Origin of the sequence: Vibrio variabilis, assembly GCF_003263785.1 — a bacterium.
Taxonomy (GTDB): domain Bacteria; phylum Pseudomonadota; class Gammaproteobacteria; order Enterobacterales; family Vibrionaceae; genus Vibrio; species Vibrio variabilis.
This window is the reverse complement of record NZ_JYJK01000047.1, coordinates 1-57,671: the sequence shown is the minus strand read 5'-3', so window position 1 is coordinate 57,671 and position 57,671 is coordinate 1. Positions and strand designations below refer to the sequence as shown.

Sequence of the window (57,671 nt, the reverse complement as noted above, 5' to 3'; positions counted from 1 at the left end):
CGTATGTTCTACTCAGGTGACGAGCGTAACGAGATGAAAATTAACCGCGATATCATCGTACTGGCTTCACCAGAGCTGGCTCAACTTCCAAACTGGGTCGTAGCACTGCTTGCCGCGGGTGGTTTGGCAGCGGCACTATCAACGGCAGCGGGTCTACTCTTGGTTATCTCGACGGCGGTCTCCCATGACCTGCTCAAGAAAGGATTTAAACCCGACATGACCGATAAACAGGAGCTCATGTATGCTCGGATAGGCGCGGCAGCGGCGGTTATCGGTGCGGGTTACCTCGGTATTAACCCACCAGGCTTCGTAGCTCAGGTTGTTGCCTTTGCCTTCGGTCTGGCTGCTGCATCCTTCTTCCCAGCGATTATCTTGGGCATCTTCTACAAGAAGATGAACAAAGAAGGCGCAATCGCGGGTATGCTTTCAGGTATTTTGTTCACAGCGGCTTACATCATCTACTTCAAGTTTGTAAACCCTGCGGCAAATACACCAGACAACTGGCTATTTGGTATCAGCCCAGAGGGCATCGGTACACTAGGTATGTGTCTAAACTTCACGGTTTCCATTATCGTTAACAAGTTTACGGCTGAAGTACCAAAAGACGTACAAGATATGGTTGAGTCTATTCGCTACCCGAAAGGCGCCGGCGCCGCACACAACCACTAATCTTACCAATACCAAAATAGAAAAAGCCGCTGCATATGCAGCGGCTTTGTTTCGTGCTAGCGAAAATAAACTTAGTCGTAACGTGCAAAACGATACTCAACATCGACAAAGCCTTGGTACATTGGTGCGCCGTCGGTCGAAGCAACCGTCTTAACCTTCACATCGGCGTCATAAATTTCTACGCTGTTGTGCTTCAAACTCTTGTGCGGTGTACGCAGAATGTACACGAGCTCATGAGATGGAGTGCTCGATAACGTCTCCATAATTTGATTGCCTTCTGCAATGGCTTCCGCTTCTGTCGCGTGTACAGCTGTGTGTACGCCGCCGTTACCGTAAATGTTATCAAACTGCGCGTACGATACCGCTGGAACCATCGCGAATACTGCTGCAAGAGATAATAGTTTTTTCATAATGACACCTCATAAATAGCACCCTAACGTGCTCAACAATCAGGTGAACGCACCACATCCTAACGCTCAACCAACTCCTTCGTTATTACGAAGACCTACCTAAAAAGTATTAAAAGCAACAAAAACAAAACCAAGAATCATAAAGATTCTCATTCTAGTTAAAGACAACATTTCGTCGCATTCACTACTTCATTGTTACTCTATACGACCCGACATAGGTCACATAAATTTCAAAAAAAATGTCGACTCAGGTACTAGAACCTTAAAAGTCTTTGGTTAACAAACACCTAAATACGCCAAATTAATTGAGGAAAGTCACAATAAAAATGTAACGATATGAAAGCCTCTTTCCTTATGAATAAGAATAGTTGGAAATTCGTAAAGCGTCTGTCAAGTAAGGTAAAGTTACGGTGATATTGCGTAAAGATATCAGCCAAGCACCACTTATCACCCAGAGTAATAACAGTAGCTATACGAAACAAAGCCGCTGGATTACAGCGGCTTTGTTGCGTTAACGACATCGTTACCTAGTTGTAGCGAGAATAACGATACTCGACGTTGACCGTGCCTTGATACATGGTTGATCCACTTTCATCGAGCTTAGTTTTGTAAGACACGTCTTTGTCATAAATTTCGATACTATTACGGTCAAGACTCTTAGATGGGGTTCGCAGCACAAACGCTAATTCGTGTGACGGTTTAGAGGAGAGTTCATCGACAATACGATTCACTTCGGCCATTGCTTCGGCTTTCGTCTCAAAGTATTCGGTGTGCACGCCGCCCGACCCGTAAAGATTGTCTGCCGTTGCTAAAGCCAAAGTCGGTGCCATAGCGATGATGGCTGCAAGTGGTAGTAGTTTTTTCATAATAAAGCCTCATTGAGTTGCACGATTAAGTGCTCGACATCCAGTGAACGCAACACAACCTAACGCTCAACCAACCTCTTCGTAATTGCGAAGACTTAAAATCACAGAGCAAACGAAACAAAACTGATAGTAGTAACGATTTTTATTCCACCTACGCATGGTGTTTTTTCTCGTTTGCTTAACTTAGTGATACTCAAAAAGATCCGACATAGGTCACATTAATTTCAAAAAAGTGTCGGATTCAGCGCTATATTTTCGAAAAAAACTTATTAAACAAACATTTGGGTGTCGCTAATCTGAAACTCGCTTCTCTATGGGTAAGCATTATTGGAAATCAGTAAATCAACTGTCGAGTAAGGCGGAAAGACCGGAATATTAGCTAAAGATATCAGAGGCATGCCATTTATCCTTAGCCACAACAACCGTGACAATAACAGCATACCTCTTAATCAAAGAGAGGTTATGATTGATTGAGAATCGCGCGCAGCTTGAGCGGCTTAACAGGTTTGGCAATGAAGGCAAAGCCATTGGACTTAATGCCCTCAAGCATTGACTCGGTGCGATCAGCACTGATGATCACCCCTTTAAATGAGTCACCTACCCGCAATCTAAATTGTTGAAGCACTTCAAGCCCTGTACGGCCATTATCAAGTCGATAGTCAGAAAGAATCACGTCAGGCTCCCACCCTTGGTCTAAGTGTTTAAGACTGCCAACCAAATCAAGTGCAGTACGCACATCGCAGCCCCAACGAGCCAGTAAGGTTTCCATTCCAACTAGAATATCTGGCTCATTGTCGACGCAAAGCACCTTCAGATGCTTCAGTCCGGCATCATTGGTTGCTGTCGCTTTCACTGGCTCTGCTGCAACTTCGCTAGCCAGATCGAGCGTAATAGAAAAGACACTGCCTCGATCTGGCCACGAGCGCATGGAGATTTGATGATTGAGCACACGGGCAATGCCTCGAGAAATCGCGAGCCCAAGCCCCAAGCCCCTATCAGCTCTTGCTTGGTCAACACGTGTAAACTCGTTAAAGATCTCTTTCTGCTTATCTTCTGGGATACCGATACCGTCATCCCAAACATCGATCCGCACCCGACCATTGATACGCCGTGCACCAAGCAAGACCTTGCCCTCGGGGTTGTAGCGAAATGCATTGGTCAAAAAGTTCTGCAATACACGACGTAACAACTTAGGATCGGATTTAACGATAAGCGAGCTAGAAACCACGGAGAAATCGATTTGCTTACCTTTCGAGATAGCACTGAACTCCGCTTGTAGCGTCTCAAATACTTCAGAGAGATGAAAACCGCGGACATTGGTTTGCAGCTTACCTGACTCCAAACGTGAGATATCGAGCAGATCGCCAATGAGCTCTTCCGCAGCGCCAAGGGCACTTTCAATATGGCCTGATAGTTTTCGCGCTTCCTCATCTTTGCTCACTTCAGACAATGAGGAAGCAAACAAGCGAGCGGCGTTGAGTGGCTGCATCAAATCGTGGCTCACCGCGGCCAAAAAGCGCATTTTCGATTGAGATTCCGACTCCGAACGACGCGTTGCCAATACCAAACGTTGGTTAAGCTGCTCAAGTTCTCGAGTTCGCTCGATTACACGCTCTTCCAATCGTTCATTAGCATCGCGAAGCGCCGTTTCCGCTTCTCTAAATACAGTAATGTCAGTAAAACTCATCACAAAACCGCCACCAGGCATTGGGTTGCCTTGCACTTCAATCACGCTGCCATCCGCGCGAACGCGCGACGAGGTATGCGGCGATCCTTGCTCAAGGTAAAAGATACGCTTGCGCACGTGTTCATTGGGATCGCCCGGACCACATAAGCCTTGTTCAGCGTTATGGCGAATCACATCCGCAATGGGTCGCCCGACTTGGATAAGTCCAGAAGGAAAGCTAAACAACTCCAAATATCGACGGTTCCAAGCCACCAGTCGCAACTGTTTATCCACTACGGCAATGCCTTGACCAATATGCTCAATCGCCCCCTGTAGCAGGCCGCGACTAAAGTGATAAAGCTCCGAGGCCTCATCGACAATGGTCGCTACTTCTTCCAACTGCATGTTGCGCCCTTGCAGCGCCGAAGTCAGTACTAACTTCGCGGATGATGCACCAAATACCCCGGCAAGGACACGCTCGGTATGCCTGATAAGCTCCGCGGATGCTTGCTGGTTTGGTAGTGGTTGATTGTCTTGTTGCTTCCAGTAATGTCTAAATGCGCTGCGCACCCGCGTGCGACCGACAAAACGTGAGGCCAGCATTTCTAACTCTGCGACAGTCACGCGGCTTTGATACAGGCTGAGGTTTTCACTTTCAGGTAGCGGCGTACCCACAAATGAGGCCGACTGAAGACGCTCGGTCAGACTAGAACGCGTCGCCAGTGAAATGACGACAAAGCAAAGCGCGTTCAATACTACAGAGATCAGCATTCCCCAGTCGGAACTCGCAATACCCCATGAGGCCAACAGGTCTGGTGGCGTGATGATACGCAGCAATAAGTTGGTACTCGCATCCCCAGCTAGCAACCCTGTTTCGCTCATTAAAGTAATTAGCCAGATAGCAAAGCCCACAAACAGGCCTACATAAACCCCCTTGCGATTACCTGAGCGCCAATACATACCGCCAATCAATGCGGGTGCGAACTGGGTAATCGCAGAAAAGGAGAGAAAACCAATCGCGGACAACGAGTGAATGGTATCGAGCGCCTGATAAAACAGCCACGCGCCAAATAACAACACACAGATCAAAGCACGGCGAATGATCAGTAGCAGCCCAGATAGATGTCGATGAGAGCGATGTGCCAGCTTGATGCGGCGCAGTAGTAGTGGCATCACTAGGTCATTGGACATCATGATGGCCAGGGCAATAGTCGATACAATCACCATGCCACTCGCGGCCGAAGTGCCCCCCAAAAACGCCAGTAAAGCAATGTTGTTCGCTTCAGCAAACTTGGGAATACTAATCACGAACGTATCTGGTGAGGTGCCCATCAAAAGACCTTGCCCCACCCAAGCAATGGGCAATACGAAGAGCCCCATCAATACTAAATAAGCTGGAAATAACCAACGCGCGGTATGCAAGTCCTGGGCACGCTCATTCTCAACCACCATAGTGTGAAACTGGCGCGGCAAACAGACGATCGCATCATGGTCAATCCCGTGTGGATCAACAAGGTGGGAATATTGGGAGATTGATAAGTACTTGAGGCAAGCTCGGTGAGCTTGATATCGGGGCGCTCCCAAGCGAGATAGAGTATGAAGACCCCAACCACCAAAAACGCCACCAGCTTAACGATAGACTCAAACGCCACCGCCATCATCATGCCTCGGTGATGCTCAGTGTTATCAATATGGCGAGTACCAAACAGCATGGTAAAGATCGCCAATGCACCCACCACAAACCAAGAAATGTGCTTATCTTGATAACCTAGCTCAGACGCTAAATCAGGGGCGACGACTTCAAGCCCCATGGTGATGCCGCGCAGCTGCAATGCGATATAGGGTAAGATCCCCGCGACAGCGATTAAGGTCACGACAACCGCTAAGCCTTGGGATTTACCATAGCGAGCCGCGATAAAATCGGCAATGGAGGTGATATGCTCGCGCTTGGCGATAAGGATAAGGCGAGCGATGACGCGCCACCCTATGGTAAAAACGATGATTGGCGCGATATAAATGGGCAAGAACGCCCAAGGGTTGCTGCTGGCCTGACCAACGGTGCCGTAAAAGGTCCAGGAGGTACAGTAAACCGCAATGGATAGGCTATAAACCCAGGGGCGCCAGTTGGATAACCACTTTTTTTGCCTATCCCCGTACCATGCAATAAGAAATAAGATGCCCAAATAGGCCAATGACACGGGGACGACGATCCATCCTTGCATAAGTGATATCCCTTTAAAATCGTTAACTATTATTTAAAGGGTTATCACAAACTTTCTCAAACTCCGTAACTCATTTCTGTGGCTCAGGCTGAGATTTTTCCTGGATATCTTTCACGCCATTTTTACCTGGTTCGACTTTGATAAACAGCGCCAATACGCCCATCGCCGCCATACCCCAGAACACATTCGCGCCCCAATTCTCATAACCCCAACCACTCACAGCCATCATCAGAGCAATGAACGCACCGAGTGGGATAGCGTTATAGAGCGCCTGTAATGCCACCATTTTATTGGCGTCTGACTTCTGGATATATTGAATCGCCGCAATATGCGCGATAGCAAACGTCACGCCATGTAAAAGCTGAATCACCACCAAGGCACCGACAGCGGTGGTTGAAGCCGTCAAGCCCCAACGCACAATAACGCCCACGGATGAAATCACAAACAGAGTACGTAGCGACCAGCCAGCAAACCATTTCTTGCTAAAAGCAAACAGCATCACTTCCGATACCACACCCAAGCTCCACAGGTAACCAATGAGGCTCTCAGGGTGACGGGCTTCTTTCCAGTAAATAGAGCTAAAACTGTAGTACGCAGCGTGACTGCCTTGAATAAGCGCAATCAAGACCAAAAAGCGAATGACTGACGCCTCTTTTAATAACGCGCTGAGCTTCGGCCTTGCTGCATCATCATGACTTTGTGATACCGGCATAGTCGCAGGATTACGCATCACCAGTAGCATTGAGATGACAAAGCCTGCCAAAGCCGTGTAAACAATCATGTTGGCACCGAATTGAGAAGCAAGGTAACCCACCACAGAAGAGCCAGCGATAAAGGCCACCGAGCCCCAAAGGCGTGTGCGCCCATAATCAAGCATATCCCTGTTCGCATAATGGTTCGCTGCCGCATCTGACAATGGAACCACAGGACCAAAGCTCAAATTAAACAGTACAGTGACTAACGCTAGCATCGCGAAGCTCGGCCCTGCAGCTAAGTGTGCAGCCACAAACAAAGTACACGCTAACGTCGCCCAGCGCAGCGCAGGCAATAGACTTTCGGCTTTGTGAATACGCGGCGTGATAAGCAGGTTCGCCACACATCGAGTGGCAAAACCCAGCCCCATGAGCAAGCCAACATCGGCAGCTGACACCCCTTGGTCTTCAAACCACAACGCCCAAAACGGCAAATACACGCCGTAGGCAAAAAAGAAACCAAATAAATATTGGGAAACCCAAGCAAAAGGGGAAGGCGTTAACATGTCAATGAACCTTGCTACAACAGGATAGGCGGATTAAAAGTGGCGCTATTATGCAACGAGACCTTGCTCATAAAAAGGGAATTAATCTCTAGCGTAAATTTCCCCCTATCCTGCGCAGCGAAGACCCTCAGAAGAACCCCACTCACCGTGTTCGACTAAAGTCGTCTGGAGCTTGGCGACGAATTTGCCAGACTATAGCCATGATGGGAGAAAATGGAGCGCTCTGGTATGCCTGATAAATTCAATATGTCGTCACCACCTTTCGATCGACTCAGTGACAGCCAACAAACCGAGCTTCGCTCCGCGCTGGATGTCGCCTACTATCGAGACAAAGACACCATCCTAAAGGCGGGTAGCCATGCCGACCATCTGCATATCATTATCAAGGGCTCCGTCGAAGAGCGCGATAGCGAACAAAAAGAAGTCTACGCTCACTATACTTATGACGATATGTTTGATGTCAGAGCGATACTCAGTGAAACCGTCAAACATGATTACGTCGCCCTAGAAGACACGCTGGTTTACCTACTTCCTAAAGATGTATTTCTCTCGCTTTATCACAGCAACGGTCAGTTCGCCGCTTACTTCGACACTAGCCTGGCGACACGCCAACAATTGATTGAAGAGGCGCAAAAACAGCAAAATTTAGGCGAGTTTATCCTCACCAAAGTCGATGAGGACATCTACCATCCGCCATTAATTCTGCCTGCAGACATGCCGATCACCACGGTGACCGAAACCTTACTTAGCCAAGGCGTGGACGCGGCATTGATTGAACTTACCAGCGACGACCCTCGCGTCACTAAAAATGCCACGCCTTATGGCATTGTCACTCGTACCAACATGCTCCACGCCCGTGGTGCTCGACAAGCTAGACAGCGACACCGCGATTGGCAAGATTGCCACCTATCCTGTGCATCAAGTGGAGAAGCATGAGTTTTTGTTCAACGCCATGGTGACCATGACTCGTCAACGAGTAAAGCGCTTAATGGTGTGTGAAGGCAGCCAAGCGGTGGGAATGCTCGATATGACGCAGATTCTTAGTGCGTTCTCCACCCACTCTCACGTGTTATCACTCAGCATTGCCCGCGCGAATAGTGTTGAAGAGCTGGCTCTAGCGTCTAATCGTCAACAGCAACTGGTCGATAGCCTTGTAACCAACGGTATTCGCACCCGATTTATGATGGAGTTGGTTTCAGCCGTTAACGAACAAATCATTGAGCGTGCCTTTGAGCTTGTAGTACCACCCGCGATGCACAATCACTGCTGCTTAGTTGTGATGGGCTCTGAAGGGCGCGGCGAGCAAATTCTTAAAACGGATCAAGACAATGCGCTCATTCTCGAGCCAGGTCTGGAATGGCCGAATCAACAAAAAGTGCTTGATGAACTCAACCACACGCTCGCACGTCTTGGCTATCCACTTTGCCTGGCAAAGTCATGGTCAGCAACCCTCACTGGGTACGCACGACTGACGCTTGGCAACAGCGTATTAATGAGTTGGTCGCCAGTGCCAACAGCGAAAGTGTCATGGAGATTGCCATTCTCGCTGATGCAAGAGCAGTAGCCGGCAACGAAGCCTTACTCTCACCGGTCAAGCAGCACCTGCAACAAAAAATGGAGGGACAAGAGCTGATCTTAACCGAGTTCACTCGCCCTGCCCTTAACTTCGCGGTGCCGCTCACCCTATTTGGTAACGTAAAAAGCTCGAAGCAAGGCGTCGATCTCAAACAAGGGGGATCTTCCCTATCGTGCACGGCGTCAGAGCATTAAGCATGGAATACGCCATTGATGCCACTAACACGTTTGATCGCATCGACCAATTGGTGGCAAAACGAGTCTTAGAGAAAGCGACGGCTGAGAATCTATCAGAGGCACTCAAACACCTATTTAAACTACGCCTTCAGCAGCAACTTTCCCACCATGACACGAGCAACGCCATAAAATTGGATGCGCTTGAACGACCCGAGCGAGATCTACTTAGACACGGTTTGCATGTAGTGAAAAAGTTCAAGCAATGGCTTGGTTACCACTATCAAATTCGCCACTAACGTAGCGAGGTGAAACATGAATATTGTCACCAGAGCCTTTTGGCGCTACCGGACAAAAGGCACGCCTTACCAAGGTTTGTTCACCAAGCCCGATCCCGATGAGTTTGTCTCACTCGATTGTGAGACCACCAGCCTCGACCCGAACGTGGCCGACATTGTTACCATTGCGGCAACAAAAATCATCGACAATCGCATTATTACCAGCGCCCCATTTGAAGTGCGCCTGTCCGCACCAAAGACCCTCGATGAGGATTCCATCAAAATTCACCATATTCGCCATGACGATCTCAAGCACGGCATTAGCGAGAAGCAAGCGATCAAGGCGCTGCTACAGTTTATTGGTAATCGCCCGCTCGTTGGCTACCACATCCGTTACGATAAAAAGATCCTTGATCGTGCGTGTAAAAAGCACTTGGGGTTCCCATTGCCAAACGCCTTGGTCGAGGTCAGTCAGATTTACAACGATCAACTTCTAAAACAATTGCCCAATGGCTATTTTGACTTGAGCCTAGAAGCCATCTGCCGTCATTTACAGATCCCCAATTATCACAAACACGACGCATTAGAAGATGCGAAAGCAGCCGCCATGGTGTACCTGAAACTGACCCGTGGCACATTGCCACCATTTAGACCTCAGAACTAAAATCGCCAGAACTGCGACCAAGATCTCATTACACACCAACCTAAGCCACTAATTTAGTTCGATTTTTATTCAGTACGCCTAAAGTCTAATTGCTCATTGCAGCGAACTAGTCGAGAGTTAATACACGATCTAGTTCAGCCCTAGCCCGCTAAGCTCAATTCAAAGGAGAGAAGCAATGAGTGAAGTTCATGTCTATCCGGTAAAAGAAAACATTAAAACTAACACCCACGCGGATAACGACACTTATCTATCCATGTATCAACAGTCTGTTTCAGACCCAGAAGGATTCTGGGGCGAACACGGCAAAATCGTTGACTGGATTAAACCATTCACTAAGGTCAAGCAAACTTCTTTTGATACTGGCCACGTCGACATTCGCTGGTTTGAAGATGGCACCCTAAACGTCTCAGCCAACTGTATTGATCGCCATCTGGCAGAGCGTGGCGACGATGTTGCTATCATTTGGGAAGGCGATGATCCAGCAGACGACAAGACGCTAACCTTTAACGAACTGCACAAAGAAGTGTGTAAGTTCTCCAATGCGCTTAAGGCTCAAGGCGTAAACAAAGGCGATGTGGTTTGTCTTTACATGCCAATGGTGCCAGAAGCGGCAGTGGCCATGCTCGCGTGTACCCGCATTGGTGCGGTACATACTGTGGTATTTGGCGGTTTCTCTCCTGAAGCACTGTCTGGTCGTATTATCGATTCCGACGCTAAGGTCGTTATCACTGCAGATGAAGGCGTTCGCGGCGGCCGTGCAGTACCGCTGAAAAAGAATGTCGATGAAGCACTGACTAACCCAGAAGTGAAAACCATCTCTAAAGTCATGGTGCTCAAGCGCACGGGTGGCGATGTGGCTTGGCATGAACATCGTGATGTGTGGTGGCATGAAGCGACAGCCAATGCCTCTGAAGTATGCCCACCAGAAGAGATGAACGCGGAAGATCCACTATTCATCCTTTATACATCAGGCTCTACAGGTAAACCTAAAGGCGTAATGCACACCACCGGCGGATACCTGGTTTATGCGACCATGACCTTTAAGTACGTGTTTGATTACCAACCAGGGGAAACCTTCTGGTGTACTGCGGATGTAGGTTGGATCACTGGCCACACTTATCTCATCTACGGGCCGCTTGCCAATGGCGCTAAAACCATCTTATTTGAAGGCGTGCCAAACTACCCAAATACGAGCCGCATGAGCGAAGTGGTCGATAAGCACCAAGTGAATATTCTTTACACTGCACCGACGGCCATCCGCGCGTTAATGGCGAAGGGCGACGAAGCGGTGAAAGGCACAACTCGCGACAGCCTGCGCATCATGGGCTCAGTTGGCGAACCTATCAACCCAGAAGCTTGGGAATGGTATTACAAAACTATCGGTAATGAGCAATCACCTATCGTCGACACCTGGTGGCAGACAGAAACAGGCGGCATCTTGATTACTCCACTTCCGGGAGCCACAGAGCTCAAACCAGGTTCGGCAACTCGCCCATTCTTCGGTGTACAACCGGCATTGGTCGATAACATGGGCAACATTGTCGATGGTGCGACCGAAGGTAACCTCGTCATTCTTGACTCTTGGCCAGGGCAAATGCGCACCGTTTATGGTGACCATGAGCGCTTTGAGCAGACTTATTTCTCTACCTTTAAAGGCATGTACTTTACTGGCGACGGCGCACGCCGTGATGAAGATGGCTACTACTGGATCACAGGTCGTGTTGATGACGTGCTTAACGTCTCTGGTCACCGTATGGGTACCGCTGAGATTGAGTCGGCATTAGTTGCCTTCGATAAGATTGCAGAAGCGGCCATCGTCGGTATCCCGCACGACATTAAGGGTCAGGCTATCTATGCTACATCACACTAAACGATGGTGAGTTCCCATCTGCAGAGCTGCACAAAGAAGTGAAAGACTGGGTTCGTAAAGAAATCGGCCCTATCGCAACACCAGACGTGCTGCACTGGACCGATGCATTGCCTAAGACCCGCTCAGGCAAAATCATGCGTCGTATCCTACGTAAGATCGCAACAGGTGACACCAGCAACCTAGGTGACACATCCACACTGGCAGACCCAAGCGTGGTCGACAAGCTCATTGCCGAAAAAGCCGAACTGGCTTAATGACTGTTTTGACAACTTGATAACAAGCCGCCCTCAATTGGGCGGCTTTTTTGTTTCAGGTTTTTTCAGCAGCCTGTCAAAATGTGCTCTGTGCTGCAAATTTTCTGCCAGACTACAGGTGATTAGACCAGTAAATTGCTGCTAAATGTTGTGAATTAGCTATAATCTTGGTCAATTTTTAAAAATACGAGCTTAATGAGCTTCTCAGCAGCTCCTATTTTTATGTAAACTTGGGATAAACCTCGTTTATTTCACGTTAACCGAAGATGGCGACAATATGACAGCAAAGTCTCGAATTCTAGTTTTAAATGGCCCAAATCTTAACCTTTTAGGTGTCAGAGAGCCGGGACATTACGGCAGTGAAACACTCTCACAAATTGTTGATAACTTAGAAAAGCAAGCGGCAGAAGCGACATCGAGCTGTCCCACCTTCAATCTAATCGTGAATATGAACTGATTGAGGCCATACACGCGGCATTTGGGAATACCGATTTTATCATCATCAACCCAGCAGCGTTTACTCATACCAGTGTGGCATTGCGTGATGCATTGCTGGGTGTCTCAATCCCGTTTATCGAAGTGCACTTATCAAACGTTCATGCCAGAGAGGCCTTCCGTCATCACTCTTATCTGTCCGATGTGGCGCAAGGGGTGATTTGCGGATTAGGTTCACAAGGCTATGAATTTGCGCTTTCAGCAGCCATCAAGGCACTAAAAGCAAACTAACCAAATACTCTACGGCTTAATGCAAAGCCGTCTTACTCACAAGACGAAGAGAAAGAAACATGGATATTCGTAAAATTAAGAAGCTAATTGAACTGGTTGAAGAGTCTGGCATCGCTGAGCTAGAAATTTCTGAAGGTGAAGAGTCAGTACGCATCAGCCGCAGCGGTCCTGTTGCTGCACCAGCTCCTGTTCAATACGCAGCAGCGCCTGCTCCAGTAGCTGCGCCTGCAGCAGCTCCAGCTGCGACACCTGTTGCAGCTGAAGAAGCAGCACCTGCAGTACCAGCTGGTCACCAAGTTCTTTCTCCAATGGTAGGTAGCTTCTACCGTGCGCCAAGCCCTGACTCAAAGCCATTTGTTGAAGTTGGCCAATCAGTCAACGCTGGCGACACTATCTGTATCGTTGAAGCAATGAAAATGATGAACCAGATTGAAGCAGACAAGTCTGGCGTTGTTACCGCTATCCTAGTTGAAGATGGTCAAGCTGTAGAATTCGATCAACCGCTAGTTATTATCGAATAAGCGGGGCTTTGACTATGTTAGATAAAGTCGTTATCGCAAACCGAGGTGAGATTGCACTTCGTATTTTGCGCGCTTGTAAAGAATTAGGTATCAAGACGGTCGCTGTTCACTCAACAGCGGACCGCGATCTTAAACACGTATTGCTTGCTGATGAAGCCATCTGTATTGGTCCAGCACGTGGTATCGACAGCTACCTAAACATCCCACGCATCATCTCAGCCGCTGAAGTAACAGGTGCTGTGGCGATCCACCCAGGTTACGGTTTCTTATCTGAGAATGCCGATTTTGCTGAGCAAGTTGAGCGTTCTGGATTCATCTTCATCGGTCCAAAAGCGGACACGATTCGCATGATGGGCGACAAAGTATCGGCTATCACAGCAATGAAGAAAGCGGGCGTACCATGTGTACCTGGCTCTGACGGCCCACTTGACAACGATGAAGCGAAGAACAAAGCGCACGCTAAGCGCATTGGCTACCCAGTGATCATCAAAGCCTCTGGTGGTGGCGGTGGTCGTGGTATGCGTGTGGTTCGCAGTGAAGGTGAGCTGGTCGAATCCATTGCTATGACTCGCGCAGAAGCAAAAGCTGCCTTCAACAACGACATGGTTTACATGGAGAAATTCCTAGAAAACCCTCGTCACGTTGAAGTTCAGGTTATCGCAGACGGTCAAGGCGGCGCTATCCACCTTGGCGAACGTGACTGTTCAATGCAGCGTCGTCACCAAAAGGTTGTCGAGGAAGCACCGGCACCGGGCATCACTGAAGAGATGCGTAAGTACATCGGTGAACGTTGTACTCGTGCATGTATCGAGATCGGTTACCGCGGCGCAGGTACGTTTGAATTCCTATACGAAAACGGCGAGTTCTACTTTATCGAAATGAACACGCGTATTCAGGTAGAGCACCCAGTAACAGAGATGGTGACTGGCGTTGACCTAATCAAAGAGCAGCTACGCGTAGCAGCGGGGCAACCGCTGTCGTTCACTCAAGATGACATAAAACTGCGTGGTCATGCGATTGAATGTCGTATTAACGCGGAAGATCCTGAGCGCTTCCTACCATGTCCAGGTACCATCACGCGCTTCCACGCGCCAGGCGGTATGGGCGTTCGTTGGGAATCGCACATCTACACAGGCTACACAGTACCACCGCACTACGATTCAATGGTCGGCAAGCTGATCACGTTCGGTGAGAACCGCGATGTCGCGATTGCTCGCATGAAGAATGCTCTAGGTGAGATGTTTATTGAAGGCATCAAGACCAACATTCCTCTACAAGAATCAATCATGAATGATGAGAACTTCCAACACGGCGGTGCTAACATTCATTACCTAGAGAAGAAGCTTGGCATGAGCTAATTGCTTCCCTCTTGATAAAAACCCGCCACGGCGGGTTTTTTTATGCCGAGTGTCAGTGAATCTGCTACACTCTGCGCAAAATTCACCTTGCTAGGACCCAACTTATGCCTTGGATTCAAATTAAACTCAACGCGACCAATGAAAATGCAGAGCAAATCGGCGACATGCTGATGGAAGAAACGGGCGCATTGTCTGTCACCTTCCTCGATGCACACGACACGCCTGTATTTGAGCCGCTGCCTGGTGAGACGCGTTTATGGGGCGATACCGATATCGTCGCACTATATGATGCCGAAGCAGACACTAAGTGGGTAGTTGAGACCATTAAAGGCAGCAATATGCTACCGGAAGGTTTCGCGCACAAAGTCGAGCAGCTAGAAGACAAGGACTGGGAACGTGAGTGGATGGAAAACTTCCACCCAATGAAGTTTGGTGAACGTTTGTGGATCTGCCCAAGCTGGCGCGATGTGCCAGAGCCAGATGCCGTGAACGTGATGCTTGACCCAGGTCTAGCATTCGGTACCGGTACTCACCCAACCACAGCTCTATGTCTTGAGTGGCTAGAGTCATTAGATCTTGCTGGAAAAACAGTTATCGACTTTGGCTGTGGTTCAGGGATCCTAGCCATTGCGGCGATCAAACTGGGCGCGGCAAAAGTCATCGGGATCGACATTGATCCTCAGGCACTCGTAGCGTCAAAAGACAACGCGCAGCGCAATGGTGTAGCAGACCAGTTAGAGCTATTCCTGCCACAGGATCAACCTGAAGATCTGATTGCCGACGTCGTGGTCGCTAACATTCTTGCGGGTCCCCTTCGTGACCTGTCAGGCATCATCAAAGGGCTCGTTAAGCCGGGTGGTGAACTCGCCATGTCTGGCGTGCTAGATACCCAAGCAGAAGACGTTGCTAACTACTACCGCGATGAAATGAGCATTGACCCTATCGTTGAGTTGAACGAGTGGTGTCGAATCTCGGGCAAAAAATAACCATTCTCGTTTAAATAGCGGTGTTTTAAAGGACTAAAACACCGCTATTTTTGCTCTAAAAGGAATAGTTTTAAGACTAAGCGCCTGAAAATGCGACAATTTGCAGAAACAAATTGTAAATGCTCAAATATTAGTCTTTTCACGCACCGAAAAAATGCGTAAAATGCGCGCCCTTGCTTGTGTAAACCTGTGGCGATGTTTTGAAAATCGGACAATACCAACTTAAGAACAACCTCATTGTCGCACCCATGGCGGGTGTTACCGATAGACCGTTCCGCGAGTTGTGCCTTCGTTACGGTGCCGGTATGGCCGTCAGTGAAATGATGTCCTCAAACCCGAAACTGTGGAAAACAGCCAAGTCACAGCAGCGCATGGTGCACGAGGGTGAATCTGGTATTCGTTCCGTGCAAATAGCAGGTGCCGATCCAACGCTTATGGCGGAAGCGGCACAGTTCAGTGTTGAAAACGGTGCGCAAATCATCGACATCAATATGGGCTGCCCTGCTAAAAAAGTGAATAAGAAACTGGCGGGTTCTGCACTACTAAAGTACCCAGATATCATCGAAGATATCCTGCGTACCGTCGTCGATGCCGTCGATGTCCCTGTGACATTAAAAACCCGTACAGGTTGGGATACAGACAATAAAAACTGTGTCCAAATTGCAAAACTAGCCGAAGACTGCGGCATACAGGCGCTCGCCCTTCATGGTCGAACTCGTACCTGCATGTACAAAGGCGAGGCAGAATACGACAGCATCAAAGCGGTAAAAGAAGCTGTCTCTATACCGGTTATCGCTAACGGTGATATCGATAGCCCAGAGAAAGCGAAATATGTACTGGATTACACCGGTGCAGACGCTTTGATGATTGGACGTCCGGCCCAAGGACGGCCATGGATTTTCGAGGAAATCCAACACTACTTGGAAAACGGCACACTGATGCCTGAGCGCCCGACTTCGGATGTGCAGGGTATCTTGCTTGGTCATGTTCAAGCGCTTCACCAGTTTTATGGTGAGTTTTTAGGTCCACGCATCGCGCGTAAGCATGTTGGCTGGTACCTAAAAGAACATGAACAGGCGAGTGAGTTCCGCCGTACCTTCAACGCGATTGATGCTGCAAATGAACAGCTCGACGCATTGCAAGGTTATTTTGACAACGTTGCATCATAATTACGAGAAGAGCTAAACCGATTATGTTCGAACAAAATTTGACTTCAGAACCATTGACAGTTACTACAGTAACATCTTCAGACCAAATCACTCAGAAGCCACTACGTGACTCTGTAAAAGCGTCTCTAAAGAACTACCTTGCTCAATTAAATGGTCAAGACGTCACTGAATTGTATGAACTAGTTCTAGCGGAAGTTGAACAGCCGCTACTAGACACCATCATGCAGTACACTCGCGGTAACCAAACTCGCGCAGCAACTATGATGGGTATCAACCGCGGTACTCTTCGTAAGAAGCTTAAGAAATACGGCATGAACTAATTCGCCTTTAGCGAACGTATTTGAGATTAAAGGGCCTGAAGCACACGCTTCAGGCCCTTTTTCTTTGTCCGAAGCTCACTCAAACCTTCGCTAACCACTGATGTTAAATTTCCTGTTGACCTCAACTTAACTTGAGGATTTATCGTTAACGTCATCTACCGTTTTTTATCGAACACAAACAAGGAGACGTTATGAAAAGCTACGTAGAACACGCCAATATTACCGTAATTGATGCCGAGCACACTGTTGGGCTGCTTTTGGCAGCACTACCCGACTGGTCAATACGAGGAGAAGGTCGAACCGATGATTGGTTTGGTAAACCGATGCGCTGGTATCATGTTGGAACAGAAGAGAGTTACATCACCATCCAAGATGGCGGTGAAGGAGAGGCAAGAACATGGCAGCAGCCTTGGGTCGGGGTTAAACATATTGGCATTGTTGTCGACGATGTAAAAAAGACTATTTCACGACTTGAGGCCGCCGGTTACCCGCTGGATCACATGGGCGGCGAACACCCTCATCGCCAGAGTGCCTATTTTCAAGACAAGCATCATGTCCAGTTTGAGTTTGTCGAATACTTCTCTGAACTCGCTAGGGAGCGCAATGACTATCAGTTATAGCTTCCGATTTGAGTGAACGCCAAAAAGAACTAGGGTTGCTTAAAGTCGTTCTACCCATAAGCAACCACACCCACAATTGCAAAGCTGGGCTCAAACCCAGCTTTGTGACCCGCTTAATAATTAGACGATAGTGGCATAGAGTCAGAGCAGAACATGGCATAGGGTATAGCTATAACAACAATCAGCATGCCGAATGACCAAAGGTGATGCACTCTTTTTTCAAGAAAGGAATTCTTGCTATGACTACACCGCTTCTGCGCCGCATTTCGATTCAACATCGACTGTTTCTGCTCATCGGACTCGTTTCCGTTGCTCTAATTATTCCACTCATTTTGGCACTGCTCGATTATCAGCAGTCATTAATGACCAACAAACAGAATAAAACCCAACACTTAGTACAAACCGCTTATACCTTAGTGGAGCACTACCACCAGCAGCACATCAAGGGAGAGATAAGCCTGGAGCAAGCTAAGACTGCGGCAGCCAGTGCCGTGCAAAGTCTTCGCTATGATGCCAATGATTACTTCTGGATCAACGATCTCACTCCCACCATGGTCATGCACCCAATGAAGCCTGCTCTCAATGGACAAAATCTTAGCCAAATTGCTGACCCTAACGGGAAGAAGCTGTTTGTCGACATGGTTACCCTCGCCAAACAGCAGCAGTCAGGCTTAGTGCATTATATGTGGCCAAAGCCGGGATCTGAGTCTCCCGTCGAGAAAGTCTCCTACATCAAACTGTTTAAGCCATGGGGCTGGGTAATTGGCTCTGGCGTTTATGTCGATGATGTGAATGCACTCACTTGGCAAGCAGTTAAAAAAGTATTGATGAGTGTTGTCGCTGCCTTAGCTGTCATGTTGGTGATTGCCTATTTCATTGGCCGCAGCATCGTCAAACCGTGTCGAGATACATTGGCAGCATTGGACGACATTGCCAGTGGCGATGGCGATTTGTCGCAGACCCTACCCGAAACTGGAAGCGATGAGCTAAGCCATATTGCCAAAGCGTTCAATCGATTCACCCACAAGCTGGAAAGCATCATTCGTGATATCAAGCCAGTCACTGAAGATATTACTCAAGCTGCCGTCGCGCTCAATACTGTGGCGCAACAAGGCGCAGCTCAATCGCAGCAACAGCAGCAAGCGGTTGACACGGTTGCCTCTGCGATGAATGAGCTGCATGCCAGCAACCAAGAAGTGGCGAATTCCGCACAGCAGGCTGCAGAGGCCGCTCAGGAAGCGAGCTCGCAAGGTCAACACGGCGGTGAAGTGATTGAGCTTGCCACCTCACATATGCAGGCATTATCAACGCAGCTCACTGAAACTGAGCAAAACATTCAGATGCTAGCAACAGAAACGCAGGAAGTAGGCTCTGTGCTTGAGGTTATTCGTGGCGTCGCTGAGCAAACTAACTTATTGGCACTGAACGCCGCGATTGAAGCCGCTCGAGCGGGCGAACAAGGGCGCGGATTTGCCGTGGTCGCGGACGAAGTAAGAACACTTGCGACTCGAACTCAAAGCAGTACCGATGAAATTGAGCAGATCATTCAAAAGCTGCAAAGCCAAGCGGCGGAGGTGAGTCAATCCATGACGTTGACTCAACAGCAATCCGCAGCAACCATTGAACACACGGAAGAGGCCAAGCAAGCACTGCAGCAAATCGAACAACGCGTGAGCAACATTGCGTCTCTCAATGAGTTAATTGCCGCAGCGAGTTCGCAGCAAACCTTGGCAACCGATGAAATCAGCCAGAACCTGACGCAAATTGCTGATCATGGCAGCGAGTCGGCCAATGAAGCGAAAAAGCTTGCCGAAGCCAGTGAGCAGTTGATGGAGAATGGAAACACATTAAGTGTCGGTGTGGGGGCATTTAAAGTGCAATCGTAAGCCGCACTCCGTAACAAGGGAGGCAATGCCTCCCTTATCTTCTTTTCTTTTCATCACGACTTTTCATCTGCGACTTCTAACGCCGCAAGTATTGAGCAATGACTCGCGTCATGGTCATGTCCACAGCAGGCATCATTGATCTTCTTAAGCGCGGCACGGATTCTGGTAAGCTCCACGATTTTGTCATCAATAAGTTCAAGCTTACTAGACGTAATGGCCTTTACTTCAGAGCAACTGTGCTCGGTGGCCTCAAGCTTGATTCCGAGCAGCTCTTTGATTTCATCTAAGCTCAGACCCACCTCTTTCGCCTTAAGAATAAAACGAACTTGCCTTTGACTCTCTTCATTGTAAAGACGGTACCCCGCCTCACTGCGGCCAACAGGCGCAATCAATTGGTTCTTTTCATAAAAACGCAACGTATCTGACGTCACCTTGCAGCGTTTTGCTAACTCACCTATTTGAAACATAACCGTTTAAATTAACCTCTTTGTTACAAAAGTGTTCTTTAACAGCCTTTTTTGCACTTTTTTTGCCTATGCCAAACGATTGCGCGAGCTTTTTTGTAATAGATTGGTTAGAATACGCGCCATCGCCACCCCGGTGATAAAAATCCAAGGGTATTTGCCCAACAGACGACTGGGTCGCCTCAATCATGAAAGACCTCGTCCTATTTGGCAACTATCTTTAAATCCGCAGGCCAAACCCATCGTTTGCCTGTACACAGCAACACAATCTGTGACTTTGAGGAAACAGAAGCATGAGTAACGCTCGTCCAATTCGCCGCGCTTTAATCAGCGTATCTGACAAAACTGGTATCGTTGAGTTCGCACAAGCACTAGCACAACGCGGTGTTGATATCCTTTCTACTGGTGGTACTGCTCGCCTTCTTGCTGAGCAAGGCATCGCAGTAACTGAAGTATCTGACTACACTGGCTTCCCAGAGATGATGGATGGTCGTGTTAAGACGCTACACCCGAAAGTACACGGTGGTGTGCTAGGTCGTCGCGGTCAAGATGACGAAGTGATGGCAACTCACGGCATCAACCCAATCGATATGGTTGTGGTTAACCTATACCCATTTGCTGCAACGGTAGCAAAAGAAGGCTGCACACTAGAAGACGCCGTTGAAAACATCGATATCGGTGGTCCAACTATGGTTCGCTCTGCAGCGAAAAACCACAAAGACGTGACTATCGTTGTTAATGCACACGACTACGACCGCGTTATTGCTGAAATGGACGCAAACGACAAATCTCTTACTCTAGAGACACGTTTCGACCTCGCTATTGCAGCATTCGAGCACACGGCATCTTACGACGGCATGATCGCGAACTACTTCGGCACCATGGTTCCATCTTACGGTGAGAACAAGGAAGGCGATGCGGAGTCTAAATTCCCACGCACGTTTAACCAACAGTTCGTGAAGAAGCAAGACATGCGCTACGGTGAAAACAGTCACCAAGATGCGGCGTTCTACGTAGAAGCAAACCCAGAAGAAGCTTCTGTGTCTACTGCTCGCCAGATCCAAGGTAAAGCTCTGTCTTACAACAACATCGCCGACACTGACGCAGCGCTTGAGTGTGTGAAAGAGTTTGCAGAACCAGCTTGCGTTATCGTTAAGCACGCTAACCCATGTGGTGTTGCGCTAGGTAAAGACATCCTTGAAGCGTATGACCGCGCTTACAAAACTGACCCAACGTCAGCGTTTGGCGGCATCATCGCATTCAACCAAGAGCTAGATGCAGAAACAGCGAAAGCGATTGTTGAGCGTCAGTTCGTTGAAGTGATTATCGCACCTTCTGTTTCTGCGGAAGCAGTAGAAGTGGTTGCGGCTAAGAAGAACGTTCGCCTACTAGAGTGTGGCGAGTGGACAACGAAGACAACGGGCTTTGACGTTAAGCGCGTTAACGGTGGTCTTCTGGTTCAAGACCGCGACCAAGGTATGGTATCGCTTGATGACCTTAAAGTGGTTTCTAAGCGTCAGCCAACAGAAGAAGAGCTGAAAGATGCGCTATTCTGCTGGAAAGTCGCTAAGTACGTTAAATCAAACGCGATCGTTTACTCAAAAGGCGACATGACTATTGGTGTAGGCGCAGGTCAAATGAGCCGCGTGTACTCTGCAAAAATCGCTGGCATCAAAGCTGCTGACGAAGGTCTGCAGGTTGAAGGCTGCGTAATGGCGTCAGATGCGTTCTTCCCGTTCCGTGATGGCATTGACGCTGCTGCAGAAGCTGGCATTAAGTGCGTTATCCAACCAGGTGGCTCTATGCGTGATGACGAAGTTATCGCAGCGGCTGATGAGCATGGCATGGCGATGATATTCACAGGCATGCGCCACTTCCGTCACTAATTACTCGTCGCATTTGGCGCTGTAGCCGCGTTAGCGCTTTCATTCACCCCGGTCACATAGCTGAGCTATGCTCCCGGGGATGAATTCAAGCACTGCCTTGCTACAACACCAACTGCTTAGAGTAATCCAAATTTTGAAAGGATTATTAAATGAACGTTCTAATTATTGGTGCTGGTGGTCGTGAGCACGCTCTGGGTTGGAAAGTAGCTCAGAATCCAAATGTTGAAACGGTTTTCGTGGCACCAGGTAACGCAGGTACTGCGCTTGAACCTAAGCTAGAAAACGTTGCGATTGACGTTGAAGACATTCAAGGTCTGGTGGCGTTTGCAAAAGAGAAGAGCATCGAGCTAACGATTGTGGGTCCAGAAGCACCGCTTGTGATTGGTGTAGTTGATGCATTCACCGATGCAGGTCTAGCGATCTTTGGTCCTACTCAAGCTGCTGCTCAGCTTGAAGGCTCAAAAGCATTCACCAAAGACTTTCTAGCGCGTCACGCTATCCCAACTGGCGCTTACGCGAACTTCACTGAAATCGAGCCTGCACTGGCTTACGTTCGTGAGCAAGGTGCTCCGATCGTAGTTAAGGCTGACGGTCTTGCCGCTGGTAAAGGTGTGATCGTTGCGATGACGCTAGAAGAAGCGGAAGACGCCATCAAAGACATGCTAGCTGGCAACGCATTTGGTGATGCTGGCAGCCGTGTGGTTATCGAAGAGTTCCTAGACGGCGAAGAAGCAAGTTTTATCGTGATGGTTGATGGCGAAAACGTTTTGCCAATGGCAACCAGCCAAGACCACAAACGTGTGGGTGATAAGGACACAGGTCCTAACACTGGCGGCATGGGCGCTTACTCTCCGGCTCCAGTTGTGACGCAAGAAATTCACAACCGCATCATGGAAGAAGTTATCTATCCAACGGTGCGCGGCATGGCTTCAGAAGGTAACCCATACACAGGTTTCCTATACGCGGGTCTGATGATCGACAAAGACGGCACGCCTAAAGTCATCGAATACAACTGCCGCTTTGGCGACCCAGAAACACAACCTATCATGATGCGTATGCAATCAGACATGGTTGAGCTTTGCCAAGCTGCGATCGACAAGAAGCTAGACCAAGTTGAGTCTAAGTGGGATCCACGCGCGTCTATCGGTATCGTTCTAGCGGCTGGTGGTTACCCAGCGTCTTACAACAAGGGTGATGTTATCTCTGGCCTACCAACAACAGAAGTGGAAGGCGAGAAAGTATTCCACGCAGGCACCGCAGACAAAGACGGCAATGTTGTAACTAACGGCGGTCGCGTACTCTGTGCGACAGCCCTAGGCAACACAGTCTCTGAAGCGCAAGCGCGCGCGTATGAGCTGACTAAGAAGATCAGCTGGGACGGCATGTTCCACCGCAACGACATCGGCTACCGTGCGATTGCACGCGAGCAAAAGTAACGCGTTTTGCTTAGTTTGATAAGGGTGCCATTCGGCACCCTTATCTATTTCAATGGCACTTAAAAATAAAAATATAGCTTTTATTTATCATTAGCTTAATGTCATAACACCATAACCAAAGCTTCATTTCCTCGCAATAAAACTGCCTCCGAACCTTAATTGTGTATCCCTAAAGTATCCGCGCATTTAACTTTAGGAATTCTCTATGTATCACCTCAAATCTCTTTGTGCGGTCAGTATTGCCCTTGCTTTATCTCTGACAACAGGTTGCGAAAAGTCCTCTTCCTCTCAAACCACTCAACCCAAACCTGTGATCGATCCACCACACATGACAGCGCCCGAGCTAAAAATTGGTCTTCTCCCTGACACCCAAGGTGGTGGCTACAATGTCGCCATTCATCCAATGGAAGCGGTACTAAAAAAGCACCAAGCCGAAGGTGCCAATATGGTCATTGCTGTGGGCGACTTGACTGATAACGGTTCCACAAAAGAATGGGAGCAATGGACTGGCGTCGCCGAGAAATACAGAGAAGCCGGGATAGAGTTTATTCCTTTGATGGGAAATCATGAGACAAGCTATGCCTACACGGTAGAGTGGATCGAAAACATGCGTCATTTCATCCCAGAAGATGCGATCCACATGCCCGGCTCTGAGTGGCTCAACTACTACGTAAAGCGCAACAACGTGCTAGTCATTGCTTTGGCATACAATAATTTGCCTGTCGCTTTCGATTGGATAACCGAGGTAATTGAAACCAATGAAGGTCAATTCGAGCATGTTGTCATAGCTAGCCACAACGGACTTGTTGGTGCGAAGTACGGCCTAATTAGAGAAGAGATTGTTGAGGGTGAGAAGGGCAAGGATCTGCTATTCGACATTCACCAAGACATTAAAGAGCTGTTTGCGAAACACGATGTCATTTGGGTTCAAGGTCATGATCACCAATACCAACGCTCACAAGTCCACGCCCGACGCTACGGCTCGAACGTGCAAGCTCAGCTAGAGGGCGATACCGATAACAGCACACTCGGGTCTACCCCCTCTGGCGGTAACTACAGAATGCCAAGCTATACCCAAATCATTACTGGGAACGCTTCGTACAAGGGGTACGAATATCGCTATGGCGAGCGAGAGAAAATTCAGGACATCATCCAACATAAAGTCGATACCAATAAGAATGGCTCCAGCCACTTTGATGTTAATGCCCCAATGCTGACCTTCAAAGGTGACCGAGTCGACTATCGTGCATATTCAGCCCCACATACCATTTCCCGCAATGAAGATGGCGAGAAGGAACTGGCCGACGGTTCAATTCAGTGGCAGTTGATGGATCAGTTCACTCGCGGACTGAATCGGTGTGAATCGATCATCTATCCTAACTCTATCCCGGAAGGACAGCGTCCGGTGCTAAATCACCTTGTTAAATACTACACTAATCACTGCGTAGCTAAGGATGGTTCGACCGTTCAATTGGTCGGTGGCACCAACAACACCTTTAACCGTATCGACTCGAAAACGCGCAGTATGGATTACACTGCCGGTAAGTCACGTGCTGAAACCATGAATGACATGATGCGACTGGCACACCAGTTTATGTATGTGGAAAACAAGGCTTGGGATCCGAACCTAAACGCAGCGGAGCGAGTGGTCAAAGGTGACAAGAAAACCGATGATACTGGCGCCGAAACGGGTAGTGTGGTCGTCAACGAAACGACGATAGATATGAAAGAGCACGTTACGGTGAGCTGGCTAGAAAAAACCAAAGATACACTCAGCGATATGGTGATCATCAGTGGTATGCAGGTACATGGTGGAACTTATCAAGGTGCGTATGGTGCTGCTAAAAACTTAAAGACTGACTCTGGTCTAGCTAAATCGCAACCCGATGGGACATCGAAAGCACCCGTCACTAACTTACCAAGCACAGCAACCCAAATGTGGGATGTCGATAAAAACATTGCGGATACTTTCGGGTTAGAGTTCACCACCAACACATCTCTCAATCACAACAATGCTCAATTGGCACACTACCGTGAAGATAAATGGCAACCACTAACCACAAGAGAATGCGTTGTCGAGGGGCCATGGGATGAGAGCTACATCGAAACACCACCACAACGCCCTGCTGCTTGTGGCGATGCCCCTGTGGTTGGTTACGATAGTCAATATGGCAGTCGCTGGTGGGTAATGCTCAACAAAGACACCCAACTAGCCTTAATACCATAACCGCTAAGCATTAAAAAAGAGGCTCAAAGAGCCTCTTTTTTATTATCACTGAATCAGTTCTGGTTTTGGTATGCAATCTTTCGAACCATCTGCGAGCATCAGCAACTGCTCTACTCTTGCTCCGGTCAGCCGAGTGCTACCTAGAAAAGCCACATAACTCTCGACTTCAGCCAAACGCTTGACTACAAAACTCGGCAGGCTTTCCTCAAACTTAATGTCATTAAATTCAATACCACTGCAAGTCTCCAGCGTCTCGCCATCCCAGTGGCCTTGAACCAGCTCTAAACCATCACTGTCTTGCTCTTTTACTCGTTCAACTAACAGCGAAGCTTCACGTTGGTAATTTTCAAGCTGGGCTTTTTTCACCGGCAGCACTTTACCATTCCGGCGGTACTGCTGATAAATCGCCTCACCCTCTTTGTTAAATCGTACGTGGATGCGGTAAGTCACAGCGCCCGTTTCCAAGTCATTTTGTACACCTTCGCGCACAAACTCTCTCAGCGTGTCACCACTCCAGCGATAGTTGGATTGATACCAACCGTAGTCATTCATGTTGACGTAATCAGCAGCGCTATAAGGACGAGTGAGTTTTTCGGTATACCAATAAAAACTGGTTGCATCACCCAGTGTCTGACCACCGGTGTAGTCTGAAAATTGATTGATACTCGGAGAAGGCGAAGACGAACAGCCAAGCAAGCTAGCTGCAAGAAGCGAAACCAACAGTATTCTTTTCATAGTTGCGAGGCACCTCTATTGAACGCGCACTAAACGAATAACACCGAGTGACACAGTTAAGACAGCAAATGGTGCGTCGCGTTCAGTTAAATGAAGCTTAAAGTGAGGAGACAGATAGGTAATCGCGCTGATCTAAAACACGCTTAGCAATCAATCCAAAGGAAGAATGAGATGGAGAGAACAGCACCGATGTAAACATCGGTGCTGTAGAAATTATTTCACTGCGTCTTTCAGTGCTTTACCAGCTACGAATGCTGGAACGTTAGCAGCAGCGATTTGGATCTCATCACCAGTCTTTGGGTTACGACCAGTACGAGCTGCGCGGTGGTTTACTTTGAACGTACCAAAACCAATTAGTTGAACTTGGTCACCTTCAGTTAGCGCTTCAGATACGCCTGAAAGCGTCGCTTCTAGCGCTGCTTTAGCTTGTGCTTTAGATAGGTCAGCTTTTTCAGCGATAAAATCGATTAATTGGGTCTTGTTCATTAGGTTTCCCTTCTTCATGTTATCGAGTTAAAGCCCACTCTAAATCATAAAGCCCCCATCTGGCAAAGGTTTGTCGCGCTTCTTTATCGCTTATGACGTAGATTTAACCGTTTTATGAGCAATAACTCACAATTTGTTACGCTAAGATTGGGTTTGAAACCTTGTAATTTATTGCATAAAGTCCCATAAATGCTCTGCGACTCTACTGATAAGCCTGATAAATCGGTTCGTCGCACCTGTTTTTTAAGCACTCACCAACAATGCACAGGCTCATTTTTGCAGCAAAGTTAGGTTGATGTGTGCACTTACTAGGAAATGAATGTTTCTCTTAACGGTTTATGTCGCTGTTGCTATTGGTGTCTCTTTTATCTGTTCGGTATTAGAGGCGGTACTTCTGAGCATTACCCCAAGCTATCTTGCACAGCTAAGACAGCAAGGGCACCCAGCGGCAGAAAGGCTATCTAAGCTCAAAGCCGAGTTAGATAGACCTTTGGCGTCTATTTTGACCCTAAACACCATCGCTCACACTATTGGTGCGGCAAGTGCCGGTGCACAAGCTGCAAAAGTGTTCGGTAGCCAATGGCTAGGCGTATTCTCAGCAGTACTGACGCTGGGTATTTTGGTGCTGTCAGAAATTGTCCCGAAAACCATCGGTGCAACCTACTGGCGTCAACTGGCTCCGGTTTCAGCGACTATCCTACGCTGGATGGTGTGGGCACTGACGCCATTTGTGTGGTTCTCAGAGCAAATCACTAAAACGCCTAGCGCGCGGCCATGAAACACCGAAAATGCGTGATGAGCTATCAGCAATGGCAATGCTAGCGAAAGAAAGCGGCGAGTTCGCGGAAGGCGAATCGAACATCTTGAATAACATTTTGAACATTCAAGACATCCCAGTGACGCAAGTCATGACGCCTCGTCCAGTGGTGTTCCGTGTACCAGCTGAGATGACCATCAATGAGTTTTTGACTGAGCACAAAGAGACGCCGTTCTCACGCCCATTGGTGTATAGCCAGCAGAAAGACAACATTCTCGGCTTTGTGCACCGCTTGGAGCTGTTTAAGCTTCAACAGCAAGGCAGCGGCGAAAAGCAACTGGGTTCGGTGATGCGCCCAATCCAGGTATTGTTTAACACCATCATGTTGCCAAAAGCGTTTGAACAGATGATGGCAGCACGCCTGCAAATTGCGATGATTGTCGACGAATACGGCACCATCCAAGGCATCATCACTCTGGAAGACATCTTCGAGCACTTGTTAGGGCAAGAGATTGTCGATGAGGCGGACAAAACCACCGACATGCAAGAGTTGGCTTATCAGCGCTGGGAAAACTGGAAAGAAAAGCACAGCATCGTTGATAACACAGACGATGATGACGAAGAAGCGCCAGTTGAGAAGTCTGAGCCTCAAGCGGAGACGCCACAAGACGCAGAAGAGACGAAAGACGAATCCAATCCTCAGGATAAGAAAGAGTCTTAAGTACTCAATATCAACAAGCACTCAAAATAAAATGGCCGCGAAGTTCGCGGCCATTTTTTTATCCAGTAGCTGTCGTTAGTGACTGCCTATCTCGTTGCCCAGTAGGAAGTTCTCATCACTACTGACCACAACGCCATACTTCAGGAAGTTCTTACCGAGAATCATGCTGTAGTGGAAGCGAGAGCGGTCTTGCAGGTTCACACGTACTGTTTTCTCAACATCACCAAGTTTCACGCGCATGTTCACTACAGGGCGAACATTCGCCTCTTCTCCAGCCTTAGCACGAATGCGCATCACATCCACCACTTCACGGGTAAACTCTTGCTTCATTCCCATGTCGTTGCTGTAGGTGAAAGTCACCATCTTCTTGCCGTCTTTTTCAAACTGCTTGATGTTGGTCGCGTTCATCGAGCTTACATCAGCACCGGTATCCAGTTTCACTGGGAAAGAGAGCCCTTCCACCGTGGCATTTTCAATATGACCTGCCGTGAACACAGGGTAAGCATCGAGTAGGTTCTCACTGCGAGTGTTCACCAGTACGCCGGCCTTCGTGGCTTTCTTACCGATGATAAAGTATGGCTTATCGCTTCATCACTATCGAGGCTTCAAGCGCAAACTCCACCGTCACGGTGCGATCACCAACGATGAACTCACCATCGACCACTGGCCTTACCGTATCGCCCACTTTGATGCGGCGTAAAATGGTTTTGCGGATCTTCTCTTCATTGCCCAAGTCACTCGACAAGTAGTACTCCACTTTATCGCGTCCCTTAGCTTCAATGATTTCGAAACTGCTGACTTTCAGAAGTGGCGTGCTCACCGCAAATGACGGTTTGGCATCAAGCTGAACACCATCGAGGATCAAGCTTTCCGTTGGTGAGACCACCAGCGGCTTGTCTTTCATACGAGCGGCAAAGCTCTGCTTTTTCTTCTCAAGCTTTCCTTTAGCGCCGGTATCAACGATAAAGTTTTTGTTAAGCGTATTCAGACCTAGGCGAAGCTGAGTGCTCTGCTTCGAGCGATCTTTTAGGTAAACCTGAATCGTACCCTCAAAGTCTTTACCACCTTTAAATGGCACAAAGATCATAGGGTACTCGTTGCTAGACACTGAGAGCATTTTCACGAGCGGATACGTCACACGTTTCTGTGCGCCTTCCTTGCCGACCAAATCGAAACTTACTGAATTGGCTTTTTGTCTACTTCAATGTTTTGCGCATTGAGAATGCTGTAATTGTTCGACAAAGAGATGCTGACATCTACCGGCACATCCGCTACCGAGCCAGATTCACGGCGACCAATCACTTGGGCATCTTTCTGCTCTTGCAGGTAGTCGTACCCAGCCATGACCCAAGCGTTGTTGGCTAGAAAGGTTTTACCGATCAAGATTGGGGCGCTAAAGCCGCTTCGGTCGGTAAGGTTCACTTCCGTGTCGACAGTTTTGCCCGCAATGGTCATAGGCAGAGTGACAACCGGGCGGTAGATAGGCGTCGAGCTAGTGCGGCTTCGAATGACGCTGGTGCGCGTCAATGGGCGCTCCATTTCTATTTTTTCTCCGGTATAAGGGTGGCGCAAAGTGAAGCTGACGACACCTTGGAAGTTGCGCTCGTCGTTATCGAATTCTTCCAGCCACCAGTCACTCGCTGAGCCACCGTACTCATCGACGATGGTTTGCATCAGCTTCTCGTCACTGAGGCCCTGGTATTTAGGGTTGTTACTGATGACCTTAATGTCTTCAGCGTGCATTGAGGTAGTATCAGCGCCCGTATCGATTTTGCCGACAAATGGTATGCCTTCGAGCGCTTCAATATCTTGGTAGTAAACACTTTCAACGCGTCCAAGGACAATCTTATCCTCAATAGAGAGAACCGGCGCTTGGGTAGTAGAAAGATCTGGTGCAGCCAAAGCCCACCCGCTTGTCATTGTGGCAAGAATTAACGCCAACTTAGTTGCTGTAGTTTTCATTTTAATACATCCATTCATCGACTGGCTCTAAATACGCATGAGTTCCTAAGACAACGGTCGAATCACTTCGTTTACCGACTCCTTTAAACTTTACAGAAAATCAACGGAATATCCACGCGATTATCAATTAATTAGCAATTCCTCGTTTGGTTTCACCTTTCCCGATAGCAAAAACACATATCAAAAACGTGGCGCAGAAAAATGACCAAGGAATTGCAAATCACCGCTGATGCCCTTATATCCTATGGATATCTAGGAGTGCCCGCGCACTCCCCACACAACAAAAAAGAGAATACACGGATGAGCCAAGCTATCTGTCAACTGATTGCTAAAGAGCTGAACGTCAGTCACAAGCAAGTTGAAGCCGCCGTTACCCTTATTGATGACGGTAACACAGTTCCATTTATCGCTCGCTATCGAAAAGAGGTCACTGGGGGGCTGGATGACACCCAACTTCGCACCCTAGACTCCCGTCTAAGTTACCTGCGTGAATTGGACGACCGACGTCAGACGATTCTGAAATCCATCGACGATCAGGGCAAGCTGACCGCAGAGCTGCGCAGTGAGATTGAGAATGCGGACAACAAAACTCGTCTTGAAGATCTGTACCTACCATACAAACCAAAGCGTCGCACCAAAGGTCAAATTGCTATCGAGGCCGGCCTTGAGCCTCTAGCCGACTTGCTATGGACAGATCCAAACAATGAACCTGAAAGTGCTGCGTCGAGTTACATCGACAGTGAAAAAGGCATTGCCGATAGCAAAGCCGCTTTGGATGGCGCACGTGCCATCATTATGGAACGCATCGCAGAAGATGCCGACCTACTCGAGAAAGTGCGCCAATATCTAAATCGCCATGCGGAACTGCGCTCACGCGTTGTGACAGGCAAAGAGCAAGAAGGTGAAAAGTTCAAAGACTACTTTGAACACGATGAAGCGATGAGCAAAGTGCCGTCTCACCGCGCGCTGGCGATGCTTCGTGGCCGCAATGAAGGCTTCTTGCAGCTGTCGGTTAACGCCGACCCAGCCAACGATGAAAACGCTCGTGAGTCCTACTGCGAGACCCTGATTGCTGAGCACTATGGCATTCATCTTAGCCAAGCGCCTGCAGATGCATGGCGCAAGCAAGTGATCAGTTGGGCATGGCGCATTAAAGTTTCCATGCACATGGAAACGGAACTCATGGGTGCACTCAAAGAGCGCTCGGAAGTGGACGCGATTACGGTATTTGCCACTAACTTGAAAGATCTGTTGATGGCCGCGCCCGCGGGTCCAAAAGCCACACTTGGCCTTGACCCAGGTTTGCGCACCGGTTGTAAAGTCGCCGTTGTTGATGCGACGGGTAAAGTGCTCGCAACCGACACCATCTATCCACACGCACCTCAAAAACAATACGACAAAGCCGCTCATGTGGTAGACAAGCTGGTTCGCCAGTTTAACGTCGATCTGATTGCCATCGGTAATGGTACGGCGTCGCGCGAAACAGACAGTTTTGCAGCCGATGTCATTAAGCGTGGCAACTTGAAAGTGCAGAAGATCATCGTCAGTGAAGCAGGTGCTTCAGTATATTCAGCATCTGAGCTGGCAGCAAAAGAGTTCCCGAATATGGACGTATCGCTGCGCGGTGCGGTTTCTATTGCAAGACGTTTGCAAGACCCACTAGCGGAGCTGGTGAAGATCGACCTAAGTCCATCGGTGTAGGTCAGTATCAGCATGATGTCAGCCAGACCATGCTCGCTAAACGTCTAGATGCGGTTGTGGAAGATTGTGTAAACGCTGTCGGCGTTGATGTAAACACCGCTTCTGCTGCGCTACTCACCCGTGTAGCGGGTTTATCTTCTACACTGGCACAAAACATTGTCGACTACCGTGATGAAAACGGTCGCTTCGAAGCTCGTACCACACTTAAAAAAGTGGCGCGACTTGGTCCTAAGGCGTTTGAACAGTGTGCTGGCTTCCTTCGCATCATGGATGGTAAAAACCCAATCGATGCATCCGCCGTGCACCCAGAAGCTTACCCTGTAGTCAAATCCATTGCGGAGAAAACCGGTCGCGCAATGAAATCTATCATCGGTGACAGCAACTTCCTTCGCACCATCAATGCGGTTGATTACACGGACGAGACCTTCGGTCTACCAACGGTCACCGACATCATCCGAGAGCTAGATAAACCAGGCCGAGATCCTCGTCCTGAGTTTAAAACCGCCACCTTCGCTGAAGGCGTCAACACCATCAACGATCTTGAGCCAGGCATGGTTCTCGAAGGTGTCGTTTCAAATGTGGCTAACTTCGGTGCGTTTGTGGATATCGGTGTTCACCAAGATGGTTTAGTGCACATCTCTGCGCTAACGGACAAGTTTGTCGCTGATCCGCGTGAAGTGGTGAAAGCCGGTGATATCGTTAAAGTGAAAGTCATGGAAGTAGATGCAGGCCGTAAGCGTATTGGTTTGTCAATGCGCCTTAACGATGAACCTGGTGCAGATAACCGCCCTGCTCGTTCAAGTAAACCTGCCCGAGATAATCAGCGTGGCGCTCAGCGTCAACGTTCGAATCGCCAGGAGGCGGGCAACAGTGCGATGGGCGGTGCCTTCGCAGCTGCTTTCGCTAAAGCGAAAAAATAACCAGCCCCAAAAAGCAAAAAGAGCACCTTGAGTGCTCTTTTTGCTTTCCAATAGTCAGCATCATCCAACCGCAATAATGTCCGAGGGCGTATTCGGCGCCACCGAGTGTCCATAATGATAGCGAATCACCGTACGGCGCTTGGCCATTTTTCCGGCCATCAACGCCTCTTGAAGCACTTTGGCAGGCAGGCGAAAACGCATCGCATATCCCTTACCTTGAGACTGGCTGTAGCTGCTCAATGACAACAAATAAAACAGGCGCTCAATCGGATCTTCACGTTCAGGAGACACTTCTTCAGCATCATAGTCTGGATGCTCCGCAGGATCCCATGCCGAACGTTTACGGCGTTTTTCTTCCTCATTAATTCGGCGCTCAGCATTCGTCCTTGCCAGCTCAACCGTAGGCACGATAGGTTCACGTACTTTGTTATCACGCGCCGCCTGCTCGGTTTGTGGATTGACCGACGGAGCGATAACTGGGGCACTAACACTGTTGGGCGACACTATCATAGGTCACGCTCCTCTGCTGTGAGTGATTTTCGCCAAACCTCAACAACTAACCTAGACCGACGAGCAATCTATCTATTAGATTATCGGAAAAACAGTGCCAACCTTTACCTATTTGTGCAAAAAAACCGCAAAAATTAGCGACCTAACTCACGAACCCGAGCGATAAATTCAGCCGTTTCAGTAATAAAGGGAGCGTGGGAAGAGGCGGCAAAAATATGACTTTGATGAGCGCCCGTCTGTTTATCTAACAAACTAGCGACTCGCACCGGTACCAAACCGTCTAAGCGCCCATACCAGCGATGCACAGGCATGGTTAGTGCAGCAAGCTCACTGCGATAGTCGAGCTTATCTAACCACTGCAAGCCGAGCATCAATGCGTTAGGGCAAGGCATCGGTCTAGAAAGCACCGCTTGTTTGAGCAGCTTAATATCTTGACGTGCGCTCGGACTGCCCATGCTTGCAGCGCCATAAAACGCTCTATCGTTACCGTAAAATTATCACTGAGCTGCACCATAAACGCGGCGAGTACGTCTTGCTTAATCCCGCGCCAGCCCTCTCCTTGGGAAAATTTTTGGTGAGCTCGCCAGGGTAACCAATTGGCTGACACGCGCTGGATACTCATGAGCAATGTGTGTCGCAATTAACCCACCTAGTGACCAACCAAGCCAAATAGCACGTTCTGGCGCCTCTACTAGCAATGCATCCACCAGCTGTGTCAAAGAATCATAGCCAATCTGGTGACTGTAGCCATAACCAGGTAAATCCACCGTGTGCACCGTAAAATGCTCAGCCAGCTCACTCACGCACGCAGACCATACCGCACCATTCATGCCCCAACCATGCACTAGCACCAAATCAGGTCCTTGCCCTTCCACCTGCCAATGTACTTTTGCCGAACTGCTCACACGCTCTCCTACTGATTTGGTTCTTTTTCTGCTTCGAATTGTCCCATGCTAATAGGATTCCTTTACACGTCAACTCAGACCAATGCGATTTTTATCTCGGCTACCAAAACAATGTCATGTCTGCGGCTTTACGATTGACCGCTCCCTTGGCCACAATCTTTGGTGTGAGCACTGCCAGCCATTATTTAACTTTGAGCGCCATCGCTGCGCGCGCTGTGGCCTGACTATGGACAACACCGCCGAGATCTGCGGTGCATGCCTCACCACACCACTCCCATGGCAAACGCTGACTTGTCTTGGCGATTATCGGCCACCACTGTCGTCTTTTATCCAACGTATAAAACAACATAAGGAACCTTGGTTATTGCCACCGCTGAGTAAATTGCTCGCCAAGCGTATCAGTGAGCCCGCACCACTGCTGATTTGTGTTCCGACGCAGCTTCATGTCGAATTAAAACGTGGCTTTAACCTTAGTGAACTCATAATGTTGCAACTCGCGCAGCATTTGCCAGAGGTAAAAACCGCCGACAGCATTTTTCGCAAGCACCGCCAAACCGCGACTCAAAAAAGCCTCAATCGGCAACAAAGAATGGAGAATGTCCGCCAAGCGTTCTCGCTCCAACAAAGACCCACGTCAAAACACGTCGCCATTATTGATGATGTGGTCACAACCGGTGCAACCGTTCGGCATCTGAGTGAATTATTACTTGAAGTGAACGTAGAAAAAATCGATATTTATTGTTTATGCCGTACCCCAAAGTAAGCCCACTGCTGGGTTGTCAGCCAGATTGCGCAGAGGATGTGCAAAATTTTTTGGCATCTACTCGTGACAGGAGTAGAATGGGGTAATAACCTACAAACTTACTCAGGTATTCGTCGTGTCAAATCCAATTACTATTACAGAAAGTGCTCAAAGCCACTTCGCTAAACTGCTGGCTCAACAGCCAGAGGGAACGAACATCCGTGTTTTTGTCGTTAACCCAGGCACTCAAAACGCTGAGTGTGGCGTGTCTTACTGCCCACCAGAAGCGGTTGAGTCTAACGACACCGAATTCAAGTACGAAGCACTATCCGCCTATGTTGATGAGCTCTCTCTACCATTTCTAGAAGATGCAGAGATCGACTTCGTTACCGACAAAATGGGTTCACAGCTAACCCTGAAAGCGCCAAACGCAAAAATGCGCAAAGTTGCCGATGATGCACCACTGATGGAGCGTGTTGAGTACGCAATCCAAACTCAGGTTAATCCACAGCTTGCAGGTCACGGTGGTCACGTAAGTTTGATGGAAATTACTGAAGAAGGTATTGCCATCGTGCAATTCGGCGGTGGTTGTAACGGTTGTTCAATGGTAGATGTGACCCTTAAAGAAGGTATTGAGAAACAGCTTCTTCAAGAGTTCTCTGGTGAGCTAACCGCTGTAAGAGATATGACAGAACACGATCGCGGCGAGCATTCTTACTACTAGCAAGGATGGCTCTTCGCCAAATTTGTTTCGAATCGAGCGCCAAGGTAAACCTTTGCGCTCTTTTTTTGGCACTACCATTTGGCGCGCGTCCAAATCCTATATATATTAATCACTAACTACTATTCGAGTGCCAGGTGCTTAATGTTTGCAACGAGCAAGCGTTTCAAACACCCTAGCCTTCTAGAAAACATTGGCACCCAGCGGAGGAGAACGCCCATGCCATCCAAAAAAGGACCTGAGATCTTAGCCCAAAAGACAGTAGCTGAATCTAGGCTATTTAAAATTGAGGCTTTAGACTTAGCGTTTTCGAACGGCGAAAAGCGCACGTATGAGCGCATGAAACCGAGTGGTCGCAATGCGGTCATGATGGTGCCGATCACTGAGCATGGGGATATCTTGCTGGTTCGCGAATATGCAGCAGGCACCGAGCGCTACGAACTGGGTTTTCCAAAAGGACTCATCGACCTGGGCGAGAGTGCCGAACAAGCGGCAGTGCGTGAACTCAAAGAAGAAATTGGTTTTGGCGCCAACACGCTAACGCCACTCAAAGAAGTGATTCTCGCGCCTTCGTATTTCTCCAGTCGCATGACTTTGTTTGTTGCTCAGGATCTCTACCCAGAGCAACTCGAAGGGGACGAACCAGAGCCGCTAGAAATCGTGAAATGGCCATTGGCACAAGCCGATGAGCTACTGACTCATCTCGACTTCTCAGAAGCGCGCAGTATTACCGCATTGCTACTAATGCTAAGAATGAAGTCAGAGTTGGGGTTATAACGTGACAACAAGACATTTAGATTTATCGCATCACCTTCCTGCTGTCATCGACATCGCACGTCAGGCTGGCCAGCTTATTCTCGACATCTACGAGAACAAAGACTACGAAGCCTTTACCAAAGATGACGAAACCCCAGTGACCAGCGCTGACTTAGCTGCGCATAAACTGATTATGGAAAAGCTCTCTGAGCTGACACCAGATATCCCTGTCTTGTCTGAAGAAGCAGCGGATATTAGTTTAGAGCAACGCTCACAATGGAGCACTTATTGGCTGGTCGACCCGCTTGATGGTACTCAAGAGTTCATTGCCCGCAGCGGCGACTTTGCGACCATCATTGCATTAGTGAGCGACAACAAGCCGATCATGGGCGTGGTGTACGCACCGGTGTCCGGCGTGACCTATCACGCTTATGAAGGCAAAGGGGCGTGGAAAATTCCAAGTCTTGGGGAAAGCCTGCGCATCAAAATACTCAAACACGAGATGCCACAGCAATCTATCGCTATTGCCATTAGCCGTCGTCAAAATATCAATCGCATCACACAGCGAATGAGCAGCGCATGGAACTATGACTTAGTGCCTCTTGGCTCTGCCGCTCTCAAAGCCTGCTTGGTCGCTGAAGGAGCTGTCGATTGCTATCTGCGCCTTGGGCCAACTGGCGAGTGGGATACCGCAGCGACACAATGCATTGTTGAAGAAGCCGGTGGCACCATTGTCGATACCGAGCTTCAGCCTCTCTCTTACAACGAGCGCGAAACACTCGAAAACCCAAACTTTATTGTGATTGGCGATCGAGATTTGCCGTGGGATCAGATCCTAGTTCAGAGCTAACACTCTGCTTTAGTTACTAAAATTAAAAAAGGAGGCTAAGCCTCCTTTTTATTTTGTTTAACATAGCACTCGCTTAAAAGCGCCCTTGATAATTGAACGAATACCGCCCTTCGCCATCTGGGTTACCAAGCCATCCCAACTGCTGACGCATATTCGTCGGAAACTCAGACTCTGGCCTAAACCATGCCTGTGATTGATACTGTCGATTAGGCGTCACACTCGCAGAAAACTCACTCGACACCTGATTACTGCTCTGGCTACCCGCTGCAGAAAGCACACTGTCTGCACAAGATAAGTCCACAATTGTCGGCCCCAGTCCTAAGCTACCGATAGGTGATTCAATGTACCCTGCATTCCAAGACAAGCTCCCATCACCACTGCCGCACCATGGCGACGCATAGTTGAGAGACTTAATGGCAAGCTCCAACTGACCACCCGCTTTAATTGGTACCGGAATAGGCGCGTACTGAACCACGGTATCCGCAGGAATCGAAGCAAGAACATTCTCAAGGTAAGCACCAGACATGCTCACACCAAGATTTCCTCGCCCCGATAGACCTAACGTACTTCCGCGGCCAAAGCGCACTGAATACTCTGGCGAGAGCGTCAAAAGACTAGACCAACTAAACTGCCACGACACATCACCGATGGAATATTGCTGGAACCTGACATTCTGCGCGTTGCCTTGCCAAATAGTACCTGTAGTGCCATCCAGAGCGAGCTCTCTAGGCATAGGGGCATAGCTGATCACAACACTGGCAGGCAGGTGGTAAATCGCGCTGGCAGCAAAAACTGTGGTACACAGTAAGCCGTACTTGATGACTTTTTTTACCACTTAGCCACCTCTTTTAAATTGCAATCGGTTGACTTCAATAACACCATTTTGGTCAGCCTTGTCGATATCCAAAATCTCAACCGTCACTCCGTGGTTGTCTTGCAAGTAAAACAGCCAATTAACAAAAAACTCAAACGGAATCGGCTTAATCCATACTTGCAACTGATCATTGCGTGGCTGCATACGAATGAGTTCAATACTGAATCGATTCGTCGACGAAGTAATCACGCGGTTAAGCGGCTCCTTGGAAACAACGACCCCGCCCGCTTGTCTTTGCTGAGAAATGTCGTCCGCCTTTTGCTTCACCCATGTAAGCAACTGCCTCTCAGACTGGATACGTGATTGTGCAAGCTCGGTACGTTGAGCAAAAGGGGCTAAGATTCCCCAATAAACAATGCCAAGCACGACCACCAGCGAACAAGCCACGACCAGTCGCTGCTCTCGCTGACTGATACTCAGCCACCAGCTTTGAAGGTTCAGTAATAATCCTTTCATTACGCTCTACTTCTTCTTAAGTACAAAGTTACCCATGACCAGCTCGCCATTACGGTTAAGCGGCCCTTGAGACACTTCAAATTGCGTTTCTAGCTTCACTCGCGCGGCTTCAAAACTATCAAAGTCTCGACTGGTGACATTCATGCGAACTTCATTACGGTTGCCATCAAATGTAAAACTCTGCACTTGCATGCCATTCACTTGCCCTATGGTATCGGGAAGTTTCGACAACCACTCCAACACTGAGGCACTCGACAGGTCACTGCCTCCAAGGCTCTTCAGCTCATCATCCAGCTGACGCTTGAGGTAACTCACCGTCGGGATGCGCTTTTTGTCTGGCAGAACCGCGCGGAAAATTCGTTCACTTTCGGCACGATAGGCCGCCGCTTGAGCCTCGTATTGATTCACCAACACCACTTGCTGCGCGACCAATGCGACAATAAGCACTGAGGCCGCAATAGCGACTTTCTGCCAAACTTTCCAATGCCTTAAAAACGATGCTTTCGGCTTAAACTCACCAGTCATCAAGTTAGCACTCGTTTCTACGGTACCTTTTGACAGCAGTGCCATCGCTGGCTCTGGCGGCATGCTTTGCCAGTCGATATGCAAAGATCGCTCAGCCAGGGACTTGGCAACCGGAGAGTAGCTCTCTATCACTACTTTGCTGTCATCGTCACTGGTTGATTGCACTAAGTAATCGGAGTCAATGACCGCATCCATCCAACCCTCATCGACAACAAGGCCGCTTTGATTGCCCGTACGAAACAGCCACTGACCGTCGAGATGAATCGCGCTCACATGCTCTGTTTGCGGCAACGCCAAGACATCTGGGATCACTTTTTTGACTTCGATACCTTGCTCTGCAAAGCGATCAATCACATGCGTAAGGTATTGGCGATCCACCGCAGCGATAGAAGCGCGACCACCTTGTTTACTGAAGATGGTAAAGTGCAGCTCATCGACATCTTGTGCGATGTCATCTTCGACAATAAACGGCAACATCGACTCAAACTGACGCGCGCCACCTGCTGGGATCTCGACATCAGCAAAGTGCACATCCTGTCCACTCAGCATCAGCAACGTCACACGCTGCTGTGCATACTCTTTTATGTCAGCGAGCTGGTCGAGGTTATTAAGCTCTCCGCTGGCTATCACTTCTTGCTGACTAGTTGACCATACCGCCCAATGTATTTGGCTATCTGGCTGGCTATTCAGGCGAACGGTTAAGAACTCGCTCACTAAATCCTCCAAATCGACGACGAACGACCGTCACTTCCTGCCTATCTTGGCTATAAAACAGGCTACGAAGACGCATCCGCGACTCTCCAACCACAACCTGAGTGTCCATTTCAAAATAGGCACTGTCTACAGCAAGATACTGTTGTGCTTGCTGTTTAGTATTATCATCCACGCTGGCCATTTGCGACTCAGCGAGAAACTTATCAATTCCTGACCAACCATCGAATGGGCGGTTCTCTATCATTTGTCTCGCATTTTCTAACGAGAGATTCGGCGCAAACAGCGCTGATAATAGTCCAGCCTGCTCTTCAACCAGCGTATTAACATTGAGGCGCCAGTCGCTTGTTGGCAATGCACAAACCAAAGGGCTGATACTGAGCATCGCCTCACCGCTCATCTGATTAATCGCTCTAAGCTCTGAGCTATCAGCAATCAAGCCATTAGCCGCCACATAGGCAGGAGAGAGCGACTCATAGTAGCTGTCTCCGACACCGGATACCGAGCGCACACTGGTCTCTTTATTGACAAATTCCCATGTGGAGTCCGCCACCTGCTCTGCTTGGTAGTTTTCGACTCCGCTTTCCTCGAGCAGCTTTTGGAAAAAGCGCACTAAAAATGGCTTGGTTGCGCTGTTTTGGTTCGGCTGCACCGTCGATAACGCATTGATATTAAAACAAGCCTGCATATCACGAATGTAGCCCGTCGCCTCACCATAATCGAGTGGATAAGTACGCTCTTCAATCGCCCAAGGCTGATTGAGGTTCACGCTGTCTTTATTGTCTTTGTAGCTCTCTTTTATCGCCACCGATGCCAATGCTTCGACGCCAATCGCATACCAATATGCTTGCTGATAATTCACCTGATTAGACGCACGAGTAAATTGACTAAACAGACGCTCCGACATTGTGGCCGCAATAGAGACCATAATGGCAAGTAACAGCAGAATCACAATCAAGGCGACCCCTTTTTGGGATTTAACCGTCACTCTTGTCATGAGTTACCGCCTTGGTTATTACCCTGAGTATTACCACCCTCTGAACCATTATTGTTACCGCCAGATGTCGCATTGAGCGTACCTGCTGGGGTCAGATAGATACGGTTAATTTCATCAAAATCCTCAAACCGGATTTTTACTTCCACCGCAAGCGGAAGCGTCATATCGGTTTGCCACTCATTACTCCAAGATTCGCCATTGTAAAAACGCATATCAAAGGCTTCCACCTTGGTAAATATGGGGAGCACCACAGGAGGCTCGCCCACGCTAGTATCTGGATAACGCCACCACAAACGCTCAAGCTTACCTTCTTGCAGGCGGTAACCTATCTTAGCCACTTCACCACGTGGAAATTGGTTTTGCGGGTTAAGCCAACCGAGACGAGCAAACAGTAAACCTCGCCCTTCAGACTCCAATAACCCTTCTTGCCACAGCATCAGACGAGACAGAGGCTCTTCCCCTTCATGACGAAACTGACGCAGCGCCAACTGCTTAAAGTCGCTATCTAGATAAACAAAGCCACGCTGGATTTCTTGCAGTCGAGTACTGCGCTCAAGAGAAAGCTCATTGCTGCGCTGCACCTGATTTACCACTTGATAGGCCGCTACGCTTAAGCTGGCAAAAATCGCAATGGCCACCAGCACTTCGATGAGGGTAAAGCCTTTAACACGGTTACTTGTCGACATAACTTCTCACCGTCACTATCGGGCTCGCTTTCGCATCAGTGGCCACGCTGACATCCACCGCAGAGAGTAAGTTATCTGCCGTTTCAACCGGCTGAATACTCCAATACCACTCACGCCCCGCCAGTTTCTCTTTGCCTTTCTTAGCTTTAGGTTTAGCGGTGTCGAGCACAAGCTTAGCCATCTGATTGTCGACCACCATACTGGCAAACGCCTTCTCTTCCAGATAGCTTAGGGTGTTAATATGCTGACTGACCGCTCGGATGATAGAGATGGCCGCCGTGGCAAATATCGCCAGCGCTATCAGCACCTCTAGCAGGGTCATGCCTCTAACGGTCTTTTTCATTCCAGTCTTTCACATCCATAAGCGCCAACTGCCCATTTTCTTTGACTTCAACATACCAAGTTTGGTCTTGCAGTGCTCTATTCACCGGCGCAACAACAAATGCACCTTCGGTGATCTCTCCGCTAGAGAGAATAAAGACTTGTGGTGGCTTTTCTGGTTTTTTCTCTTTTTCCACATCGGCAAACATGTCTTCATCGAACAAAGAGCCAGGCTCAAATAACCGGTCATCCTCACCCCAAATACCCGTGCTTAAATCGAGCTTGATCGACAAGGTCTCTGGCAAGGTCGTCTCTTCTGGGATCTTACTGAGTGACACGCGTTGCCACCCTTCAGACGTCAACTCTAGAAACACGTATTGCTTTTTGGCTTCATCAACACGTATACCAAAATCTTTGCCTGCCAACATCGCTTCTTCGTTGAACAGTTGTAGCCTTTGGTATAAACGCTGCGCTTGCTGTTTAGTGTCGTCACTTTGACTCTGAGGCAAGGTCGAAATCACCGCTACTGCACTGATAGACAGCAGCACCAGTACCAGCATGATTTCCAGTAAGGTAAAACCTATTTGACGACGTTTTAACTGCAACAACATGGAGATTCACTTTGAACGAAGGAGAGGCTGCCGCCTCTCCTTTGGTGATTACTGGAAGTCTTGGATGTTCCAGTTGCCGATATCAGCCGCTGGGCCTTCACCGCCCTCTTGGCCGTCAGCACCTAGGGTAAAGATGTCGATAGTGCCTTTATCGCCAGGGCTTAGGTATTGGTATTCATTACCCCATGGATCAGCAGGTAGACGACGAATGTAACCGCCATCGCGGTAGTTGCGCGGCTCTGGGTTAGTCGGTTTGGTTACCAGCGCTTCTAGGCCTTGATCCGTGGTTGGGTAAACACTGTTATCCAGCTTGTACATATCAAGCGCATTTTCCAGCGCAACGATATCCGTCACTGCTTTCTGTTGGTCTGCTTTCTCTTTGTTGCCCAGCAAGTTAGGCACGACAAAGCTTGCCAAAATACCCAGAATAACAACCACTACCATTACCTCTAGTAAGGTAAAGCCGGATTGTTTTTTCATTGTTTTTTTCATCTCTAACTCCAAATAAACGCCCTCAATATGGAGGGCAATACTAACCATCTGACTGATTAGATTAACCAGACATCAAATTGTTCATTTCCAAAATCGGCATTAGGGTCGCCATCACAATAAACAGTACTAAACCTGCCATTAAGGCGATCAGTGCTGGGGTGAAAATGCCAAGGGCGATGTTCACCGTTGATTCAAAGTTTTGGTCTTGGTTGTCAGCCGCACGCGTCAGCATGCTCTCTAGCTCACCACTTTGCTCACCACTGGCGATCATATGCAGCATCATAGGCGGGAACAGCTTGGTTTGCTCAAGTGCCTTACGAAGACTTGCCCCTTCTCGCACATTGTCGGCTGCTGTGGACACTTGCTTCTTAGCAAAATGGTTGGTCATCACGTCCACAGAGACTTTCATCCCCTCTAGGATAGGAATGGCACTCGATGTACAAATCGCTAAGGTGCGCGCAAAACGCGATGTATTCAGGCCACGAGCAATTTTACCAATGAGAGGAAGCCCTAACACTTTGGTGTCCCAGCTCATGCGAATCGATGGCTTACGAAGTGCAACTTTGATTAGGTACAAGGTCAAAGTAAAACCACCAAGCAGCAATAAGCCCCACTCTTGAATAAAGTCACTAGAAGAGAGCAAAAACTGCGTTGACGCTGGCAGCTCTTGCCCCATTTGCACAAATTGACCGACAATTTTAGGCACCACGGCCGCGAGCAAAAATGCCACAATTGAGACTGCAAATACCACCAGCACGACAGGGTAAATCATCGCTTGTTGCAGCTTAGAGCGCATTTTCTGACGGTTCTCAGCGTAATCCGCGAGGCGCTCCAAAATAGAATCTAGGTGACCCGACTTTTCACCGGCTGCCACCATGGAGCGAAATAGCTCATCGAAGACGTGTGGATAATCAGCAAGACTGTCAGACAGCGTATAACCTTCGGTGACTTTAGAGCGAATGGCGGCCAGCATAGTGCGAATACGTGGCTTTTCCGACTGCTCAGACACCGCTCGCAAACACTCTTCCAACGGCATGCCTGATTGAACCAAGGTAGATAGCTGGCGAGTTATCAGAGCCAAATCAGGCGTGCTTAAACCACGTTTAAACATCGGTTTCGCATTGGCTGCGCCCGATGAATTTGACGACGCTTTGCCTTTGGCTTCAACAATATCAACCGGGATGAGGCCTTGCTCTTTTAGACGCTGACGAGCCTGACGAGCATTATCACCTTCAATCAGCCCTTTGACTTGCTTACCTTTGGCATTGAGTGCCTTATATTCAAATGCTGCCACTTACGCTTCCTTAGTCACGCGCATGACTTCTTCAAGCGAGGTCACGCCGAGTCTGACTTTATGGAAGCCATCATCACGGATACTTGGGGTATGAGAGCGTACGGCTTTTTCAATCGCTTGTTCACCTGCTTCGTCATGGATCAGTGATTGCACCTTGTCATCGACCATTAACAGCTCATGAATACCCGTACGGCCGCGATAGCCTTTTTGATTACAACGCTCACAACCCACCGCTTTGTGCAGCGTTAGCGGCTCAGACTCCGCAACACCAAACAACTGCTTAGTCGCTGTGTCCGCTTCATATGGCTGTTTACAGTCATGGCACAGAGTACGCACCAAACGCTGCGCCAGCACACCCAGTAGCGAAGAGGAGATCAAAAATGGCTCAATACCCATATCACGCATACGCGTGATCGCACCTACGGCTGTGTTGGTGTGTAAGGTAGACATCACCAAGTGACCGGTCAATGAGGCTTGTACGGCGATTTGCGCCGTTTCTAGGTCACGGATCTCACCCACCATCACCACATCGGGATCTTGACGCAAGATAGCACGCAAGCCTCGAGCGAAAGTCATATCGACTTTAGGATTCACCTGAGTTTGACCAATGCCATCAATATCAAATTCAATCGGGTCTTCAACAGTGAGGATATTGCGCTCATTGCTGTTGATCTCTTGTAAGCCCGCATACAGCGTGGTCGACTTACCCGAGCCTGTGGGACCGGTGACCAAAATGATGCCGTGAGGGCGCCCGATAAGATGCCTAAAGTTGGCGTGGTTATCTGCCGTCATACCTAAGCTGTGCAGGTCGAGGCGAGTGGCGTTTTTGTCTAATAGACGCATGACCACACGCTCGCCGTGCGATGATGGCATCGTTGATACACGCACATCCACTGCTCGACCACCGATACGCAGTGAAATACGACCATCCTGTGGTACGCGTTTTTCAGCGATATCCAGCTTAGCCATGACCTTAACGCGCGATACCAAAAGCGGTGCCAGTTTACGGCTTGGCGCCAAAACGTCACGCAATACACCATCAATACGAAAACGGATCGACAGCACTTTCTCGAAGGTTTCGATATGGATATCAGACGCGCCTTCTTTGATCGCTTCGCCAAGCATGGCATTGATCAGTTTAATGATTGGCGCATCATCATCGGACTCTAACAAGTCTTCATCTTGAGGCAGCTCTTCTGCCAATGAGAAGAAGTCGTCACTGTCCGCGCCAATATCTTCCATCAACTGTCTCGCTTCAGAGGAGTCACGCTGGTAAGCCTGAGTTAACTTAGCATCAAACTCGCTCGACGGCAGTGCATGCAATGAAAACGGTTTTCGAAATACCCGCTTTACCTCCTGCAACGCATTGAGCGCCAGCGGTTCTACATAATAGAGAACCGACTGCGACTCTTGCGCTTCAAACACCACTTTAAAGCGATTAGCAAAGCTAAACGGCAAACGGTTTGCTAGCGGGCGATGCTCTGGCTTTCCATCATTACTTCGCTTCCACCTGATCAATAAACGCTTGGATCTCTGATGGGTAACGCGCCGTCTCATTAAACTCAGGCAATACAGGGATAAAGCCATCATCCATCAGCTTAAGGCCTTTGTCCGCTTTGAACAGCTGCTCAGCACGAATGTAGTTGTACTTACGCTGCGTGATACCGTCTGATGTCATGCCATCGCGAATGATGGTTGGCTTGATGAATACCATCAGGTTCTTCTTCTCAACCGTGGTCGAGGTCGACGTAAACAAGCGGCCAAGGTAAGGAATATCGCCCAAGAACGGCACTTTCGATTCACTCTCTGCTGCACGTTCGTCAATCAAACCACCAAGCACCAACATTTGACCATCTTGGATCATGACTGAAGTGTTGAGTTGACGCTTAGCAAAACGCACGTCAACGGCACCGTTCGCACCCAGGACGTTAGATACTTCTTGCTCAATATTCAGTTGAACCGAGTTACCTTCGTTAATCTGTGGGACGACTTTTAGCTTGATACCCACTTCCTTACGATCAACGGTTTGGAATGGGTTACTGTTATTTGACCCTGCGGTTGAACCCGTCAGAACCGGGACTTCTTCACCAACGATGAATGAAGCTTCACCGTTATCCATGACGGTAATGCTTGGCGATGACAGAATGTTCGAGTTTGACTGACTAGAAACCGCTGTGATGAGTGCCGTCCAGTCACCTAGCGCGATGCCTACAGCGGCACCTTGCACACCGCTCAATGCGCTTGCCAATTTAGAGAAGTCACCGGTTGTAGTCGTTTCTACGTTGTATGGGTTACCATCAGCATCGACACGCGTTTCCGTGGTCTTCTTATCTTTGGCTTCTTCCATACCCACCATCACGCTACCGATAGACGCACCAGTGTTACTAAACTGCACCACACTACCGCCGTTGACCGAGCCCCACTGAACACCAAGGTTAGCGCCATCAACATCAGCAAGTTCTACAATCAGCGCTTCAATCAAGACTTGCGCACGGCGAATATCCAGCTGAGAGATCACCTCAAGTAGCGCCTTCATAATATCTGGCGGTGCAGTAAGAACCAGTGCGTTGGTATCCGGGTGTGCGGCAATCATAACCTCCGTACGATTAGCCGTAGAGCCTGACTTCGAGCCTGCTTGCTTCTCTTTTTGCAGGTTGTCTGACACGCCTTTTAGCACATCGACCAAATCTTCCGCTTTGGCGTATTTTAGGTATTGAACACGGTTGTTGCCTTTGGTGGCCATTTCAATGTCCAGTTGACCAATCAAACGGCGCAAGCGTTGACGCACTTTAGGGTCACCGGAGATAAGAATGGAGTTGGTACGCTCGTCAGCCACCAGCTTAGGCTGCAAGAACGCAGGGGTATTCTTGGCATCTGTGGTTTTATTCAGCGCATCGACAATACGCACCATTTCTGCTGCAGACGCGTTTTTCAGCTCCACCACTTCCACTTCTTTGTCACCAGCTTGGTCAACACGCTGGATGATTTCCGCTAAGCGGTTTACCACCGCAGCGCGGCCGGTGATAAGAATGATATTCGCCGGGTCATAATGCACCACGTTACCCGCACCCGCATTATCATTGAGCTGCCTTAGCAGTGGTGACAACTCACGTACCGAGACGTTTTTAACCGCAACCACACGCGTGACCACAGTATCGCCTACGGCAATATCAGTATCACCGACAACAGGAATCGCGGAGGTTTTGGCGTCTTTGGCTTTGATGACTTTTAGGATGCCGTTATCCATCTCAACCACCGCGAAGCCATACACTTCAAGGACGTTGAGGAAAAAGCTGTAATACTGCTCTTCATTCAGCACGTCATAGCTGCGCACGTCGACTTTACCGCGCACGGAAGGATCGACGATGATGGTTTTGTCGAGGTTACGCCCAACAATATTGATAAACTCATGAAGGTCAGTGCCTTTAAAACTGGCGCTAAATTCATTGGCTGATACCGCGGGTGCCGCCATCAGGCTCCCCATCAATAACCAGGTACTTGTTTTAAGCCAACTTTTCACTTATTGCTCCCTTGTAATACGGTCGACATGACTAAAACTGAATGAAGATGTCATGTTGCTGTCCATCGCGTTCAACGGTGAGGTTTAACTCGGTTAGGTCGGTGATGGATTGATAAATCTGCCCCATCGCAGCAGGGTCGGTTAAGTCAGCGCCATTGAGTGCGATGGCGATATCGCCATTTTGCAAACCAACCGAATTGAACAGTTCAGGGTCACGCCCTGGGCTTACTCGATAACCTGCTACCTTGCCATCACGCTTTACTTGAGAAAGCCTGACGTATTGGAATATTTGCTGTGGATCTTGGGTAATGGTGTTACGGATCGCCGCTAACTTCTCTTCGGAGTCGATAGGATTATTGCCAGCGATATTAGAAGCGGCGGCTTTCGGGCGCTGATTCAACTCCAGCTTTTTATATTCTAAGCCTTCAAGCATGACGGTTTCATCACGGCCAGAGTTAGAAATGATGATCCGATCGATAAAAACCGCATTCACAGTCGCACGGGTTCCATCAATCTGTTCACCGATACCATAGGTGCCTTGCTTACCTCGATGAGCAACAACCGCAAGACTACGCTCTGGATTTGAGCTCACCACAGAACCAACGAGCACCACATTAAGACGAGTTTTAGGCGCATCAGTTACTACTGGCGCTTGCACCACTTTTTGCTCTTTGCTGTAACGGCCAAAGATATTGGCGTTATTGATATCTGACGATTGCAACTTAGCGGTTTGCACATGAGTTGCGGTACTTACCGCCGTTGGTGCGACCCAGCGTGTTACGGAGTGCGACTGCGGAAACAACTGCCACAACAAAGCCCCCGCGATCCAACAGGAGATAACAAGTAATATTAAGGTAACGAGAAGGCTAATTTGAGGCTGGTACTGCGTACAACGTCGTAAAAATGAAGTCAAAGAGGCAGCGGTCATGCCATTCGCCGATATAGATATTCCTTTCACCCTTTTAACTTCCTGCTAGATAATGAACTTTCCGATATTTCACTATGTTATAAATCTCGAAGATATAAGCAACTTTTTGCTCTTTGCTAACCGACAGACTATAGCATATCTGCTGTGACAGTAATGCTATTGCAAGTCTCGGGGTTGAATTTTTTAGACCTAAGCACCATTTAGTACACCAATAACAAGATAAATCTATCACTAGTTCAGTTTGGCTCACCAATACTGACTTAGAAAGTAGGATTCACAATGAGTTCCGAGAATAATTCCGTTCGTTTGGACAAATGGTTATGGGCTGCTCGCTTCTATAAAACCAGAAGTATCGCACGAAATATGGTCGACGGCGGCAAAGTCCACTACAATGGACAGCGCTCGAAGCCGAGTAAAATAGTGGAATTGGGAGCAGTCATCGCCCTTCGCCAAGGTAATGAAGAGAAAACCGTGGTCATTGAGCGAATCTCTGATCAACGTCGAGGTGCACCGGAAGCCCAGACTCTCTATAGCGAGACTTCAGAGAGTATCGCCAAGCGAGAAGACAACGCGTTGAAAAGAAAACTGCACGCACATAACCCAAGTCCTGAGCGTCGACCTGACAAGAAACAGCGTCGCGACATCATTAAATTTAAACACCAATAAGCTGGAGCTTCCTCAATGGCTAACAACATACTTAACCGCTACCTTTTTGAAGAACTGTCTGTGCGCGGCGAACTCGTACAACTGGATACAGCTTATCAAGAAATTCTATCAAGCAAGGACTACCCAGCTCCGCTACAAAAGCTACTTGGTGACTTGCTTGTATCCACCAGCCTTTTGACTGCGACACTTAAGTTTGAAGGCTCGATTACGATGCAGCTTCAAGGTGACGGTCCGGTATCACTTGCTGTCATCAACGGTGACCACAACCAAAAGCTTCGTGGTGTAGCGCGTTGGGAAGGTGACATTGCCGACGATGCTAACATCCATGACATGATGGGCAAAGGCTACCTAGTTATCACCATCACTCCTGACAAGGGCGAGCGCTACCAAGGTGTCGTTGGCCTAGAAGGTGACACTCTTGCTGAAGTTCTTGAAGGTTACTTCGAACGCTCTGAGCAGCTAAAAACACGTTTGTGGATCCGCTCAGGTGAGTTTGAAGGTAAACCCCATGCGGCAGGTATGATGCTACAGGTGATGCCTGATGGCACTGGTTCAGCAGAAGACTTTGAACACCTAGAACAACTAACCAATACAGTAAAAGACGAAGAGCTGTTTGGCCTAGAGGCGAATACGCTACTGTATCGCTTGTACAACCAAGACAAAGTACAAGTATTCGAGCCAAAACACGTTGAGTTTTTCTGTGGCTGCTCACGTGAACGCAGCGCGGGTGCCATTTCAACAGTAGCACAAGAAGAGATCATGGATATTCTTGCACAAGATGGCGAAGTCGCGCTTCACTGTGATTATTGTGGTACCACGTACGCTTTCGATGAACCAGAAATCAAAGCGATTTTTGCAGACGCGCAATCAGGCGCTGGTGATAACACCGTGCACTAAAATCTGAACGTTTTCAGACCCAAAAGCCAGTTCGTTAACGAACTGGCTTTTTTTGTTCGTTTTTTTTAACAATGTTGCAAAAAACATGAACAGAACATCTAACTAGAGGCGGTTTTAATGTGTTACATTTGATCTAGCGCAAAGGTTTGCTTTGAGGAGAAATCACCTAAATTCAATATGTGACAAAACACTTAAAACCATCAATAACTGATGACTAATTTTTGAACTACCTCCCTGTTTTCTCGGATATCCGTTGCTAGCATGGAGTTCAAAATAAAAAACAAAATAACAACTAAACAATTATTACTACAATTTTAAAATCCCTACAAAAAATCCAATAAGGAGCACCTATGACCGTTATGGACATTAACAAGGCTGCACAAATCGATCTAACCAAGTACGGAATCACTGGCGTAACTGACATCGTTCGCAACCCAAGCTACGAACAGTTATTTGAAGAGGAAACTCGCGAAGGTCTAGAAGGCTACGAGAAAGGCGTAGTTACTGAGCTTGGCGCCGTTGCTGTAGATACGGGAATCTTTACTGGACGCTCTCCAAAAGACAAATTTATTGTTAAAGACGCCACAACCGAAGAAAACATGTGGTGGACTAACGATAAAGTTAAAAATGACAACAAACCTATGTCCCAAGAGGCATGGAACGACCTTAAAACTCTGGTTACTGGTCAACTATCCAATAAACGTTTATTTGTGATCGACGGATTCTGCGGTACCAACCCGGATACGCGCCTATGCATTCGTATTATCACTGAAGTAGCGTGGCAAGCGCACTTCGTTAAAAACATGTTCATTCGTCCAACAGAAGAAGAGCTTGCTACTTTCGAGCCTGATTTCGTTGTGATGAATGGCGCTAAGTGCACCAACCAAAAATGGAAAGAGCACGGCCTTAACTCTGAAAACTTCACTGTGTTCAACCTAACTGAAAGAATGCAGCTTATCGGTGGTACTTGGTACGGCGGCGAAATGAAGAAAGGTATGTTCGCAATGATGAACTACTTCCTACCACTTCGTGATATCGCCTCTATGCACTGTTCTGCGAACATGGGTGAAGACGGTGATGTTGCAATTTTCTTCGGCCTTTCAGGGACAGGGAAAACCACCCTATCGACCGATCCAAAACGTGCGCTAATCGGTGACGATGAGCACGGCTGGGATGATGACGGTATCTTCAACTACGAAGGTGGCTGCTACGCGAAGACGATCAACCTATCGAAAGAAGCAGAGCCAGACATCTACAATGCGATCCGCAGAGATGCGCTACTAGAGAACGTGACTGTTCGCAATGATGGCTCTATCGACTTTGATGATGGTTCGAAAACAGAAAATACGCGTGTTTCGTACCCACTTCACCACATTGACAACATTGTGAAGCCAGTATCGAAAGGCGGTCACGCGAATAAAGTGATCTTCCTATCTGCTGATGCGTTCGGTGTTCTACCACCAGTATCTAAGCTAACTCCAGAGCAAACTAAGTACCACTTCCTATCAGGCTTTACGGCTAAGCTAGCGGGCACTGAGCGCGGCATCACAGAGCCAACGCCAACCTTCTCAGCGTGTTTCGGTGCTGCGTTCCTAACGTTACACCCAACGAAGTACGCTGAAGTACTTGTTAAGCGTATGGAAGCGGCTGGCGCTGAAGCTACCTGGTTAACACGGGTTGGAACGGCACAGGTAAACGTATCTCTATCCAAGATACTCGCGGCATTATCGATGCGATCCTTGATGGCTCTATCGAAAAAGCGGAAACCACTAATATCCCTGTGTTTAACCTAGAAGTACCAACTTCACTTCCTGGCGTGGATCCATCGATCTTAGATCCTCGTGAGACCTATGTTGACCCTCTACAGTGGGAAAGCAAAGCGGAAGATCTTGCTAAGCGTTTCATCGCGAACTTCGACAAGTACACCGATAACGCGGAAGGCCAAGCACTGGTTGCAGCAGGCCCGCAGCTAGACTAATAAGTTAGATAGAAATCCAACTTTTTAAACCCAGCCCCTCATTTAGAGGGCTTTTTTCATCCATACACGCTAAATTACTGTTTATGTTGAACGATTAGGCTTTGTCACTGTGGTAAGAAAGATTGTTGCACTGTTCGTTGCCCTCATGGCACTGGGTCTGCTTTCCATTTTGCTGGTATTTGGGGTATTGCACACTCAATACGCAAAGCCAATGGTCAGTTACGCGCTAGAGAAACTGCTCGATATCCATGTCACCAGTGAAGCCGTTCACTATCACTATCCTAATCAGATCACGTTTGAAAATGCTCGATTTGAGATTGCGGAGCAGCCGCCAATTGACGTTGCGACGCTCTCTGTTTGGTTGGCAGGTCATTTGTCGGCTCAACAACCGCTCACTGTTCAAGAATTGCTGATTGATGGCACGACTCTAAATGGCAAAGAACCACTACCGTTAGAGTTGATTGAACGCTGGCAGATCGAAAACCTGGCGATTGATCATATGGATTACAGCGACAGTGAACTGATCATCAACGATCTGCGCCTGCAAATAAAAGGACTTGTCGCTGGTGATTCACTTATGTCATCTCAAGGCGAAATCCAACTAGAGGCTTCTCAGCTTAATTATCAAGGCTCTGCGCTGCATGATGTGTTACTTGATGGCCTACTTGCAGGAAATGACCGCAAGCTGTACGGCGCTTCCTTCACATGGAACGGCGCAACTATCTCTACACAAGCACAAAAACTCGAACGTGGATGGTCATTAGTGAACACCACCATCAATCGCTTAAGCCTAGAGCAAACCCATCTTGATGATCCTTGGTTGTCTTTATTTCGGAAGTACGTTAATCACATCAACAGCCTTGATATTCTTAACTCATCGCTAAATTATAACGGCAGTAAGATCAGCAACATCAGCGCCTCTGTTGAGGGACTGGAGCTCGATAAAACGCCATGGTCTCAGCAGCAAGCTTACCTTTCTATCGATGCGGATCAAATCGTCTGGCAAGGATTTGAGTTTATCGAGCCAACGATAGAACTCTACGCTAGTAAAGATCAGATCCAAATAGCCGACTTAGATACACGGTTTGAGCAAGGGCGCGTACAAGTGTCGGGAGAACTCACCCCAACACAGTAAAGCTGGATAAGGTTAATATTGATGGCATCAAGTTTATCCAAGAATCTGGCGATGCCTCTTTACTGACTCTGTTTAATGACATCGACGTCAACGACATCAAGACGATCTCTATTGATAACGCGACCTTTAATCGCTCTCAGTGGATTCAATTGGCCAGTAAGCCATTTTGGCAAGTCACTGGCTTCAATATGGAGGCAAATGACCTCGTCCTTAAAAAAGACTACCAGTGGGGATTGTGGCAAGGAAAAGCAACGGCATCTGCCAATAGCGCCAGTATCGACAAGGTGCTCGCTAATCAGATCATTGTTGAAACCGAGAGCAAGCAAGGCAAGTGGCAGTTGAATCGCTTATTTGTCCCATTCGAGCAAGGTTATCTAACGGCCAATGCCGAGCTAGACTTTGCTGCGCCAAGCCAACCGCTTAAAGTCAGCGCCAACGCTTTCTCAATGCCTGTGCAGCTTACCCAGTACCTAAGTAGCCCTTCTGCGCTAGGGTTTACCGGTGCAGCTGATATCGAGTTAGAAATGAACGCTTTGATTGCTGATAAACATGCCTTCTCTCAAACAGTATCTGGAGCGCTTAGCGCGAATTTCTATAATACAGAAGTTATAACAGAACACGCTCAGGCGCCGTTTTCAGTCGATATTACCCCGCTGAAATTAACCGCAGATCGAGGGAGAGTTGAGCTGATGCCATTTAAGATTGTTAGCGAACATCTTAATGGTGAAACGAAGCAGAGTATTGATTTGAGCTCGCAGCCCCTTGAAGCTCTCAACATCGAGCTAACCGAGTCCTGTAAGAGCACTTATAAACTACACATGCTTACTGGCGATATCACCACAACACCAATAAAGAGCTGCCAATAAAATTAGCCCCCACCATGAGGTGAGGGCTAACCTGTTAACTCGACAGTAGTTTGTCGTGATAATTGGGTAAGAGCATGTAGGTGCCGACGAACTCGACTGCTGGCGTGTCATCACTGTAGATAGTTACGTTAATCACGATACGCGCCTTCTTACCTGCCGCTAACCGGTCTAAATCACCACTGATACCATCCAGAGACGTAACTGAGACCGGACTTGACTCTACTGGGTGTCGATAGCGAATTCGGCTATCTGCCAGCACGATATCCGCTACTAAACCACGCTCACGCATCAGTAGCCAAGTCATGCCCCAACCCGTTAACGTTGCCAACGTAAATGCGGAACCAGCAAACATAGTGTTATGCGGGTTGAGGTTAGGATTGAGCTGCGCACTGCATTCAAAGCGATAGCCAGTATATTGATTGATCTTAATACCCATCTTGTCGCTAATAGGTATTTGCTGTTCCCAGCGCTCTTGCAGCTCTGCGCACCATTCTGGTCTGCGAAGAACTTTGGCTAAAGGATCAAGCGGTTTCACCATCTGCTGGTGACGTACTGGCCCTTTCTGGTCGTTAAGCTCGCCTTGGCTGCTAAAGCCATTTTTCTCATAGAAAGAGATGGCGTCTTCTCGGGCATTACATACCAGGCGCTTAACGCCTTCTTGACGAGCAAAAGACTCGAGTGCAACCAACACTAATGAGCCCATGCCTTTGTCGCGACGACTGCTCTTTACCGCCATGTAGCGGATCTGGCCTTCATTGTCGGGCGTGATATACAAACGTCCAATCGCCATAGGCCTTCCGCGACCATCGACAATCATGCGGTGATGACTCATTTCGTCGTACTCATCACGCTCTGATCCCACCGGCAGTCGCCACGGCTCACGTAACATCTGCCATCGAAAGTGGTAGTACTTGCTGAGCTGATTTTCTGTCTTGGGAGTAATGAGTTTAAACATAGATATCCTTTCGCATGTAAACTTAACGCGTTACTCGTTTATACCTGCAACCAGAACGTTACAGGACCATCGTTGATGAGTGACACTTTCATATCAGCAGCAAATTGGCCGCGTTCTGTTGGTAATACCTGCTGACAATGGTCAGCAAAATAGTCATATAGTCGCTCAGCATCCGCCGGATGTGCGCCTTTAGAAAAGCCTGCACGAGTCCCTTTCTTGGTATCCGCTGGTAGCGTAAATTGTGAAACCACTAAAACGCTGCCATCCACATCCTTGACGTTTAGATTCATTTTGCCGGCTTCATCTTCAAAAACACGGTAGGTCGTGACGCGCTCAACCAAACGCTTTGCCTTGCTTCATCATCGTCCTTTTCAACACCTAACAAGACCAACAGACCTTTACCGATTTCGCCGACCGTTTTTCCGTCAACCTTAACAGCAGACTCACTCACTCTCTGTATCAGTGCTATCACTCGGTTGTTCCTTTTGGGTCAATTGCTTTTTTTCGGCTGTCGATTGTATCACGGGGCTATTTAGCCGCCAGTGTTCTTTCTCTCCTAGTGCAGCTGTGAACTCGGCACCGATCAAAACGATAAACCAACATAAATAGATCCAGAGAAAAAGGATTGGAATAGCCGCTAGCGCCCCATAAATCAGCTGATAAGAAGGGAACTGAGTAATGTAGTACGCGAAGCCTTTCTTACTCACTTCAAATAATAATGTCGCCACTGCAGCGCCAATAATGGCATGGCTTAAATAGACTTTCTTATTAGGAACGAGAACATAAAGCCCAGTGAATGCTAACAGTGCAAGAAAAGCTGGCAACCAGCCTAAAAAGAAACTAAACGCACCACTGAGTAGCTCATGCTCCAAGATCTTTAATGACGTGAGATAGGAGGTTCCTACAATACTGGCACCAACCAAGATTGGTCCAAGGGTCAATATCATCCAATACATAGAGAAGGAGAACACCGGACGTCGCTTTACTTTGACTCGCCAGATGTAATTGAGATTGTTGTCGATATTGGAGATGAGCATCAAGGCGGCGACAAACAAAAAACCACTACCTATTGCGGTCATACGACCGGTATTAGCAACAAACTCAGTGAGTGCCGTATACACAGCATCACCGGCTGCGGGCACAAAGTGTTGGATGATAAAATTTTGTAGCACTTCACCAACATTGGCAAATATTGAAAATGAGGACAACACTGACAACAGAACTGTCAACATAGGCACGATAGAGAGTAACGTGATATACGTAAGATAGCCGGCGTTGACATTCACTCGGTCATGAGACATGCGCTGAATCAAATAACGAACAAAGCACAGTAAGTGAGAGACAGGCTCTATGAGTTGACGAGGCAATTTGTCGTGCATTGTTCCTTAGCTCTCCTTGCTAATTGTAGTTGCAGTATGAGTTTGACACAGTTCAACAACAAACTCGACCCGCTGTTGTACAGACATTAACGGGATCTCAATAACTTGAAATCCTAAGCTTTGATACTGCAAATACAGCGCTTGATGAATCGACAGTGCTTCTTCAAATGGATAAGGGCGTAGTTCATCTTGTACATAAGTCTCACGAGTGGGCATACAAAACAAGACTGTCTGCTGATATCCTTTGTTAGCCTGACGAGAGATATCATCTGAAACTGGAAGATTTCCAAACCCCAAATAAGCGCATACGTCAGGTATAGCCCGGTCGAGAAAGCTGAGCTGTTTCGATTGTTGAGCAAGGTCTCTTTGAATAACCATTTCCTGGAAACACATTTCCGCAAAGCGTTCAAGTTGCGTCCACGGCAATACACCATCATCAAGTCTAGATTGCTGCTCAATGAGCAGCCTAGGAACCTCAGGAAATATCTGAAAACCCAGCTCCCCAAGCGCTTCTAGTAATGTGGTTTTTCCAGAACCTGGCCCACCCGAGATAATAAATGGTAGTTGTGAGCTCATAATAGATAACTAGTTCAGAAACATGCTTTAAAGTGTAACTGAATCAGTAGCAAAATCATGCTAATAGTAATAAATAGACAGGCTACGAAATTTAAGAGGGGTGCTGGTGCTCTGGTGGCTAAGGAATATAGACATCAGCAAGAGTACTCTGCCATTCGATTTATGATAGGAAATCTACAAACAACAGATACGAAAACGCCCCAGCTTATGCTGAGGCGCGGAAATAAAGCCTGGCGATGTCCTACTCTCACATGGGGAAGCCCCACACTACCATCGGCGCTATTGCGTTTCACTTCTGAGTTCGGCATGGAATCAGGTGGGTCCACAATGCTATGGTCGCCAAACAAAATCTTGTTTGGGTGCACCTTGCTCTGCAAGATGACTCTAAATACTGGTGCTGATACCCAGACTCGAACTGGGGACCTCATCCTTACCAAGGATGCGCTCTACCACCTGAGCTATATCAGCATCGTGGTTTGTCCTTAGGGACTAAAAAAGCCCGTTCTTTCAAACGGGCTCTTTCTAAAATTAAA

42 protein-coding genes, 1 tRNA gene, 1 rRNA gene and 12 pseudogenes (1 of these 56 running past the window's edge) are annotated in these 57,671 nt (G+C 48.3%); 28 read left to right on the top strand and 28 right to left on the bottom strand.

All coding sequences use genetic code 11. The features are described from left to right. Positions 1-669 (top strand): annotated as a pseudogene (locus tag TZ48_RS06885) (sodium:solute symporter family protein); it begins 1,034 nt to the left of the window's first position. Positions 670-740: 71 nt separating this feature from the next. Here the strand turns inward: TZ48_RS06885 and TZ48_RS06880 are convergent. The 4 genes and pseudogenes from TZ48_RS06880 to TZ48_RS06865 all read right to left on the bottom strand — a co-directional run bounded on the left by TZ48_RS06880 (position 741) and on the right by TZ48_RS06865 (position 7,091). Beyond that, a complete protein-coding gene (locus tag TZ48_RS06880; protein ID WP_112478682.1) occupies positions 741-1,079 on the bottom strand; it encodes a DUF3316 domain-containing protein in 339 nt (112 codons plus the stop codon). Between the two features lie 527 nt (positions 1,080-1,606). Further along, a complete protein-coding gene (locus TZ48_RS06875) occupies positions 1,607-1,945 on the bottom strand; it encodes a DUF3316 domain-containing protein (RefSeq protein WP_112478681.1) in 339 nt (112 codons plus the stop codon). 460 nt (positions 1,946-2,405) lie between these two features. Further along, positions 2,406-5,833 (bottom strand): annotated as a pseudogene (locus TZ48_RS06870) (PAS domain-containing hybrid sensor histidine kinase/response regulator). Between the two features lie 70 nt (positions 5,834-5,903). After that, positions 5,904-7,091 carry a 3-phenylpropionate MFS transporter gene (locus TZ48_RS06865; RefSeq protein WP_112478680.1) on the bottom strand — a complete coding sequence of 396 codons (1,188 nt, stop codon included), beginning with the start codon at positions 7,089-7,091 and terminating at the stop codon, positions 5,904-5,906. A 228-nt stretch (positions 7,092-7,319) separates the two neighbouring features. Here TZ48_RS06865 and TZ48_RS06860 point away from each other — a divergent pair. The 11 genes and pseudogenes from TZ48_RS06860 (at position 7,320) to TZ48_RS06810 (ending at position 19,492) form a co-directional block, all read left to right on the top strand. Beyond that, a pseudogene (locus TZ48_RS06860) lies at positions 7,320-9,139 on the top strand (DUF294 nucleotidyltransferase-like domain-containing protein). Positions 9,140-9,155: 16 nt separating this feature from the next. Next, positions 9,156-9,782: a 3'-5' exonuclease gene (locus tag TZ48_RS06855; RefSeq protein WP_112478679.1), complete on the top strand. Its 627-nt coding sequence runs from the start codon at positions 9,156-9,158 to the stop codon at positions 9,780-9,782. A 175-nt stretch (positions 9,783-9,957) separates the two neighbouring features. Further along, positions 9,958-11,906: pseudogene (gene acs, locus TZ48_RS06850) on the top strand (acetate--CoA ligase). 277 nt (positions 11,907-12,183) lie between these two features. After that, positions 12,184-12,632, top strand: a pseudogene (gene aroQ / locus TZ48_RS06845) (type II 3-dehydroquinate dehydratase). A gap of 59 nt (positions 12,633-12,691) precedes the next feature. Then, positions 12,692-13,153, top strand: a complete 462-nt coding sequence (gene accB, locus TZ48_RS06840) for an acetyl-CoA carboxylase biotin carboxyl carrier protein (RefSeq protein WP_112478678.1) — start codon at positions 12,692-12,694, stop codon at positions 13,151-13,153. A gap of 14 nt (positions 13,154-13,167) precedes the next feature. Next, the gene (gene accC, locus TZ48_RS06835; protein ID WP_112478677.1) at positions 13,168-14,511 is read left to right on the top strand and encodes an acetyl-CoA carboxylase biotin carboxylase subunit; all 1,344 of its coding nucleotides are present in this window, start codon (positions 13,168-13,170) and stop codon (positions 14,509-14,511) included. Positions 14,512-14,615: 104 nt separating this feature from the next. Further along, positions 14,616-15,497, top strand: coding sequence for a 50S ribosomal protein L11 methyltransferase (gene prmA, locus TZ48_RS06830; protein WP_112478676.1), 882 nt, complete (start codon positions 14,616-14,618; stop codon positions 15,495-15,497). Between the two features lie 200 nt (positions 15,498-15,697). Further along, a complete protein-coding gene (gene dusB, locus TZ48_RS06825; RefSeq protein WP_112478675.1) occupies positions 15,698-16,666 on the top strand; it encodes a tRNA dihydrouridine synthase DusB in 969 nt (322 codons plus the stop codon). Positions 16,667-16,689: 23 nt separating this feature from the next. After that, entirely contained in the window at positions 16,690-16,986 is a 297-nt protein-coding gene (gene fis / locus TZ48_RS06820) for a DNA-binding transcriptional regulator Fis (RefSeq protein WP_042478607.1), read from the top strand. A gap of 191 nt (positions 16,987-17,177) precedes the next feature. Then, complete coding sequence (locus tag TZ48_RS06815; RefSeq protein WP_112478674.1) at positions 17,178-17,606, top strand: VOC family protein; 429 nt, start codon at positions 17,178-17,180, stop codon at positions 17,604-17,606. A gap of 239 nt (positions 17,607-17,845) precedes the next feature. Further along, entirely contained in the window at positions 17,846-19,492 is a 1,647-nt protein-coding gene (locus TZ48_RS06810; RefSeq protein ID WP_112478673.1) for a methyl-accepting chemotaxis protein, read from the top strand. Positions 19,493-19,545: 53 nt separating this feature from the next. Here the strand turns inward: TZ48_RS06810 and zntR are convergent, their stop codons facing one another. Further along, positions 19,546-19,959, bottom strand: coding sequence for a Zn(2+)-responsive transcriptional regulator (gene zntR / locus TZ48_RS06805; protein WP_112478672.1), 414 nt, complete (start codon positions 19,957-19,959; stop codon positions 19,546-19,548). Between the two features lie 31 nt (positions 19,960-19,990). Here zntR and TZ48_RS26285 point away from each other — a divergent pair. The 4 genes and pseudogenes from TZ48_RS26285 to TZ48_RS06785 form a co-directional block, all read left to right on the top strand. Continuing rightward, positions 19,991-20,104 (top strand): annotated as a pseudogene (locus TZ48_RS26285) (phosphoribosylamine--glycine ligase); the annotation flags it as partial. Between the two features lie 145 nt (positions 20,105-20,249). Further along, a complete protein-coding gene (purH, locus tag TZ48_RS06795; protein WP_112478670.1) occupies positions 20,250-21,842 on the top strand; it encodes a bifunctional phosphoribosylaminoimidazolecarboxamide formyltransferase/IMP cyclohydrolase in 1,593 nt (530 codons plus the stop codon). 149 nt (positions 21,843-21,991) lie between these two features. Next, on the top strand, positions 21,992-23,278 hold the full coding sequence (gene purD / locus TZ48_RS06790; RefSeq protein WP_112478669.1) for a phosphoribosylamine--glycine ligase: 1,287 nt from the start codon (positions 21,992-21,994) through the stop codon (positions 23,276-23,278). 205 nt (positions 23,279-23,483) lie between these two features. Then, positions 23,484-25,505 (top strand): metallophosphoesterase family protein, encoded by a 2,022-nt coding sequence (locus TZ48_RS06785; protein WP_112478668.1) that lies wholly within the window; start codon positions 23,484-23,486, stop codon positions 25,503-25,505. A 45-nt stretch (positions 25,506-25,550) separates the two neighbouring features. Here the strand turns inward: TZ48_RS06785 and TZ48_RS06780 are convergent, their stop codons facing one another. Together TZ48_RS06780 and hupA are read right to left on the bottom strand one after the other, a co-directional pair. Continuing rightward, entirely contained in the window at positions 25,551-26,240 is a 690-nt protein-coding gene (locus tag TZ48_RS06780) for a DUF1481 domain-containing protein (protein ID WP_112478667.1), read from the bottom strand. 213 nt (positions 26,241-26,453) lie between these two features. Then, the gene (gene hupA, locus TZ48_RS06775; protein WP_042478600.1) at positions 26,454-26,726 is read right to left on the bottom strand and encodes a nucleoid-associated protein HU-alpha; all 273 of its coding nucleotides are present in this window, start codon (positions 26,724-26,726) and stop codon (positions 26,454-26,456) included. Between the two features lie 319 nt (positions 26,727-27,045). Between hupA and TZ48_RS06770 the strand changes: the two are divergent. Then, positions 27,046-28,204 (top strand): annotated as a pseudogene (locus tag TZ48_RS06770) (CNNM domain-containing protein). Positions 28,205-28,279: 75 nt separating this feature from the next. Here the strand turns inward: TZ48_RS06770 and TZ48_RS26280 are convergent. Next, a pseudogene (locus TZ48_RS26280) lies at positions 28,280-30,166 on the bottom strand (ATP-dependent zinc protease family protein). A gap of 300 nt (positions 30,167-30,466) precedes the next feature. Here TZ48_RS26280 and TZ48_RS06760 point away from each other — a divergent pair. Then, positions 30,467-32,787: pseudogene (locus TZ48_RS06760) on the top strand (Tex family protein). Positions 32,788-32,847: 60 nt separating this feature from the next. On the opposite strand, the gene TZ48_RS06755 reads toward TZ48_RS06760, so the two are convergent. Together TZ48_RS06755 and bioH are read right to left on the bottom strand one after the other, a co-directional pair. Next, entirely contained in the window at positions 32,848-33,297 is a 450-nt protein-coding gene (locus TZ48_RS06755) for an ATP-dependent Lon protease (RefSeq protein WP_112478666.1), read from the bottom strand. 134 nt (positions 33,298-33,431) lie between these two features. Next, positions 33,432-34,202: pseudogene (gene bioH / locus TZ48_RS06750) on the bottom strand (pimeloyl-ACP methyl ester esterase BioH). 226 nt (positions 34,203-34,428) lie between these two features. On the opposite strand from bioH, the gene TZ48_RS06745 reads away from it, so the two are divergent. The 4 genes from TZ48_RS06745 (at position 34,429) to cysQ (ending at position 37,271) form a co-directional block, all read left to right on the top strand. Beyond that, the gene (locus TZ48_RS06745; protein ID WP_239670725.1) at positions 34,429-34,965 is read left to right on the top strand and encodes a ComF family protein; all 537 of its coding nucleotides are present in this window, start codon (positions 34,429-34,431) and stop codon (positions 34,963-34,965) included. Between the two features lie 115 nt (positions 34,966-35,080). Next, positions 35,081-35,668: a Fe-S biogenesis protein NfuA gene (gene nfuA, locus TZ48_RS06740; protein WP_112478664.1), complete on the top strand. Its 588-nt coding sequence runs from the start codon at positions 35,081-35,083 to the stop codon at positions 35,666-35,668. Positions 35,669-35,884: 216 nt separating this feature from the next. Then, a complete protein-coding gene (nudE, locus tag TZ48_RS06735; protein ID WP_112460929.1) occupies positions 35,885-36,442 on the top strand; it encodes an ADP compounds hydrolase NudE in 558 nt (185 codons plus the stop codon). A 1-nt stretch (position 36,443) separates the two neighbouring features. Further along, positions 36,444-37,271 (top strand): 3'(2'),5'-bisphosphate nucleotidase CysQ, encoded by an 828-nt coding sequence (cysQ, locus tag TZ48_RS06730; RefSeq protein WP_112478663.1) that lies wholly within the window; start codon positions 36,444-36,446, stop codon positions 37,269-37,271. A 73-nt stretch (positions 37,272-37,344) separates the two neighbouring features. Here cysQ and TZ48_RS06725 read toward each other — a convergent pair whose 3' ends face one another. From TZ48_RS06725 to gspC, 12 genes are all read right to left on the bottom strand, one after another. Next, positions 37,345-38,106 (bottom strand): type II secretion system protein N, encoded by a 762-nt coding sequence (locus TZ48_RS06725; protein WP_112478662.1) that lies wholly within the window; start codon positions 38,104-38,106, stop codon positions 37,345-37,347. Next, positions 38,107-38,601, bottom strand: a complete 495-nt coding sequence (locus TZ48_RS06720) for a type II secretion system protein M (protein WP_112478661.1) — start codon at positions 38,599-38,601, stop codon at positions 38,107-38,109. A gap of 6 nt (positions 38,602-38,607) precedes the next feature. Continuing rightward, positions 38,608-39,840 carry a type II secretion system protein GspL gene (gene gspL / locus TZ48_RS06715; protein ID WP_112478660.1) on the bottom strand — a complete coding sequence of 411 codons (1,233 nt, stop codon included), beginning with the start codon at positions 39,838-39,840 and terminating at the stop codon, positions 38,608-38,610. Continuing rightward, complete coding sequence (gspK, locus tag TZ48_RS06710; protein WP_112478659.1) at positions 39,809-40,834, bottom strand: type II secretion system minor pseudopilin GspK; 1,026 nt, start codon at positions 40,832-40,834, stop codon at positions 39,809-39,811. The genes gspL and gspK overlap by 32 nt, the downstream gene beginning before the upstream one ends. Then, entirely contained in the window at positions 40,831-41,520 is a 690-nt protein-coding gene (gspJ, locus tag TZ48_RS06705) for a type II secretion system minor pseudopilin GspJ (RefSeq protein WP_112478658.1), read from the bottom strand. Before gspJ ends, gspK begins: the two co-directional genes overlap by 4 nt. Further along, a complete protein-coding gene (gspI, locus tag TZ48_RS06700) occupies positions 41,507-41,863 on the bottom strand; it encodes a type II secretion system minor pseudopilin GspI (protein WP_112478657.1) in 357 nt (118 codons plus the stop codon). Before gspI ends, gspJ begins: the two co-directional genes overlap by 14 nt. Then, on the bottom strand, positions 41,847-42,446 hold the full coding sequence (gene gspH / locus TZ48_RS06695) for a type II secretion system minor pseudopilin GspH (protein WP_112478710.1): 600 nt from the start codon (positions 42,444-42,446) through the stop codon (positions 41,847-41,849). Before gspH ends, gspI begins: the two co-directional genes overlap by 17 nt. Before the next feature lie 54 nt (positions 42,447-42,500). Beyond that, positions 42,501-42,944 (bottom strand): type II secretion system major pseudopilin GspG, encoded by a 444-nt coding sequence (gspG, locus tag TZ48_RS06690; protein WP_112460935.1) that lies wholly within the window; start codon positions 42,942-42,944, stop codon positions 42,501-42,503. A 61-nt stretch (positions 42,945-43,005) separates the two neighbouring features. Then, positions 43,006-44,238, bottom strand: coding sequence for a type II secretion system inner membrane protein GspF (gene gspF, locus TZ48_RS06685; protein ID WP_112478656.1), 1,233 nt, complete (start codon positions 44,236-44,238; stop codon positions 43,006-43,008). Beyond that, positions 44,239-45,753 (bottom strand): type II secretion system ATPase GspE, encoded by a 1,515-nt coding sequence (gspE, locus tag TZ48_RS06680; protein ID WP_112478709.1) that lies wholly within the window; start codon positions 45,751-45,753, stop codon positions 44,239-44,241. Further along, entirely contained in the window at positions 45,734-47,758 is a 2,025-nt protein-coding gene (gene gspD, locus TZ48_RS06675) for a type II secretion system secretin GspD (RefSeq protein ID WP_112478655.1), read from the bottom strand. Before gspD ends, gspE begins: the two co-directional genes overlap by 20 nt. Positions 47,759-47,789: 31 nt before the next feature. Then, positions 47,790-48,686, bottom strand: a complete 897-nt coding sequence (gene gspC / locus TZ48_RS06670; protein ID WP_112478654.1) for a type II secretion system protein GspC — start codon at positions 48,684-48,686, stop codon at positions 47,790-47,792. A gap of 279 nt (positions 48,687-48,965) precedes the next feature. Between gspC and hslR the strand changes: the two genes are divergently transcribed. From hslR to TZ48_RS26600, 6 genes and pseudogenes are all read left to right on the top strand, one after another. After that, complete coding sequence (gene hslR, locus TZ48_RS06665; RefSeq protein WP_042478583.1) at positions 48,966-49,352, top strand: ribosome-associated heat shock protein Hsp15; 387 nt, start codon at positions 48,966-48,968, stop codon at positions 49,350-49,352. A gap of 15 nt (positions 49,353-49,367) precedes the next feature. Continuing rightward, positions 49,368-50,249 carry an Hsp33 family molecular chaperone HslO gene (gene hslO, locus TZ48_RS06660; RefSeq protein ID WP_112478653.1) on the top strand — a complete coding sequence of 294 codons (882 nt, stop codon included), beginning with the start codon at positions 49,368-49,370 and terminating at the stop codon, positions 50,247-50,249. Between the two features lie 350 nt (positions 50,250-50,599). Then, positions 50,600-52,011: pseudogene (pckA, locus tag TZ48_RS06655) on the top strand (phosphoenolpyruvate carboxykinase (ATP)); the annotation flags it as partial. Positions 52,012-52,029: 18 nt separating this feature from the next. After that, positions 52,030-52,227 (top strand): hypothetical protein, encoded by a 198-nt coding sequence (locus TZ48_RS26275; protein WP_420822923.1) that lies wholly within the window; start codon positions 52,030-52,032, stop codon positions 52,225-52,227. Positions 52,228-52,336: 109 nt separating this feature from the next. Beyond that, a complete protein-coding gene (locus TZ48_RS26605) occupies positions 52,337-53,362 on the top strand; it encodes an AsmA family protein (RefSeq protein WP_162674509.1) in 1,026 nt (341 codons plus the stop codon). 149 nt (positions 53,363-53,511) lie between these two features. Then, the gene (locus TZ48_RS26600; RefSeq protein ID WP_476723314.1) at positions 53,512-54,228 is read left to right on the top strand and encodes an AsmA family protein; all 717 of its coding nucleotides are present in this window, start codon (positions 53,512-53,514) and stop codon (positions 54,226-54,228) included. A gap of 34 nt (positions 54,229-54,262) precedes the next feature. On the opposite strand, the gene TZ48_RS06640 is transcribed toward TZ48_RS26600, so the two are convergent. The 6 genes and pseudogenes from TZ48_RS06640 to TZ48_RS06615 form a co-directional block, all read right to left on the bottom strand. After that, complete coding sequence (locus tag TZ48_RS06640) at positions 54,263-55,183, bottom strand: bifunctional GNAT family N-acetyltransferase/hotdog fold thioesterase (RefSeq protein WP_112478650.1); 921 nt, start codon at positions 55,181-55,183, stop codon at positions 54,263-54,265. A 38-nt stretch (positions 55,184-55,221) separates the two neighbouring features. Next, positions 55,222-55,655, bottom strand: a pseudogene (dtd, locus tag TZ48_RS06635) (D-aminoacyl-tRNA deacylase). Next, positions 55,627-56,562, bottom strand: coding sequence for a virulence factor BrkB family protein (locus tag TZ48_RS06630; protein WP_112478649.1), 936 nt, complete (start codon positions 56,560-56,562; stop codon positions 55,627-55,629). The pseudogene dtd and the gene TZ48_RS06630 overlap by 29 nt, the downstream one beginning before the upstream one ends. A gap of 6 nt (positions 56,563-56,568) precedes the next feature. After that, the gene (locus TZ48_RS06625) at positions 56,569-57,138 is read right to left on the bottom strand and encodes an AAA family ATPase (protein ID WP_112478648.1); all 570 of its coding nucleotides are present in this window, start codon (positions 57,136-57,138) and stop codon (positions 56,569-56,571) included. Between the two features lie 228 nt (positions 57,139-57,366). Continuing rightward, positions 57,367-57,482: ribosomal RNA gene (gene rrf / locus TZ48_RS06620) — 5S ribosomal RNA — on the bottom strand. Positions 57,483-57,530: 48 nt separating this feature from the next. Then, positions 57,531-57,606 (bottom strand) — tRNA-Thr (locus TZ48_RS06615). Between the last annotated feature and the right edge of the window lie 65 nt (positions 57,607-57,671).

What these genes read in the sequence shown, in the direction of transcription:
- TZ48_RS06880 (WP_112478682.1), bottom strand. Translation starts at nt 1,079, where the DNA reads ATGAAAAAACTATTATCTCTTGCAGCAGTATTCGCGATGGTTCCAGCG.
- TZ48_RS06875 (WP_112478681.1), bottom strand. Translation starts at nt 1,945, where the DNA reads ATGAAAAAACTACTACCACTTGCAGCCATCATCGCTATGGCACCGACT.
- TZ48_RS06865 (WP_112478680.1), bottom strand. Translation starts at nt 7,091, where the DNA reads ATGTTAACGCCTTCCCCTTTTGCTTGGGTTTCCCAATATTTATTTGGT.
- TZ48_RS06855 (WP_112478679.1), top strand. Translation starts at nt 9,156, where the DNA reads ATGAATATTGTCACCAGAGCCTTTTGGCGCTACCGGACAAAAGGCACG.
- accB (WP_112478678.1), top strand. Translation starts at nt 12,692, where the DNA reads ATGGATATTCGTAAAATTAAGAAGCTAATTGAACTGGTTGAAGAGTCT.
- accC (WP_112478677.1), top strand. Translation starts at nt 13,168, where the DNA reads ATGTTAGATAAAGTCGTTATCGCAAACCGAGGTGAGATTGCACTTCGT.
- prmA (WP_112478676.1), top strand. Translation starts at nt 14,616, where the DNA reads ATGCCTTGGATTCAAATTAAACTCAACGCGACCAATGAAAATGCAGAG.
- fis (WP_042478607.1), top strand. Translation starts at nt 16,690, where the DNA reads ATGTTCGAACAAAATTTGACTTCAGAACCATTGACAGTTACTACAGTA.
- TZ48_RS06815 (WP_112478674.1), top strand. Translation starts at nt 17,178, where the DNA reads ATGAAAAGCTACGTAGAACACGCCAATATTACCGTAATTGATGCCGAG.
- TZ48_RS06810 (WP_112478673.1), top strand. Translation starts at nt 17,846, where the DNA reads ATGACTACACCGCTTCTGCGCCGCATTTCGATTCAACATCGACTGTTT.
- zntR (WP_112478672.1), bottom strand. Translation starts at nt 19,959, where the DNA reads ATGTTTCAAATAGGTGAGTTAGCAAAACGCTGCAAGGTGACGTCAGAT.
- purH (WP_112478670.1), top strand. Translation starts at nt 20,250, where the DNA reads ATGAGTAACGCTCGTCCAATTCGCCGCGCTTTAATCAGCGTATCTGAC.
- purD (WP_112478669.1), top strand. Translation starts at nt 21,992, where the DNA reads ATGAACGTTCTAATTATTGGTGCTGGTGGTCGTGAGCACGCTCTGGGT.
- TZ48_RS06785 (WP_112478668.1), top strand. Translation starts at nt 23,484, where the DNA reads ATGTATCACCTCAAATCTCTTTGTGCGGTCAGTATTGCCCTTGCTTTA.
- TZ48_RS06780 (WP_112478667.1), bottom strand. Translation starts at nt 26,240, where the DNA reads ATGAAAAGAATACTGTTGGTTTCGCTTCTTGCAGCTAGCTTGCTTGGC.
- hupA (WP_042478600.1), bottom strand. Translation starts at nt 26,726, where the DNA reads ATGAACAAGACCCAATTAATCGATTTTATCGCTGAAAAAGCTGACCTA.
- TZ48_RS06755 (WP_112478666.1), bottom strand. Translation starts at nt 33,297, where the DNA reads ATGATAGTGTCGCCCAACAGTGTTAGTGCCCCAGTTATCGCTCCGTCG.
- TZ48_RS06745 (WP_239670725.1), top strand. Translation starts at nt 34,429, where the DNA reads ATGGACAACACCGCCGAGATCTGCGGTGCATGCCTCACCACACCACTC.
- nudE (WP_112460929.1), top strand. Translation starts at nt 35,885, where the DNA reads ATGCCATCCAAAAAAGGACCTGAGATCTTAGCCCAAAAGACAGTAGCT.
- TZ48_RS06720 (WP_112478661.1), bottom strand. Translation starts at nt 38,601, where the DNA reads ATGAAAGGATTATTACTGAACCTTCAAAGCTGGTGGCTGAGTATCAGT.
- gspK (WP_112478659.1), bottom strand. Translation starts at nt 40,834, where the DNA reads ATGACAAGAGTGACGGTTAAATCCCAAAAAGGGGTCGCCTTGATTGTG.
- gspJ (WP_112478658.1), bottom strand. Translation starts at nt 41,520, where the DNA reads ATGTCGACAAGTAACCGTGTTAAAGGCTTTACCCTCATCGAAGTGCTG.
- gspI (WP_112478657.1), bottom strand. Translation starts at nt 41,863, where the DNA reads ATGAAAAAGACCGTTAGAGGCATGACCCTGCTAGAGGTGCTGATAGCG.
- gspG (WP_112460935.1), bottom strand. Translation starts at nt 42,944, where the DNA reads ATGAAAAAAACAATGAAAAAACAATCCGGCTTTACCTTACTAGAGGTA.
- gspC (WP_112478654.1), bottom strand. Translation starts at nt 48,686, where the DNA reads ATGACCGCTGCCTCTTTGACTTCATTTTTACGACGTTGTACGCAGTAC.
- hslR (WP_042478583.1), top strand. Translation starts at nt 48,966, where the DNA reads ATGAGTTCCGAGAATAATTCCGTTCGTTTGGACAAATGGTTATGGGCT.
- hslO (WP_112478653.1), top strand. Translation starts at nt 49,368, where the DNA reads ATGGCTAACAACATACTTAACCGCTACCTTTTTGAAGAACTGTCTGTG.
- TZ48_RS06640 (WP_112478650.1), bottom strand. Translation starts at nt 55,183, where the DNA reads ATGTTTAAACTCATTACTCCCAAGACAGAAAATCAGCTCAGCAAGTAC.
- TZ48_RS06630 (WP_112478649.1), bottom strand. Translation starts at nt 56,562, where the DNA reads ATGCACGACAAATTGCCTCGTCAACTCATAGAGCCTGTCTCTCACTTA.
- TZ48_RS06625 (WP_112478648.1), bottom strand. Translation starts at nt 57,138, where the DNA reads ATGAGCTCACAACTACCATTTATTATCTCGGGTGGGCCAGGTTCTGGA.